The organism is Pelomonas cellulosilytica (genome assembly GCF_021353265.1).
GTDB classification, from domain to species: Bacteria; Pseudomonadota; Gammaproteobacteria; order Burkholderiales; family Burkholderiaceae_C; genus Pelomonas; species Pelomonas cellulosilytica.
This window is the reverse complement of the sequence record NZ_JAJTWU010000008.1, coordinates 305,400-356,017: the sequence shown is the minus strand read 5'-3', so window position 1 is coordinate 356,017 and position 50,618 is coordinate 305,400. Positions and strand designations below refer to the sequence as shown.

63 protein-coding genes and 2 pseudogenes (1 of these 65 only partly in view) are annotated in these 50,618 nt (G+C 65.5%); 22 read left to right on the top strand and 43 right to left on the bottom strand.

The features are described from left to right. The 5 genes from LXT13_RS20910 to LXT13_RS20890 form a co-directional block, all read left to right on the top strand. Positions 1–231: type II toxin-antitoxin system RelE/ParE family toxin (locus tag LXT13_RS20910; RefSeq protein ID WP_255719626.1), on the top strand; the 231-nt coding region annotated here is incomplete at its 5' end. A 631-nt stretch (positions 232–862) separates the two neighbouring features. After that, the gene (locus tag LXT13_RS20905; protein ID WP_233373986.1) at positions 863–1,222 is read left to right on the top strand and encodes a type II toxin-antitoxin system RelE/ParE family toxin; all 360 of its coding nucleotides are present in this window, start codon (positions 863–865) and stop codon (positions 1,220–1,222) included. Further along, positions 1,222–1,545 (top strand): XRE family transcriptional regulator, encoded by a 324-nt coding sequence (locus LXT13_RS20900; protein ID WP_233373985.1) that lies wholly within the window; start codon positions 1,222–1,224, stop codon positions 1,543–1,545. Before LXT13_RS20905 ends, LXT13_RS20900 begins: the two co-directional genes overlap by 1 nt. A gap of 477 nt (positions 1,546–2,022) precedes the next feature. Then, entirely contained in the window at positions 2,023–2,505 is a 483-nt protein-coding gene (locus LXT13_RS20895) for a GreA/GreB family elongation factor (RefSeq protein ID WP_233373984.1), read from the top strand. Between the two features lie 59 nt (positions 2,506–2,564). Beyond that, on the top strand, positions 2,565–4,730 hold the full coding sequence (locus tag LXT13_RS20890; RefSeq protein WP_233373983.1) for a carboxy terminal-processing peptidase: 2,166 nt from the start codon (positions 2,565–2,567) through the stop codon (positions 4,728–4,730). Positions 4,731–4,864: 134 nt separating this feature from the next. On the opposite strand, the gene LXT13_RS20885 is transcribed toward LXT13_RS20890, so the two are convergent. From LXT13_RS20885 to LXT13_RS20870, 4 genes are all read right to left on the bottom strand, one after another. Then, a complete protein-coding gene (locus LXT13_RS20885; protein WP_233373982.1) occupies positions 4,865–6,586 on the bottom strand; it encodes a S8 family serine peptidase in 1,722 nt (573 codons plus the stop codon). Positions 6,587–6,885: 299 nt separating this feature from the next. Next, on the bottom strand, positions 6,886–7,704 hold the full coding sequence (locus LXT13_RS20880; protein WP_233373981.1) for a MipA/OmpV family protein: 819 nt from the start codon (positions 7,702–7,704) through the stop codon (positions 6,886–6,888). Positions 7,705–7,857: 153 nt separating this feature from the next. Next, entirely contained in the window at positions 7,858–8,319 is a 462-nt protein-coding gene (locus LXT13_RS20875; RefSeq protein WP_233373980.1) for a hypothetical protein, read from the bottom strand. A gap of 273 nt (positions 8,320–8,592) precedes the next feature. After that, the gene (locus tag LXT13_RS20870) at positions 8,593–8,781 is read right to left on the bottom strand and encodes a hypothetical protein (RefSeq protein WP_233373979.1); all 189 of its coding nucleotides are present in this window, start codon (positions 8,779–8,781) and stop codon (positions 8,593–8,595) included. Between the two features lie 175 nt (positions 8,782–8,956). On the opposite strand from LXT13_RS20870, the gene LXT13_RS20865 reads away from it, so the two are divergent. From LXT13_RS20865 to LXT13_RS20850, 4 genes are all read left to right on the top strand, one after another. Further along, positions 8,957–9,280, top strand: a complete 324-nt coding sequence (locus LXT13_RS20865; protein WP_233373978.1) for a hypothetical protein — start codon at positions 8,957–8,959, stop codon at positions 9,278–9,280. 9 nt (positions 9,281–9,289) lie between these two features. Next, positions 9,290–9,616 (top strand): HNH endonuclease signature motif containing protein, encoded by a 327-nt coding sequence (locus LXT13_RS20860; RefSeq protein WP_233373977.1) that lies wholly within the window; start codon positions 9,290–9,292, stop codon positions 9,614–9,616. A 6-nt stretch (positions 9,617–9,622) separates the two neighbouring features. Then, on the top strand, positions 9,623–10,363 hold the full coding sequence (locus LXT13_RS20855; RefSeq protein WP_233373976.1) for an SOS response-associated peptidase: 741 nt from the start codon (positions 9,623–9,625) through the stop codon (positions 10,361–10,363). Positions 10,364–10,496: 133 nt separating this feature from the next. Further along, complete coding sequence (locus tag LXT13_RS20850) at positions 10,497–10,712, top strand: hypothetical protein (protein ID WP_233373975.1); 216 nt, start codon at positions 10,497–10,499, stop codon at positions 10,710–10,712. A gap of 511 nt (positions 10,713–11,223) precedes the next feature. Here the strand turns inward: LXT13_RS20850 and LXT13_RS20845 are convergent. Then, positions 11,224–11,400: pseudogene (locus tag LXT13_RS20845) on the bottom strand (Mu transposase domain-containing protein); the annotation flags it as partial. A gap of 25 nt (positions 11,401–11,425) precedes the next feature. On the opposite strand from LXT13_RS20845, the pseudogene LXT13_RS20840 reads away from it, so the two are divergent. The 3 genes and pseudogenes from LXT13_RS20840 to LXT13_RS20830 form a co-directional block, all read left to right on the top strand. Beyond that, positions 11,426–11,572, top strand: a pseudogene (locus LXT13_RS20840) (integrase); the annotation flags it as partial. A 336-nt stretch (positions 11,573–11,908) separates the two neighbouring features. After that, a complete protein-coding gene (locus tag LXT13_RS20835) occupies positions 11,909–12,331 on the top strand; it encodes a CopG family transcriptional regulator (RefSeq protein WP_233373974.1) in 423 nt (140 codons plus the stop codon). Positions 12,332–12,428: 97 nt separating this feature from the next. Further along, the gene (locus LXT13_RS20830) at positions 12,429–13,409 is read left to right on the top strand and encodes an extracellular catalytic domain type 1 short-chain-length polyhydroxyalkanoate depolymerase (protein ID WP_233373973.1); all 981 of its coding nucleotides are present in this window, start codon (positions 12,429–12,431) and stop codon (positions 13,407–13,409) included. A 248-nt stretch (positions 13,410–13,657) separates the two neighbouring features. Here the strand turns inward: LXT13_RS20830 and LXT13_RS20825 are convergent, their stop codons facing one another. Continuing rightward, the gene (locus LXT13_RS20825; protein ID WP_233373972.1) at positions 13,658–14,185 is read right to left on the bottom strand and encodes a hypothetical protein; all 528 of its coding nucleotides are present in this window, start codon (positions 14,183–14,185) and stop codon (positions 13,658–13,660) included. Positions 14,186–14,210: 25 nt separating this feature from the next. After that, positions 14,211–14,549 carry a hypothetical protein gene (locus LXT13_RS20820; RefSeq protein WP_233373971.1) on the bottom strand — a complete coding sequence of 113 codons (339 nt, stop codon included), beginning with the start codon at positions 14,547–14,549 and terminating at the stop codon, positions 14,211–14,213. Positions 14,550–14,876: 327 nt separating this feature from the next. Here LXT13_RS20820 and LXT13_RS20815 point away from each other — a divergent pair, with 327 nt between their 5' ends. The 3 genes from LXT13_RS20815 to LXT13_RS20805 all read left to right on the top strand — a co-directional run bounded on the left by LXT13_RS20815 (position 14,877) and on the right by LXT13_RS20805 (position 17,092). Next, a complete protein-coding gene (locus LXT13_RS20815) occupies positions 14,877–15,278 on the top strand; it encodes a DUF4398 domain-containing protein (protein WP_233373970.1) in 402 nt (133 codons plus the stop codon). 66 nt (positions 15,279–15,344) lie between these two features. Further along, positions 15,345–16,244 (top strand): OmpA family protein, encoded by a 900-nt coding sequence (locus LXT13_RS20810; protein WP_233373969.1) that lies wholly within the window; start codon positions 15,345–15,347, stop codon positions 16,242–16,244. Between the two features lie 110 nt (positions 16,245–16,354). Then, entirely contained in the window at positions 16,355–17,092 is a 738-nt protein-coding gene (locus LXT13_RS20805; RefSeq protein WP_233373968.1) for a Crp/Fnr family transcriptional regulator, read from the top strand. Between the two features lie 42 nt (positions 17,093–17,134). Here LXT13_RS20805 and LXT13_RS20800 read toward each other — a convergent pair whose 3' ends face one another. Further along, the gene (locus LXT13_RS20800; RefSeq protein WP_233373967.1) at positions 17,135–17,419 is read right to left on the bottom strand and encodes a sll1863 family stress response protein; all 285 of its coding nucleotides are present in this window, start codon (positions 17,417–17,419) and stop codon (positions 17,135–17,137) included. Positions 17,420–17,455: 36 nt separating this feature from the next. Next, complete coding sequence (locus LXT13_RS20795) at positions 17,456–18,199, bottom strand: PRC-barrel domain containing protein (RefSeq protein WP_233373966.1); 744 nt, start codon at positions 18,197–18,199, stop codon at positions 17,456–17,458. A 151-nt stretch (positions 18,200–18,350) separates the two neighbouring features. Here LXT13_RS20795 and LXT13_RS20790 point away from each other — a divergent pair, with 151 nt between their 5' ends. Continuing rightward, on the top strand, positions 18,351–19,721 hold the full coding sequence (locus tag LXT13_RS20790) for a sensor histidine kinase (RefSeq protein WP_233373965.1): 1,371 nt from the start codon (positions 18,351–18,353) through the stop codon (positions 19,719–19,721). A 345-nt stretch (positions 19,722–20,066) separates the two neighbouring features. Here LXT13_RS20790 and LXT13_RS29110 read toward each other — a convergent pair whose 3' ends face one another. The 8 genes from LXT13_RS29110 to LXT13_RS20750 all read right to left on the bottom strand — a co-directional run bounded on the left by LXT13_RS29110 (position 20,067) and on the right by LXT13_RS20750 (position 28,647). Next, complete coding sequence (locus LXT13_RS29110) at positions 20,067–20,456, bottom strand: hypothetical protein (protein ID WP_233373964.1); 390 nt, start codon at positions 20,454–20,456, stop codon at positions 20,067–20,069. Between the two features lie 80 nt (positions 20,457–20,536). Further along, positions 20,537–21,145 carry a c-type cytochrome gene (locus tag LXT13_RS20780; protein WP_233373963.1) on the bottom strand — a complete coding sequence of 203 codons (609 nt, stop codon included), beginning with the start codon at positions 21,143–21,145 and terminating at the stop codon, positions 20,537–20,539. A gap of 15 nt (positions 21,146–21,160) precedes the next feature. Beyond that, entirely contained in the window at positions 21,161–21,766 is a 606-nt protein-coding gene (locus LXT13_RS20775; protein WP_233373962.1) for a cbb3-type cytochrome c oxidase subunit II, read from the bottom strand. A 15-nt stretch (positions 21,767–21,781) separates the two neighbouring features. Continuing rightward, a complete protein-coding gene (locus LXT13_RS20770) occupies positions 21,782–23,356 on the bottom strand; it encodes a cbb3-type cytochrome c oxidase subunit I (protein WP_233373961.1) in 1,575 nt (524 codons plus the stop codon). 243 nt (positions 23,357–23,599) lie between these two features. Further along, a complete protein-coding gene (locus LXT13_RS20765) occupies positions 23,600–23,959 on the bottom strand; it encodes a c-type cytochrome (protein WP_233373960.1) in 360 nt (119 codons plus the stop codon). A 43-nt stretch (positions 23,960–24,002) separates the two neighbouring features. Further along, complete coding sequence (locus LXT13_RS20760; RefSeq protein WP_233373959.1) at positions 24,003–25,763, bottom strand: GMC family oxidoreductase; 1,761 nt, start codon at positions 25,761–25,763, stop codon at positions 24,003–24,005. 9 nt (positions 25,764–25,772) lie between these two features. After that, positions 25,773–26,525 carry a gluconate 2-dehydrogenase subunit 3 family protein gene (locus LXT13_RS20755; protein ID WP_233373958.1) on the bottom strand — a complete coding sequence of 251 codons (753 nt, stop codon included), beginning with the start codon at positions 26,523–26,525 and terminating at the stop codon, positions 25,773–25,775. A gap of 835 nt (positions 26,526–27,360) precedes the next feature. Then, on the bottom strand, positions 27,361–28,647 hold the full coding sequence (locus LXT13_RS20750) for a PucR family transcriptional regulator (protein WP_233373957.1): 1,287 nt from the start codon (positions 28,645–28,647) through the stop codon (positions 27,361–27,363). A gap of 489 nt (positions 28,648–29,136) precedes the next feature. Between LXT13_RS20750 and LXT13_RS28525 the strand changes: the two genes are divergently transcribed. Both LXT13_RS28525 and LXT13_RS20745 read left to right on the top strand, forming a co-directional pair. Further along, positions 29,137–29,271 (top strand): hypothetical protein, encoded by a 135-nt coding sequence (locus tag LXT13_RS28525; protein ID WP_255719624.1) that lies wholly within the window; start codon positions 29,137–29,139, stop codon positions 29,269–29,271. Then, positions 29,264–30,208, top strand: a complete 945-nt coding sequence (locus LXT13_RS20745; protein WP_233373956.1) for an alpha/beta hydrolase fold domain-containing protein — start codon at positions 29,264–29,266, stop codon at positions 30,206–30,208. Before LXT13_RS28525 ends, LXT13_RS20745 begins: the two co-directional genes overlap by 8 nt. Before the next feature lie 422 nt (positions 30,209–30,630). On the opposite strand, the gene LXT13_RS20740 is transcribed toward LXT13_RS20745, so the two are convergent. The 5 genes from LXT13_RS20740 to LXT13_RS20720 all read right to left on the bottom strand — a co-directional run bounded on the left by LXT13_RS20740 (position 30,631) and on the right by LXT13_RS20720 (position 32,708). Then, entirely contained in the window at positions 30,631–31,077 is a 447-nt protein-coding gene (locus tag LXT13_RS20740) for a hypothetical protein (protein ID WP_233373955.1), read from the bottom strand. A gap of 1 nt (position 31,078) precedes the next feature. Then, a complete protein-coding gene (locus LXT13_RS20735) occupies positions 31,079–31,324 on the bottom strand; it encodes a hypothetical protein (protein WP_233373954.1) in 246 nt (81 codons plus the stop codon). A gap of 5 nt (positions 31,325–31,329) precedes the next feature. After that, entirely contained in the window at positions 31,330–31,776 is a 447-nt protein-coding gene (locus LXT13_RS20730; protein ID WP_233373953.1) for an Ohr family peroxiredoxin, read from the bottom strand. A gap of 12 nt (positions 31,777–31,788) precedes the next feature. Further along, positions 31,789–32,040, bottom strand: a complete 252-nt coding sequence (locus LXT13_RS20725; RefSeq protein WP_233373952.1) for an FmdB family zinc ribbon protein — start codon at positions 32,038–32,040, stop codon at positions 31,789–31,791. Between the two features lie 185 nt (positions 32,041–32,225). After that, a complete protein-coding gene (locus tag LXT13_RS20720) occupies positions 32,226–32,708 on the bottom strand; it encodes a ferritin-like domain-containing protein (RefSeq protein ID WP_233373951.1) in 483 nt (160 codons plus the stop codon). Positions 32,709–32,988: 280 nt separating this feature from the next. Here LXT13_RS20720 and LXT13_RS20715 point away from each other — a divergent pair, with 280 nt between their 5' ends. Continuing rightward, positions 32,989–33,891: a 2Fe-2S iron-sulfur cluster-binding protein gene (locus LXT13_RS20715; RefSeq protein ID WP_233373950.1), complete on the top strand. Its 903-nt coding sequence runs from the start codon at positions 32,989–32,991 to the stop codon at positions 33,889–33,891. Between the two features lie 40 nt (positions 33,892–33,931). Here the strand turns inward: LXT13_RS20715 and LXT13_RS20710 are convergent, their stop codons facing one another. Together LXT13_RS20710 and LXT13_RS20705 are read right to left on the bottom strand one after the other, a co-directional pair. Continuing rightward, positions 33,932–34,345 carry an ArsC/Spx/MgsR family protein gene (locus LXT13_RS20710; RefSeq protein WP_233373949.1) on the bottom strand — a complete coding sequence of 138 codons (414 nt, stop codon included), beginning with the start codon at positions 34,343–34,345 and terminating at the stop codon, positions 33,932–33,934. 135 nt (positions 34,346–34,480) lie between these two features. Further along, positions 34,481–34,834, bottom strand: coding sequence for a ribonuclease HepT family protein (locus tag LXT13_RS20705; RefSeq protein ID WP_233373948.1), 354 nt, complete (start codon positions 34,832–34,834; stop codon positions 34,481–34,483). A gap of 284 nt (positions 34,835–35,118) precedes the next feature. On the opposite strand from LXT13_RS20705, the gene LXT13_RS20700 reads away from it, so the two are divergent. Beyond that, positions 35,119–35,694, top strand: a complete 576-nt coding sequence (locus LXT13_RS20700; RefSeq protein WP_233373947.1) for a GNAT family N-acetyltransferase — start codon at positions 35,119–35,121, stop codon at positions 35,692–35,694. 81 nt (positions 35,695–35,775) lie between these two features. Then, positions 35,776–35,976: a hypothetical protein gene (locus LXT13_RS20695; RefSeq protein ID WP_233373946.1), complete on the top strand. Its 201-nt coding sequence runs from the start codon at positions 35,776–35,778 to the stop codon at positions 35,974–35,976. Positions 35,977–36,108: 132 nt separating this feature from the next. Here the strand turns inward: LXT13_RS20695 and LXT13_RS20690 are convergent, their stop codons facing one another. The 13 genes from LXT13_RS20690 to nifE all read right to left on the bottom strand — a co-directional run bounded on the left by LXT13_RS20690 (position 36,109) and on the right by nifE (position 46,274). Continuing rightward, positions 36,109–36,408, bottom strand: a complete 300-nt coding sequence (locus tag LXT13_RS20690) for a hypothetical protein (protein WP_233373945.1) — start codon at positions 36,406–36,408, stop codon at positions 36,109–36,111. Between the two features lie 109 nt (positions 36,409–36,517). Further along, entirely contained in the window at positions 36,518–36,871 is a 354-nt protein-coding gene (locus tag LXT13_RS20685; protein ID WP_233373944.1) for a (2Fe-2S) ferredoxin domain-containing protein, read from the bottom strand. Between the two features lie 7 nt (positions 36,872–36,878). Next, positions 36,879–37,316: a nitrogen fixation protein NifQ gene (locus LXT13_RS20680; protein WP_349254852.1), complete on the bottom strand. Its 438-nt coding sequence runs from the start codon at positions 37,314–37,316 to the stop codon at positions 36,879–36,881. 18 nt (positions 37,317–37,334) lie between these two features. Beyond that, entirely contained in the window at positions 37,335–37,640 is a 306-nt protein-coding gene (fdxB, locus tag LXT13_RS20675; RefSeq protein WP_233373943.1) for a ferredoxin III, nif-specific, read from the bottom strand. A gap of 18 nt (positions 37,641–37,658) precedes the next feature. Then, positions 37,659–37,865: a CCE_0567 family metalloprotein gene (locus LXT13_RS20670; RefSeq protein WP_233373942.1), complete on the bottom strand. Its 207-nt coding sequence runs from the start codon at positions 37,863–37,865 to the stop codon at positions 37,659–37,661. Then, positions 37,858–38,337, bottom strand: coding sequence for a NifX-associated nitrogen fixation protein (locus tag LXT13_RS20665; RefSeq protein WP_233373941.1), 480 nt, complete (start codon positions 38,335–38,337; stop codon positions 37,858–37,860). Before LXT13_RS20665 ends, LXT13_RS20670 begins: the two co-directional genes overlap by 8 nt. Beyond that, the gene (gene nifX, locus LXT13_RS20660; protein WP_233373940.1) at positions 38,334–38,750 is read right to left on the bottom strand and encodes a nitrogen fixation protein NifX; all 417 of its coding nucleotides are present in this window, start codon (positions 38,748–38,750) and stop codon (positions 38,334–38,336) included. Before nifX ends, LXT13_RS20665 begins: the two co-directional genes overlap by 4 nt. A gap of 18 nt (positions 38,751–38,768) precedes the next feature. Further along, on the bottom strand, positions 38,769–40,208 hold the full coding sequence (gene nifN / locus LXT13_RS20655; RefSeq protein WP_233373939.1) for a nitrogenase iron-molybdenum cofactor biosynthesis protein NifN: 1,440 nt from the start codon (positions 40,206–40,208) through the stop codon (positions 38,769–38,771). A gap of 298 nt (positions 40,209–40,506) precedes the next feature. Continuing rightward, entirely contained in the window at positions 40,507–40,695 is a 189-nt protein-coding gene (locus LXT13_RS20650) for an energy transducer TonB (RefSeq protein WP_233373938.1), read from the bottom strand. A 377-nt stretch (positions 40,696–41,072) separates the two neighbouring features. Next, entirely contained in the window at positions 41,073–42,470 is a 1,398-nt protein-coding gene (locus LXT13_RS20645) for a M20/M25/M40 family metallo-hydrolase (RefSeq protein ID WP_233373937.1), read from the bottom strand. Between the two features lie 324 nt (positions 42,471–42,794). After that, a complete protein-coding gene (locus LXT13_RS20640) occupies positions 42,795–43,778 on the bottom strand; it encodes a hypothetical protein (protein ID WP_233373936.1) in 984 nt (327 codons plus the stop codon). Between the two features lie 253 nt (positions 43,779–44,031). Further along, positions 44,032–44,829, bottom strand: a complete 798-nt coding sequence (locus tag LXT13_RS20635) for a YkgJ family cysteine cluster protein (RefSeq protein ID WP_233373935.1) — start codon at positions 44,827–44,829, stop codon at positions 44,032–44,034. After that, the gene (gene nifE / locus LXT13_RS20630) at positions 44,829–46,274 is read right to left on the bottom strand and encodes a nitrogenase iron-molybdenum cofactor biosynthesis protein NifE (protein ID WP_233373934.1); all 1,446 of its coding nucleotides are present in this window, start codon (positions 46,272–46,274) and stop codon (positions 44,829–44,831) included. Before nifE ends, LXT13_RS20635 begins: the two co-directional genes overlap by 1 nt. 244 nt (positions 46,275–46,518) lie before the next feature. On the opposite strand from nifE, the gene LXT13_RS20625 reads away from it, so the two are divergent. Next, positions 46,519–46,860, top strand: coding sequence for a Rieske 2Fe-2S domain-containing protein (locus LXT13_RS20625; RefSeq protein ID WP_233373933.1), 342 nt, complete (start codon positions 46,519–46,521; stop codon positions 46,858–46,860). A 32-nt stretch (positions 46,861–46,892) separates the two neighbouring features. Here LXT13_RS20625 and LXT13_RS20620 read toward each other — a convergent pair whose 3' ends face one another. From LXT13_RS20620 to nifK, 6 genes are all read right to left on the bottom strand, one after another. After that, on the bottom strand, positions 46,893–47,537 hold the full coding sequence (locus LXT13_RS20620; RefSeq protein ID WP_233373932.1) for a glutathione S-transferase family protein: 645 nt from the start codon (positions 47,535–47,537) through the stop codon (positions 46,893–46,895). A gap of 92 nt (positions 47,538–47,629) precedes the next feature. Further along, positions 47,630–47,917 (bottom strand): hypothetical protein, encoded by a 288-nt coding sequence (locus LXT13_RS20615; protein ID WP_233373931.1) that lies wholly within the window; start codon positions 47,915–47,917, stop codon positions 47,630–47,632. Positions 47,918–48,088: 171 nt separating this feature from the next. Beyond that, a complete protein-coding gene (hscB, locus tag LXT13_RS20610) occupies positions 48,089–48,628 on the bottom strand; it encodes a Fe-S protein assembly co-chaperone HscB (RefSeq protein ID WP_233373930.1) in 540 nt (179 codons plus the stop codon). Then, positions 48,618–49,103 (bottom strand): hypothetical protein, encoded by a 486-nt coding sequence (locus LXT13_RS20605; protein WP_233373929.1) that lies wholly within the window; start codon positions 49,101–49,103, stop codon positions 48,618–48,620. The genes hscB and LXT13_RS20605 overlap by 11 nt, the downstream gene beginning before the upstream one ends. 10 nt (positions 49,104–49,113) lie before the next feature. Next, on the bottom strand, positions 49,114–49,434 hold the full coding sequence (locus tag LXT13_RS20600; protein ID WP_233373928.1) for a hypothetical protein: 321 nt from the start codon (positions 49,432–49,434) through the stop codon (positions 49,114–49,116). Between the two features lie 126 nt (positions 49,435–49,560). Then, positions 49,561–50,618, bottom strand: partial view of a nitrogenase molybdenum-iron protein subunit beta gene (gene nifK, locus LXT13_RS20595; RefSeq protein ID WP_233373927.1) — the 3' portion only. It continues 502 nt past the right edge of the window; the window shows 1,058 of its 1,560 coding nt (coding positions 503–1,560); its start codon lies off the right edge, out of view; its stop codon occupies positions 49,561–49,563.

Below are 50,618 nucleotides of genomic sequence, written 5' to 3'. Positions count from 1 at the left end.
ACGCCGGATTGGACGACGCCTCAACGCGCGCTCGACGCGATCAGCGAGGGGATGCGTCTACTGTCCTGGTCGCCTTTCACCTGCCGGAAGGCGGAACTGGGGAATGGCCGCTCGCGAGAGTTGGTCGTGCCGTTTGGCGGCGCGGGCTATGTTGTGCTGTTCGAAATTGTCGGCAACGACGTGGTCGTGGGTGCTGTTCGACACCAGCGCGAAGAGGACTACCGCCACTGAAATCGGGCCCTCGTGAGATGCGACGGGGCATGTGGGCAACTCTTATCGCCTGTTCGGCGTCACCTGGCAGCTTCGTGCCCATGGCGGAAGGTCGAGATTGACTACGACGGCGGCACCATAGCGACGGCCGTCACACGTAACCATAGGCTTGGCTAACAGTGCTTGGAGCTAAGCGGTCATCGACTCGTCCGCCGGATCACCGGCTTCGATGACCGGTCATGTGCGCACTGCGGTCATTGAGCCTCGCTGGCTGTGACTCGTGCCCGTCAGCCGGCGGGCGAGGGACTGCTTCCCATCGAGTTAAGGGCCAGTTAGCACGCGCTTGAACCGCGTCCGTGGCGCCTTCTGACTGATTTCCGGGCCGGCAACGGCTGCTTAGTAGCGCAGCATCGGGCACACACTTTCGGCCATCTGCGGCCGTTCGCCAACGACCTGTCTCGTCGTTTTCCAATGGCGGGCAGGGCTTCGAGCGGGCTTCGGACCCGCACTTTCTTCGGGCCGTGCCCAACGCAGGGTGAATTGCGTCCGCGACTGGACGGCTCTACTCTCTTTGCGTACAGCACAACGATGTTGACGGCCGTCATCGAAACATTCCGTTGACGGAATATTCCTTCCGTGGCATGATGCCGCCATGGCTTGGGAAGTCGAGTACACGGACGAGTTCGGGGCTTGGTGGGCCGGGCTCTCCGAGGACGAGCAGGTTTCCGTGGCCGCTTCGGTGAAGCTGCTGGAAGAGCGTGGTCCGAACCTGCGGTTCCCGCACAGCAGTGGCATCAATGGCTCCAAGCACGGCCACATGCGCGAGCTGCGGACTCAGCACGACGGCAAGCCACTGCGGACGCTGTACGCCTTCGATCCGCGGCGCACAGCGATCCTGTTGATCGGCGGGGACAAGACTGGCGACGACCGCTGGTACGAGACCTTCGTCCCCTTCGCCGACCGGCTGTACGACGAGCACCTGGACGGGTTGCGAAAGGAAGGGGCTGTGTGATGGCTAAGAAGTTTGAAACTCTCCGGGCGTCGATGAAGCCCGAGGCACGGGCGCGTGCCGATGCCAAGGCCCGGGCGATGCTGGTCGAGATGCCGCTGGCCGAGCTACGGCAGGCCCGCGGGCTGTCTCAGAAGGTTCTGGCCGAGGTGCTGCACGTGCAGCAGCCGTCGATCGCCAAGATGGAGAAGCGCACCGACATGTACATCTCGACGCTGCGCAGCCACATCGAAGCGATGGGCGGTGAGCTTGAGGTCGTGGCGCGTTTCCCGGACGGTGCCGTGAAGATCAACAACTTCACCGACATCGGGGCTGCGCCCACCTGAGCGAATGAGCAGGCCCGGCGGCGAGGCCCGCTTCGGCGTTCAGCAAAGACGGGCTCGACCGACAGCTTTCGGCGAAGATCGTTAACTAGAAGTCCCGGCCAGGAGCGGACGCTGACCAGCGGCAGCTTTCCAGGCGATGATCGTAGTGCGCTCATGACCGGTCACCGAAGCCATTTGTCGGGCGGACGAGTCGATGACTGCTTTGCGCGACGCATCGTGAGCCCAGGTCTCGGCTTCAAGCCACGGCAGGCGCTGTGGCGCCGCCCTTCGTCGTCAACCTAACCTTCCGCTTTGGGCACGTTGCGGCCGCTCGGTTGACCAGCCGCGAGCGGCAGCAGTCAGCCTGGAGCGCCCATTGGCAAGCGATAGCTCTCGGGTAGGCTATGCGCAGGCGCTGCCGGACTTGGAAGCGCCGGTGCCCGCTCGGCCGAAACATCGGCAGGTCGTCGAGCTAGCGAGAGCCCGTGCCTAGACATCATGGATAAATTCTTTTTGCAGCAGCAGGTGCTGGAACGGCTTGCCGAAGACCTGCTGCAAGCCGAAGAGGCCGCGCGGGTGGCGCATGAGACGGCGACGCACGAAGAAAACATCGCCGAGAACAAATACGACACCTTGGGTCTCGAAGCCGCCTACCTGGCCACTGGCCAGGCGCGTCGCGTCGAAGCCATCTGCCAGACGATCGCAAGATGGCGCCAGTTCCGCCCTGCCGCCTACGACGACAGCAAAGGCATACAGCTCGGCGCGCTGGTCTGCCTGGTTGATGCCGATGGCAAAGAGCAACAGCTCTTTCTAGGCCCGGCAGGGGGCAGCATGAAGCTGGTCTGCGGCAGCGAGATCGTCCAGGTCATCAGCGGCGACGCCCCGCTGGGCCAGGCACTGCTTGGCAGGTGCGAGGGCGAAGAGGTGCCGCTGCGCGGCGTCCCCGTCCGACAGCACTATGAGGTGTTGTGGGTTCATTGAAGCGGCGTCGTGCGACCATCATGGCTTCGGAATGCGACTTGCCGCGTGGTGGAGCGAGATTGAGACAGCAGTTGATTGGGTTCCTTCTCACCCTGGCGTTCGCGATTCAGGGCGCCGCAGCGGATTCGGAGCTTGCCTATCCGCCACCCCTGGTGCCGGCGGTGCAAGAGGCCAAAGCGGCCTACCTGGCGGCGGGATTGCTTTCGCGCTACCACTACAAGGCCGTACCGCTGGATGACGCCTTGTCGAGCAAGGTGTTCGATCAGTACCTGAAGGCGCTGGACCCCGAGAAGGTCTATTTTCTGCAGTCCGACATCGACCGCCTTGCCGTCGAGCGGTCCAGGCTTGACGACGCGATCCTGACCGAGGATTTGCGCGCGCCATTCGAGATATTTAACTTGTACGAACGTCGGGCCATCGAGCGCATGGCCTATGCGCGCAGCCTGCTGGACAAGGGGTTCAGTTTCGACAGCGACGAGACGCTGATGATGGACCGCAAGGACCAGTCCTGGCCGTCGACCAAGGCCGATGCGCTGGATCTGTGGCGCAAGCGCGTGAAGAACGACTGGCTGCGGCTCAAGCTCGCGGGTCAGGAGGACGCGGCAATCGCGAAAATCCTCGACAAGCGCTACGACAGCAACTCCAGGCGACTGAGCAAGATCACCAACGCCGACGCCTTCGAGGCCTTCATGAACGCCTACACGATGGCGATCGAGCCCCATACCAACTATCTGGGCCCTCGCGCCGCAGCAAACTTCGACATTGCGATGCGGCTGTCGCTTGCAGGCATTGGCGCCGTTTTGGTCGACATCGATGGCTACACCACCATACGCGAGCTGGTCGCGGGTGGGCCGGCAAGCCTCTCCGGGCAACTGCAGGTGGGCGACCGCATCGTGGGCGTTGCACAAGGCCCGACCAGCACGATGGAAGACGTCGTCGGCCAGCGCCTGGACGACACGGTGGCCCTGATTCGTGGCGCAGTGGGGTCGACGGTGCGCCTGGACGTCCTGCCCGCCGACAAGGGGCCCGACGCGCCAAGCAAGACCGTAATCCTGGTGCGCGACACGATCAAGGTTCAGGACACTGCAGCCAAGGCCAAGGTCTATTCGGTCGCGACAGGCGAAGGCAAGCGCTTGATCGGCGTGATCACATTGCCGTCGTTCTACGAGGATTTCGATGCCCTTCGAAATGGCGACAAGGATTACCGCAGCGCAGGCGGCGACGTGGGCAAGTTGCTGGCGCAACTGAAGGCTCAGAAGGTGGATGCCGTCTTGATGGATCTGCGCAACAACGGCGGAGGTTCGCTGCGGGAGGCCATCAATCTGACGGGTCTGTTCGTCGGGAAGGTGCCTGTGGTCCAGACGCGCGATGTCAAGGGCGACGTCATCGTGGGCAGAAACGTCCACACCGAGGTAGCTTGGAGCGGGCCGATGGGCGTGCTGATCAACCGGGCCTCGGCTTCAGCGTCGGAGATCTTTGCGGCTGCGATCCAAGACTATGGCCGCGGCTTGATCATCGGCGAGCCCAGCTTCGGCAAGGGCACGGTCCAGACCGTGGCAAATCTCGACCAGGTTGCCCGCAATGCCAATGCGGCGTACGGCGAATTGAAGATGACCATCGCGCAGTTCTTCCGCGTAGATGGCGGCACCACGCAGTTGCGCGGCGTGACACCCGACATCGGCTATTTGCAAAGCGGCAACGAAAGCTTGTTCGGCGAATCGAGCTACGACAACGCCTTGCCGGCGACCCATGTCAAGGCTGCCGACTACGCACCCGTTGGCGACATCAAGGCGCAATTGCCCCGCCTGCTTGCGTGGCACGAGGGGCGCGTTCAGCACGACCGTGATTACCAGAACCTGTTGGACGACATCACGAAGGCACGGGAGCGGCGCAAGGGCAACGTGATTTCGCTCAACGAAGCGGTGCGGCGTAAGGAACGCGCCGTTATGCAGGCGCGCATAGCGAACATGCTGAGCGCCGAAGAAGTGGCCGAGGGCGGCGGGCTGTCGGACGATGGCTTGCAGTTCAACGAACGCAAGCTGAGCAAGAACCTCGCTATCGAGAAAACCCAGAAATCCGTCAACGACGTCGTCTTGAACGAGGCGGTCAGCATTCTGTCCGATAGCGCGGCGTTGAATGAAGGCAAGTCGCAAACGGCAGCAAGCGCGTTGTCGACCCGCCCGGTCGTGGTGACGGCTCTTTCGACGGCGCCATCGAAGCCCTAAGGCCGAGCGGCTGCAGCTTCGATGACGGCGCACGCAGCGTACGATTCCAAGCTCCCGATGGACGGTGCGGTTCCGAGTGGCATCCGACCGTCCGCCTTTCCGAGAGGCTGAACCGACAGGTTATGAGCGCGAGCTCAAAGCGCGATGCCCAACAACTCTGCGCTCTTGCGTGGGTTCGCGAGCCGCACCCGGCCACGTGCATCCGCACCATCCAGGATCGCATTCTTCACCTGCAGCATGGTCAACCCCGGCTGAAGCGCGAATAGCTTGGCAGCCAGGTTGGTGATCTGGGGGCTGGCCATGCTGGTGCCGTTCAACTTCATCTTGTCGCCCCCGGGCAAATAACTCTCCACTTCGAAGCCGTTGGCATACACCACCACCGTCTTGCCAAAGGTGGAGAAACTGGTCTCGTCACCAGCGGTGTCGGCGGCTCCCACAGTGATGAGGTTGGGCAGCTGCAGGCCGGCAGGAACGTACTCTTCAAAGTCCGCGCTGTTGTCCTCGTTGCCGGCGCCGGCCACGAAGAGGATGTCGGGCGCGCCGGCCATGGCGTCGCGCAGCGCATCGCGTTCAATGGCGAACAGCTGGCGCGCCAGGCGCTTTCGGTCTTCAGCATCAGTTCCCATGTTGTGCCAGGTCAGTGCGTACTCGTATTTCGCGGCGCTATCGCGCCAGCTCATGTTCACCACGCGTAGCTTCTGCTGCTTGAAGCTTTCCACCATGGCCCGGTAGCCGGCGGCGACACGCCGGGCATGCTCCTCGCTCGGCTTGAACGGCTCCGTTTTGTAGTCCCACAGCACCGTGGCGGCGTACACGCGGGCGAAGGGATTGCCCGCCACGGCGATACCGGCGACGTGGGTGCCGTGGACGTAAAGGGTCGTGAGGCTCATGTCCTCCTGGAAGGACTTGGCCTGCTCAGCCTTGAGGCCGGCCACAACCTCACGCAGCCGGCGTGCGTCGGGTGTGTCGAGCGCGGCGCGCTGGTCCATGTAGCCCTTGATGAGCTGCTGCAGCTCGGGCCAGCGCGGCGCCGCCTCGCCCAGCGGGCGCAGCAGATCGCCGGTGGTCAGACGGCCGTCGGCATCCATCGTCAGACCCGGCACCGCCGTGGTCTTGAACAGCTTCAGGTCCACACCAGAGTCCCAGATGCCCACGCCCACCTCGCTGGCTTTCACAGTTGGCGCGATAGCGAACTGTCGTGGCGTCCAGACGTCAGGCTTGGCGGTCGCCTGCGCGGCGTGGCGGTCCACCACGGCTTGCAGGCCGGCCACGAGGGCGGTCTTCAGCGGCAGGACAAGCTCCTGCTGCAGCCGCGCGCCCACGATGGTGGCGGCTATGTCCTCGGGCACCACGAGGTTGGCGTTGCGCGCCGCCACATCCAGCTGCTGCTCGAACACGCCCTTTACAAATTGCGGGTTCATGAGCTCAAGCTGGCTCTTGGTGCTCTTGATGCCCTCGCCCGCATCGGTCCAGTCCAGCGCACCGAAGCGCTTCTCCACCTCCGCGCGCACCCAGGCAGCGTCCCGGTCGCCTAGTTGCTGATCGGCCAGGATGCCGGCCATCACGCCCGTCGTGGCGCGCGGGCCTGGCTTGTCTTGCTGAGCCTTGAGCTGTGCGACCAAGCCCGGCACCGCAGACCAGTCGCCCTTGAATTGCGCCAGGTTCAGCAGCGTGCCGAGATACTCCCGCAGCGTCGCGGCATCGCGGATGTCCAGCGTATCCAGATCGGATTGCAGGTTCTTCTGCACCACTTCCGCCAGGGCCTGCACCTCGGCACGCGGGGCGCTGAGATAGTAGCTGGGCAGCTTGTCCAGCTTTACGCTGCGGCGTGGCAACTGGTCAGAGCTGGTGATCACTTGCCTGGCCGGCGCGGCGGGGGGCTGCGCGGAGGCCGGGAGAGTAGTGATGGCCAAGCTGGCCAGCAGACTGCAAAGGAGAAGTGGGCGGTGAAAGCGCATCGTGCGTGTTCCGATGTTGTGAAAACCAGCGCGACTCTATGCAGAGCATTGCGCTCAACCGGCGCGCATGCGACGACCTGCGGGAACCGGTGCCTGCGATGCGGGAGCTTGCTGTTGAAATACGGCAGGTGTCTCGGTCAACTCCCGGCAACGAGAGCTGGGCGAGGCCGACAGGGACGGTTCGACCGGGCCGCGAGTCAGTACGAATACGACACCATCACGCCGCCCTGTGGCGCGTTCTTGCGCAGGGAAATGGGGCTCTTGCCGGCATCTCCCGTGAGACGTTCAAGACCCGCCACGGTGACGACGCGCCAGTGCTGATCGATACGGTGAGTCCAGCCCACGCTCAGCTCGACCTTGTAGAGGCCCGACTTTGGTGCATAGATCGCGTATCCGGAGGCTGCCGATTGAGTAGCGCTTACGCCGAAGTAGGTGCGCATGTATTTGCCGTCTGCGACATCCATCGATCCATTGAGTTCGACGGAATTCGCTACCGAATGCCAGACGGTGTATTCGCCGCCGAGCTGAACTGTCGATCCATTGTCTCGGTGAGTCAGCGGCGCCTCAAAGTTCACGTGAATTCTGGCACTGTCGCCAAGGCGATAGGTGATGTTGCCCTGAGCAACAGCGGATGACTTGACCGTGCCCATGCCAAGCAACTCACTGCTGCCACTCTTGAAACTCAGAGACTTATGGTCCTGGTCCGTGCGCTCGGCACGGCCATTGACGGCCAGGCTGTACTCGAAAGCCTTGCTTTCTCCGCCCCAGCCAATGCCGCGCTGCGTGCTGGCAAACAGACCGCTGCGATGCTGATAGTCCAGAAGAAGCATGGGCACGGTCTTGTTCTTCTTCGACCCCAGATAGTCGGGGCCGATCCCGACACCCGTGCCGAACGTCAGCGACGACTCCGAAGCACTGAGTTCAGCCGCTGTTGCGTCCGGAGAGAACGCGACAATGGCGGCAAAGGAGACGACGGCGATAGAGCCGATGAACGAGAATTTGATGATGTATTTCATGGCATTCACTGAGGGACAGGCTGCGAAGGCATCCCGTGAAGTCGAATGCTGCCGATCGCATCTAAAGGCTTCTTCGGCTTTGCCTTAACGAAGACTTAAGCCGCGCGCCACCGATGCACGTCATCGATACGTCCATTCCCAAACTGGCCGCCACTACTTTCGACGTCGAAGCGTATGAAATTGCTGGGGGTCGAAGACGACCCGGATGCTGGTGACGGCATCCGCATCGCCCTCTCCGGTCAGGTGTCGAGGTGGTTTGGATGCGGCGACTCGCGCAAGCGGTTTCGGCCCTGGACGACGCGTCGCTGGAGTCAGCACGAAAGCGCCCGTGTACTGGGCAATGCTTTGCCAGCTCCCGGCCGACGCTTTCTTCTCTGTTGGCTTTCGGCCGTCCACCGCAAGCCCTTGAATGATGCCGATCAATCGGTGTACTCGATCTGTCGGCTCGGCAACAACCAGTGCAATCTCTGGCGGCTGTACTGCAGGCGTGCCAACAGCTTCGCCGGACTCTTGGTTGTCATGTGCCGCCATGAGCGCGGCGCCACCCGCCGACGGCGCGCTTGACGACGACCTCACTTTGCCCATGCGCACCGTGCGACGCAACGACAGGTGCAAGTTGTCTCGTGCTCGTCCGCAATCGTGAGGATTGGGGGACAAAAGACCAACCGTGCCTTGCGCTTCGCATGGCCGACGACGCCACACCATGGGATGGTGCGCTGGTGGCGCAGCTCGCGCGGGTCAACCGTCGTCCGCAGGGGAACGCCCGTTCGAAGCGCCTCGCTCCAGCCTCACGCCTGTGGCGCGCTGCTGCCTCGCCCGTCTCGCGTGCCCGATGAAGGTGCCGGCATACGGGCAGGAGGGCCGCGTCGCCCAACTGCCCGACGACCTTCAAAGCACGGTCCTGCGCACGTCGATCTCGGTACCTTCCCAAGCCAATTCGTCTGTCAACGGCTCGACGACGACATGCTGCCCCTCCTTGGCCAGGAACGCGCGCAGGCGCTCGGGTGTGATGCGGACCACATTGCCGCGTTGCTGGCGTGCTGGGATCTCTGGCTGGAAGGTCGGGCGGCTTTGCATGGCAGGCTCCTGGATCGATGCAGCCAGTCTCGGCGCTTGGCTGCCGCCTGCATATCGCTCCAAGGGGGGAACGGTGGGGGCTGTCGGCTGGTCCAATCCCCCAAGCCTCCCCCTTTTGGGGGAGGGCGCCGCCCCTGGCTCATCTCACGAGCCACCGCGGCGGGACCATCGCTGCATGAACTCCCATCCAGACCACATCGCGCCGCTCCCGTCCACGCATGTGGACAACGGCATCCTCGGCCGGGTGCCCAGCCAGTACGTCGCTCAGGCATTGAATTCGCTGCCCGCCCCTGCATGCACGGTGGATGATGAGATCCGCGTCGAGGTCGATGCGGACTGGGCAGGCCGGGTATGTTTGACGTTCAAAAAGCAGCACTACCGCCGCTCCCGCGCGAAAACCTCGTACTGCTCCTGGCTCTGCACGTACGCAGAGGCGGCAAATGGCGCAAGCGACGGCCCATCGCCAGCCGCGGTTGTTCGGAGAAGCCAGCACAGGTAGCGTAGGGGCATGCAGCGTCATCGCACCCTCGACGCCTTTGTCGTCTTCGCGCTGATCGTCGCGCCGGCCGGCGCCAAGCCGCACCGATCATCGTCGGCAGTGGCGCAGTTCAAGCGGCAGCCCCCCTGCCCTGTCAACGGCGCGACCAAGGGCAAGTGCACGGGCGCCGTGGTTGACCACGTCACCCCGCTTTGCGCCGGAGGCGCGGACGCCCCGTCCAACATGCAATGGAAGCCCCTCGCCGATGCGAAGCGCAAGGACCGCGTCGAGCACGCTCAGTGTCGGGCGATGCGGCGCGCTGACCACGGGTGGCGGATGAAGACCGATCGCCCGTGACGCAACATGTGCTCCAACTACAAGCCGGTCACGCTGCGAGATCGCCTGCTGGCCCACTTTGGGGTGGTGCGGCCGGATGACGAGACGCCGACCGAGACCTGGCCGGGCTACAACGCCCCGTTTATCGTGCGATCGGACGATAAAGCCGAGGCGGGTGAAACCCGGCAGGCGCTCGTCGGTCAGTACGGATTGGTTCCGGCATGGTCCAAGGATCTGCTACTTGGCAGGAAGACCTACAACTGCAGATCCGAGACCGCGGCGGAGAAGCCCAGCTTTCGGGATGCATGGCGCAAACGACGCTGGTGCATCGTGCCGGCCGAGGAACTGTACGAGCCCTGCTGGGAGACCGGCAGGGCCGTGCGCTGGGCCGTCCGCCGAATTGGCGGGCCTGTCGGCGTCGCTGGCCTGTGGGGCATGTGGATCGACCCCAAGACTGCCCAACGCGTACCAACGTTCACCATGCTGACGGTGAACGCTGATGACCACGCGTTGTACCGGCGATTTCACAAACCAGGCGAAGAGAAGCGCATGCCGGTCATCTTGGCGCCTGAAGACTTCGACGCCTGGTTGAACTGCACCACTGAAGACGCCATGGGCTTCATGAAGGCCTACCCCTCCGAACTGCTAGAGGCCGACCCGACGCCGTTGCCATCGAGAGCCGCCGCCGACAAGCGCCTGTCGCGAGCCAACCCAAAAAGCCCGCCACCAGCCGCGCCAGCGCCCGAGTCGGGCGACCTCTTCGATTGAGCCCCCCGAAAGGGGGGGCCTCGGGGGATGCCAGGTGCTCATCCCCCAAACGGCCCTTCCATCCTCCCCCAAGGGGCGATGTCCAACGAGTCGCAGGCCCTTGAGACTGGGTCATCCGCTTAGGAGATGGCCCATGACGACAAAAATTCCAACCTTGAATCGCCTAGTCTCGCTGACCAAGCAGCCAGCCAAACAAGCGACGCAGTCTGCGCGGCAAGCTCAGTCTCGTCGGCATCCTGAGGCCGAGAACAGCCAGGTGGACATCCTCTCAGGCCTTGAAGTGGTCGAGTCCGACTGGGCAGCGTGGGAGGACACCGTGGCGACCTGGGCGCCGCGCTCGAGTCTCTAGCTGCTTCACCCGAAGGCGGACGACGCCGCGATCTGGACGCGACCGGACAGCTCTTGCGCACTGCTCATCAGTTCGCCAGCCGCCGCGTAGCGGCCGTCGAAGAGCGCCCTGACCTTGCCGAATTCACCAAAGTGAGCCTGGACATGAGTGACGAAACGTCCTTCCGGTGCGGATTCGATCGAATCGGTCCGCTAGCTCACCTGTCGTCACCGCCGCACCCGACCTCGGCACATGGGGTGGGTTCATCGACCGAGCCATGCAGGGGGTGCGCAGCTACTTAGAAGACAAGCTCCTGGGTAGTTGGGCTTGCGCGCTACACCTCACCGCATCTGTAGCCGGATGGCGGCCCCACGCCGGGAAGCAGCCGGGCCCTCAGGACGCTCACGACAGGCCAAACGTCTTACGCAGGCTCGAATCGACCGGGGCTGCGGCGCAGCTTGCTCAGTAGCGAAGCTTCGCCCTTTGGCGTCTTGCGCGTCTTCCAGGGGCTGAGTGCCGCGTCGGCAATGCCGCTGAGCCGAGCATGCTCGGCCACCACGCGCCCATCGGCCACGATGACCACGCGATGCGGGTACAGCCGCGTGCTGACCGTCTGGCGCGCCAGCTCGCACGGCACGGAGTAGCGGTTGCGGGCCACGGTGACCATGCAGGTGCTGCTCACGCGCGAGACGCCCTGCACGTAACCATCGAGGGTCAAATTTCAGTCGGCGCCAACAAAGGCGACGCTGATTTACCGGCGGACCAAGAACCTGCGCGCAGTGCAACTGCTCCTCGGCCACTCCAATCTGGAGTCGACGGTGCGGTACCTTGGCATAGAGGTCGATGACGCCCTCGAAATCTCTGAGCAGACGGAAATCTGACAGGCTGACGGTGGCCGTCTCTTCCCAAGGACGAGGACGGCCGCTCAGCAACGGCGGCTTCGTGGAAGACCGGCCCCAGCGGATCTGCCGGCCAGGCCCTGTCCTTGGTCTCCTGCGGGGCGGTGACAGCAAGGTGAGGTGCTGCAGACATTGTCGGCGCCGGCATTGGGACGGCACTGGCGCGAGCCGGTCAATGCCCGCTGTTCACTGCGCTCAACTCACGCAGCCGACACCTGAGCAGCCGGCCGACCGTCGTGGGTCGCTTGCCGACTGTGGGCTGTAGGGCCGTCCGGATATAAAGCTAGTGGAATCCAAGTGGATGCTTTACCATGCACCATGCCCGCGCCCCCCCTGCTCACTCGGAAGACCCCAAAGCCGGTGGACGAGAAACTGACCCTCAACATCAGTTGCGTCGACCTTGGTCAGATCGACCTGTTGGTGCAAGAGGGCTTCTATGCGAACCGGAGCGACCTCATCCGCACGGCCATCCGCAACCAGATCGCCACCCATGCCGACGTGGTTCGCCAGGTCGTCACGCGCAAGAGCATCGTTCTGGGCATCCAGCACTACAGCGTGGCAGATCTGGAGCGGGCGCGCGAGGCCGGCGAGAGGCTGCAGATCCGCGTGCTGGGCCTCGCCGTAATCGCGCCCGAGGTCACGCCCGAACTGGCACTGGCCGCCATCGAATCGGTGACCGTGCTCGGCGCCCTCCATGCAAGTCCCGCCGTGAAGACGGCCCTCGTCGGACGATTGCTGTAACAGCGCCCGGCTCCTGAAAGCAAACATGCATCCCCAATTCGGCCAGTTGATGGCAGAAGCGACCGCGCTCACACGCGCTGGCGACCTCCAGGCCGCCATGACGGCCATCACCGCGGCGCTCAATGGTGGCCCTGTTGCCACAGGCGAGGCGCCAGACACCCTGGACCCGCAGGTCATCGACGTCGTCGCCCGGGTCGTCGATGAAGCCCGGCCTGCCGCGGCGGCCGGGCCGTCAGCCTCGACGACGGCTGAGCAGTTCGTCTCCGGCCACTACGCCCATCGCGCCGGCAAGCGCGACTACCGGCTTTTCATTCCCGGCGTCCAGACCGACCAGCCCCGCGCCCTGATTCTCATGCTGCACGGCTGCACGCAGAACCCGGACGACTTCGCCCGCGGCACGCGCATGAACGCGCTGGCCGCGCAGCACAACGCACTGGTGCTGTACCCGGCGCAGGCCCGCCAGGCCAACGCGCAGGGCTGCTGGAACTGGTTCAAGCACAACCACCAGGGCCGCGGCCGCGGCGAACCGGCCCTGCTCGCCGATTTGACCCGGCATATCGCCGAGGCCCATGGTGTGGACCCCGCGCACGTGTACGTGGCCGGCCTGTCGGCAGGGGGTGCGATGGCGGCGATCCTGGCGACAACGCATCCCGACGTCTTCGCCGCAGCCGGTGTCCATTCCGGGCTGCCCGCGGGTGCGGCCCACGATCTTTCCGGCGCGTTAGCAGCCATGCAGGGGCAGGCAAGCAGTGGCGTTGCCAGCGCGGCGAGCTCCCGCGTTCGCATGATCGTCTTCCATGGCGACGCCGATGCCACCGTTCATCCCAGCAACGGCGAAAAAGTCGCAGCGGCCCATGGCGCCACAGCGGTCCGCGTCGACGAGGAAACCGGCCAGCATGGCAACCGCCGCTGCACGCGGCGCGTGCACCGTGACGCGCAAGGGCGTACGGTGACCGAGCAATGGCGTATCCATGGCGCCGGCCATGCCTGGTCCGGCGGTGACCCGGCAGGTTCCTACGCAGATGCGCGCGGGCCCGACGCGAGTGCGGAGATGATCCGGTTCTTCCTGCAGCCCTGAGCGCACGCCCACCTGCAGGGCCGTTGCATCGGCGGCGCCGTCCGACACGGCGCTCGCCCGCTATGGTTCAGTGTAGGGCTCTGGAGCGAGTCCCGTGAGGCCGCAACGCAGCGTCGAAGATCTGGTCGATGGTGGGCCTCTTCCCAGCACGGAAGGCGGCACAGCTCGCGGCGCTGCCGACAGGCATGAGACGACCCGCGGTCCCAGCCCCGCACGGCAGGCGGGACCTCCTGCTTGCGGGGAAATGATCAGCGGGAGACGTGTTGGCCGTTGGCCTCCGACCAATGGCGATGGAAGTGCACCGCGTCCTCATCCGTCTTGGCGCGAAGGCCCATCAGGATGCCGCCCTGCTTGATGCCTTCTTCGTACTGCTTGACGCGTTCCTCCGGCATGTTCCAGCCGACCAAGGCGCCGATCAGGCCGCCGCTGGCCGCACCCGCACCGGCACCAGCCACGGCCGCCGCGAGCGGCCCCGCCACCACAAGGCCCAGGCCCGGAATGGCAATGGTGGTCCCGATTGCGGCGATGGCCGCCGCCACCGCGCCCAGCGTGCCGCCGATGGCTCCGCCGATACCGGCGCCTTCGGCCGCCTTGTTGCCCAGTTCGGTTTCGGCGCCCGGCTGCATGAAGTGGCGCTGACGCGTTTCGTCCGACATGACGACGTTCACGTCGTCGGCGCCATAGCCGCGTTGGGTGGCGGAGGTGTAGGCGGCTTCGGCGCTGGCGCGGTCGGGAAAGAGGCCGGTCACGAGGCGGTTGTCATTGGGGGTGTTCATGGGGTGTCCTGTCAAAGAAGAGAAGTCAATTGCGATCGGTGCGCGGGGCACGCATCGCCCGGCCGTTCGTGCCCGTGGCCGCCACGGTCGTGCCGTCAGCGTTGAGCGCGTCATTGGCGCTCGCCTTCACGTCTGCTTTCATCTGGCCGGCCTTGTCGGCGACAGTCGGGCCGGTGCGCACGACCGTGGCGGTGTCGGAGCGCGGGACGGCCTGCGCATTGGCGGCCTTGGCAGTCTCGGGCGTCACGGCCACCGTGGACGGCTGCGACGCGGCGATGGGCACGGCTTGTTGGGTCTGCGCGAAAGCGGACGCACAGGTGGTAGCTACCGCCAGGCCGGCGATGAGTCTTGTGGGCGTGTTCATGGAATCCTTGGAATGGAGAGAGATTCGCGGAAGCGCGATCAGCGGCGGGAGCCGGTCACGAGCGCCTCAGCGCAGCGACTTAAGGATGCTGGGGGGTCAAGCGGCCAGAGCACGTGGGGTTCCGCGATGTTTGCCCGTAGGCGCACACGCTGCTAACTGACTTGTAAAGCGCATGCAACCGTGTGTGCGGTGGCGGACAGACGCGGCATTCGCATGCGAGCAGAGTCGGTGGCACAGCGCGTTGCGGGACCACCCACCTTGCAGCGCCCTGGGTCGCCGGTCCGTCCGGCGTGTGCCGCCACTGCGGCTTGACCCGAGAACCCTTCCATGAACTCGACGCTCTTCTGTGCCTCGCCTAAACCGGCCCGCCTGCGCACGGCCTCCACGCTGGTGTTGACCGCCTCCCTGCTCGGCGCCTGCGCCTCGACGCCGGAGGCGCCGCCGCAACTTGCGGTCGCCGAGGCCGCCGTGCAGCGGGCTAACACACCCACGACCATGGCCGACGCTCCGGCGCAGCTGCGCGTGGCCACCGACAAGCTCGCCGCGGCCCGCGCGGCGGTGACGGCCGGTGACACGCCGCGCGCCCGCATGCTCTCCGAGCAGGCCGAGATCGATGCCCGCGTCGCCGAGCTGCACGCCGACAGCATGCGTTCCGGCAAGGCCGCCAAGGAATCCCAGGACGCCGCACGCGCGCTGTCCGAAGAGATCCAGCGCAAGCCGGCCCGTTGAGCCCCATACCAGCGATTCCCCCCTCTTCGAAAGACTTCAATGAATATCCGACCCCACATCACCCCCTTGAGGACCGCCCTAGCGGCGGCCGGCTTCACGCTGCTGGCGGCCTGCACCTCCATGCCCATCCAGAACGGCATGCTGGACCAGGCCCGCAGCCGGCTCCAGGCCGCGCAGGCCAAACCGCAGACGGCGGCCATGGCCGCCGACGAGCTCGCGCGCGCCCGTGAAACCCTGCGCCGCGGCGACCAGGCCCTGGCGAACGGAGAAGACACCGCGCAGGTGACCCACATCGGCTACATGGCGCTGCAGCAGGTCGTGATCGCAGAGGAGACCGCCGCCAGCCGCAACGCGCAGTCCGTCGTGGCCGGCGCAGGGGCCGAGCGCGACCGCATGCGACTGGAGCTGCGAACCCGCGAAGCCGACATGGCGCAGGCCCAGAAGGCCACGGCCGAACAGGCCGCCGCGATGACGAGTGCGCAGCTGGCGCAGTCCCAGGCCAACACGCAGACCGAGCGCGACCGTGTGGCGCGCCGGGATGCCAAGGTGAGCGATCTCGAATCGCAGCTGCGGGACATGAATGCCCGCCAGACTGACCGTGGCACCGTCGTCACGCTCGGCGACGTGCTGTTCGATACCGGCGCCGCCAACCTGCGCCCGGCAGGCCAGCGCAGCATGGCGCAGCTGGCGGACTTCATGAGGCGCAACCCCGATCGGCATGCCTCGATCGAGGGGTACACCGACAGCACGGGCAGCACCGCGGCCAACCAGGCGCTGTCCGACCGCCGCGCACAGGCGGTCATGTCTGCGCTGGTGCGACAGGGCGTGCCGGGCAACCAGCTCACCACGCAGGGTTTCGGCGAAGAGCGCCCGGTGGCCGGCAACGACACCGCAGGCGGACGCCAGATGAACCGCCGTGTCGAAGTGGTATTCGCCAGCCTGTCCACAGACTCGGCCAGGAAGTAGTGTCCGCGGACCACCCCCGCGCTCGCATCTTGGAACGTTTGATGTTGGACGGCGCCCGCACGATCCCTCACGCTAGAGTGGCCCCCCCGCCGCACCTGCTCGAGGGATCGATGTCCGCACCGCCACTGGACGCGCTTTCGCCGCGCAGCAACCGCCTGCTCGCGGCGCTGCCGCCCGACGAGTGGACCCGCTGGTTCGGGCAGTTGGAAAGCGTGCCACTGCAGCTGGGTCAGGTGCTCTACGAGTCGGGTCGGCCGCAAAGTCATGTTTACTTCCCGACGACAGCCATCGTGTCGCTGCTCTATGTGCTGGAGGACGGCGGTTCGGCGGAGATCGCCGTGGTGGGTTTCGAGGGCGTCGTCGGCGTGTCCCTCTTCATGGGGGGCGAGACGACGCCCAGCCGCGCCGTCGTGCAGAGCGCGGGCGGGTGCTTCCGCCTCAGCGCCGCTGCCATCAAGGGCGAATTCAACCGCTATGGCGTGGGCATGCACCTGCTGCTGCGCTACACGCAGGCGCTGCTGACGCAGATGTCCCAGACAGCCGTCTGCAACCGCCACCATCTGCTGGAGCAGCAGTTGTGCCGCTGGCTGCTGCTGAGCCTGGACCGCATCGACGGCGACGAGCTGGTGATCACGCAGGAACTGATCGCCAACATGCTCGGCGTGCGCCGCGAAGGCGTGACCGAGGCGGCGCTGAAGCTGCAGAAGCTCGGCCTGATCGAGTATTCGCGCGGCCGCATCACCGTCGTTGACCGGCCGGGGCTGGAGCAGCGCAGCTGCGAGTGCTATGGCGTCGTCAAGGAGGAGTACGAACGGCTGCTGAACCGTCCCGTGCCGCTGGCACGCTGAGCCGCCGACGCGGACGCCCCGACCACTGGCGACGCCGAGGCGTCACAGCAGCGTCTTGAAACGATCGAAGGCGTGAATGAAGCTTTCGCGGGCTCGGTTCATGTCGGTCACCCCCTGTTGCCACGAGGCATCGCTCGCACGGGCCAGCCGGCCCCATGCCTGCAGCGCCACCGCCGAATGGTGTCGCAGCTTGTCCAGCTCTATGGCATAACGCGCGCGGGCGTCCAGCCTCGCAGGAATCACCTTGGTCTGGAAGCTGTCCAGCTCGTCGTTCAGTTCGTCAAGCTCGCGCTTGACGTTGTCGACAAAGGTTTCGTGTGCTGTCATGGGGAGTGCGCGACGACGACGGTCATGGTCGCGTCCTCAGGCCCGGTGGCCAGGGCAGCGGTAGTTGGCGTGCAGCAGCGCTTCGTCGTCGCTCTCCATGGACGCGACGCCCCAATACGACAGGCTGGCCTTAAGCTGCGGGCGGCCCAGCGCCACATGAATCTGCTGCCCGGCCCAGTCGATGCCATCCACCCAGGCGAGGCTGATCAAGGCAGGGCGCCCACCCGGCCACCAGGCGTGTGTGTCGACGACGAGGTAGCGGAGCTGCCAGCTCAGCTCGTCGAAGACGAGATCCTCCACCTGGCCCAAGCCCTGCGCTGCACCGCGCACCTCGAAACCTTCCAACCCCTTGGCGCTGCGCAAGTGCATGCCGACCGGATAGCTGCTGATGCCCCGCTCGGCGTCGGGAAGCGGGGCGACCGAGGGGTAAGGCGTGGCGCCCAGCGCCCACAGGCCGCCGCCATCCCAGTAGGCGGGATAGCGGTAGTGGCGCATGAACTCTCGCTCCTGCGCGCTGGAGACCGGTAGGTCGAAGGCCGGGCTGGCGCGGACCAGGCGCCGTGTCAGCGCCACTTCAATGACACCGGCGAGCAAACCTGGTTGCTTGATCGAGTAGGGAGAGATCAGCACCTCGCGCTCCCTTAGCCAGCAGCCGGCGTCCACCAACAGGTAGCGAACCACCCAGCTGCAGTCGTCCAACAGCAGGTCCATGACCGGCCCGATGTCGCCATCGGCAGCCCGGACACGGGCGGTGGTGACGTGGCTGGCTCTATTGAACATGCAGGCCTCTCGAGGAAGCAGGATGGTGAGCCGCTCCCAGGCCTCCGTCGGTGCGTTAGCGCACATGTCCCGGATTCGCGCGCCTGGCGAGCATAGGCGGCCTTTTGAGCACAGAATCGGCTGCCTCACCCGTTGGACGAAGGACGTGCCGATGCAAGCCGATGAGCTCCTGGCACTGGGCCATCACCTGAAGCGGCGGCGTGGCGCCATCCTGCAGGCCTGGCGCTCGACCGTGGCGTCCGACCCAACGCTGACCACCGGGGCCGCCCTGCCACGCGCCCAGCTCCACGACCACATTCCGGCCCTGCTCGTCGACTTCGAGCGCAAGCTCAGCGGCGGCGTTGCGACGGACGACGACGCCCTCGATCGCCACCTGGGCGATGCGGCTGCGCACGGCCTGCACCGCTGGCAGCAGGGCTTCGACCTGGCGGAGGTGACGCGCGAACTCGGACGGCTGAACGAATGCGTCGTCGTGGAGCTGGAGGACTACGCCATCGCCCATCCCGATCTGGACCCCATTTCCATGGCTGGCGCGAGGCGCATCTGGGCGCAGCAATGCGGCGACGCCGTCCGTGCCAGCGTGTCGCAGTACTTCACGCTGCAGCAGATCGAGGCCAGCAGCCACGTCCGGAACCTGGACCGTGCGCTGCAGGCCGTGCGTGAACTAGAGCAGGAGCGCGCCCGGCTGTGGCAACAGGCGGCGCACGACCTGCGCGGCAACCTCGGCGTGGTCGCGACCGCCACGGCAGGCCTTGCCTCGCCCAGGGCCACCGAGCTGATGCGCAGCGGCTTCCTGCGACTGCTGGACCGCAACGTCAGCTCCCTGAGCCATCTGCTCAACGACGTCACCAGCCTCGCGCGTCTGCAGGGCGGGCTGGAGCGTCGCAACCTGCAGGCGCTGGACGCGGCCGCGCTACTGGCCACGCTTTGTGACGACCTGCAGCCCCACGCCCAGGAACGCAACCTCTACCTTCGCTTCGAGGGGCCCGCGGCGCTCGACGTGGAAGGCGATCCGGTCAAGGTTCGCCGCATCGCACAGAACCTCGTCATCAACGCGATCAAGTACACCCGCAGCGGCGGCGTCACCGTGAGCTGCAGCGCCGGCACCTCCAGCGACGCCGATCGCTGGCACTTCGAAGTGCGCGACACCGGGCCCGGCTTTCACGCCGGCCCGGGCTCGCAACTGGCAGGCGCACTCGAGGAAGCGACCGACCAGGCCCGCCAGGTGGCGAGCGACCACCGCACCGGTGAGATCACGCACGCGCAGATCGACGTGACCGGCGCCCATCCTTCGTCCGACGACCCGCGGCCCGTGCACCAGCAAGTCGGCGAAGGCGTCGGGCTGTCCATCGTCAAGCGCCTGTGCGACCTGCTCGATGCCAGCACCGAACTCGAGTCGCGCATGGGCGAAGGCACCACCTTCCGCATCTTCCTGCCACGCCGCTACGCTCCGGAAGCCGCTTCCGCGCTGGACGCTGGAGGCGGGGGCATTTACGGCCCGGAGGGCTCGCCCGCGTCGTAGGGGGCGATGCCATCGATGGCATGGACCCTATGCAGAGCTTTGGGGGGCACGAGCGGGAAGCGGTCGACTTTCTCGTCAAGTCTGTTCACCCGTTGTTAGTGCTGGAGAGCAAGGTCGGCGCCTTCGTCTCGCTCTATCGTCAGCGCAAGTCCCTTCGGGACCAGAAAGTCTACTTCGAGCGCTTGCTGCATGCCAGCCAACGCATGGCCTCGGAGCTCGAACAGGCTCACGAGCGTGCCATTCAGGCCGCCTTCACCGACGAGTTGACTGGGGTGCCCAACCGTCGCCATACGCTGAAGCTGGCGGCAAGTGCCTTGATGGACCCACGCAAGCACTCTCAGCCGGTCAGCTTTGCCGTGCTGGACCTGGAAGATCAACGACACCCATGGCCATGCGGGCGGCGATGCCGTGTTGCGGCATTTCTGCCTGCACACCTAGAGCCACCTGCGCTCGGGACAGGCGATGGGACGCCTGGGCGAGGAAGAGTTCCTCCTGCTGCTCCCGGGTACTGCTCTGACCGATGCTCAGACGGCCATCGAGCGGGTTCAACACACGCTCGAGCCGCACAAAGGGATTCGCTACACGTTCTCCGCGGGTCTGGCTTTGGCGCGGCCAGACGACACCGTTGACACGGTCCTCGAGCGTGCGGACCGTGCGCTGTACCACACGAAACAGCGCGGGCGAGATTGCAGGTCCAGCGAACTGATGGGGTAGCGCCGGGGTGCTGTTAGACACCGATCAGGCCGCGCGTGCCTGGTGGTGGCTGTGCCGTGGAAGGATGTCCACACGATCACGGCAGCGAAAGTCCTGTTCCGTCAATCGTGGGGCGGCAGCTCTTTGTCCCCGGCAAAGGCGCCGGTGCGTGCCTTGTTCGCCTCTCGTGCAACCGCAACAGTCTCGGTGGTGATGGGCGATGCCGCATTGCCCCACTGCGATCGGATGTAGCTGAGAACGGCGGCGATTTGCTCGTCACTGAGTTGCTCACCAAAAGACGGCATGGCACCGTTGTAGACATTCCCTTTGACGGTCAGTTGGCCGTTAATGCCATGCAACAGGATGGCGGCGACCGTGGTGTCCTTGCCCCTCACCCATTCACTGCCCGCCAGCGGCGGGAAGACGCCTGGCAGGCCTTGCCCGCTGGCCTGGTGACAGGCCACGCACATTGAGGCAAACAGTGCACCTCCGTCCACCTTCGCATGAGCTGCGCCACCGGCGGTCGCATTCTTGGCGCCCACCAGTTCGCCGGACCCTCGCCCGTCGCCCCAGGCGGATGGGCTGTCGATATCAGCCCAGCTGATGTAGGCGATGCCGAAGGCGATCAACAGCGCGGCGATGCCGAGCAACGGCAGGGGTACCGGGTTGGTGGCTTCTTCCGGGTCCGCGTTCTCGCGTGCTTCCTGCGCGGAGATTTGTGGGTCGCTCACGTTGCCCTCCTGGCTTTAACGGTCTGCCGTGGGTGCTGGCGCAGCAGCTTCCACGGCTGAGTAGGTGTGATTCATGGACTTGAGGTAGACGACGAGGTCCAGCGCCTCTTGTCTGGCCACGACAAGCTGGCCTGCCGGCGCGTAGCCGGGCGGCAACTTGACCTCAACATCACCCGCTTCCAGCTTGGCCTTGGTCTCGAAGAGGAAGGGGTACGACGGCATGATGCTGCCGGTCACATACGCGCGGGGCTGGTAGAGATGCCCCATGTGCCACTGCTCACTGGGCTGGCGGGCACCGATGTTGAACAAGTCCGGTCCAGTTCGCATGGTTCCAAGCAGATGCGGGTTGTCGTAGGCATAGTCGGCGGCGACGCTCGCGCGGCCCCAGCCCCGCTGCGAATCCGAGCCGAAGCTTTTGGCGCGCGGCTGCTGCGAATGGCAATAGACGCAGCCGTTGGCGATGTACTGCTGCCGGCCGCGCAACTCCTGGCTCGAGTAGGGCTTGAGCAAGGCCGGCGCCTTGACCTGGGCCACGGTCAGGTAGGGGATGACCACCAGCGCACCCGTTGCGATGCCCAGCATCGTCATGCCGCCACCCAGCAGTTTGGTTTCGTTAAGCATGTAGCGGTATCTCCTTCAGATGGTCTTGAGCAGCGTGGGCTCGCTGCGCCCCGCCGAGCGGCCAAGAAGCAATTTGGCGAAGTTCAGGATGAAGAACACATGGCCAAGCGCCATCAATGAGCCACCAAGCGTTCGTGCTTTCAGATAGGGGCCTGTCAGGGTGACCGAGTCAATGAAAGGCCGGCTCTCGTCGAGCATGGCCTTTCCCTGAAGCCAGCCCCCCACGCTGAGAGAAACGAAATAGATGGTGATGCCCGCGGCCGCGAGCCAGAAATGCGCGGCGATCAATCCCTTCGATGGCCACTCACGACCCGAAACACGCGGTACGACGAAATAGATGGCGCCGAAGAAGACCATCGACACGAAGCCGTAAAGCCCCAGGTGCGCGTGACCGACGGTGAAGTGGGTGAAGTGCGTGACCTGGTTGACCGAGCGCAGCGCTTCGAGCGAACCCTCGATGGAGCTGACCACGTACATCAGGCCACCGAAGCCGATGAAGCGAAGCGTCGGTGAGGACCACAACATGGCGGTGCGGCCTTTGAGCGTCTGATACTGGTTCACGGCGAACGCGAGAACCGGGATGATCATCATCATGCTCTGCACGATCGAGAGCGTGATCAACCAGCCGGGCACTGGTCCGCCAACCAGGTGGTGTCCACCCACCTGGCCATAGAAGAATGCCAGCCCCCAGAAGCCCAGCAGCGAGAGGTTGTAGCTCTGCACCGGCCGCCCGATCACCTTGGGCAGGAAGTAGTACACCGAGCCCAGAGCCAGTGGCGTGTAGAACAGGCCCAGCGCGTTGTGTCCGTACCACCAGTTGGTGGCCGCCTGCTCCACCCCCTTGTGCAAGTCCGGCGCATTGCCCACCAGAAAGAGCACCGGGAACCAGAACAACGCGCAACCCATGTACCAGACAGACACATAAAGGTGATCGACCTTGCGGTTGAGCAGCGTGAGCACCAAAGGCACGCCAACGAGTGCGCCCGCGATCACGAACAGCCCATCGACCTGCCAAGGAATCTCCAGCCACTCCATGCCATCGCTCAAACCAACGGCGATGGCGCCGAGGCCGGCGATCAGCGCAGCGTTCCAGAGCGCCGCCCCAAGGAATGCATAGGGCGCGCCGACCAGTTCGGTTTTGAGGAGGCGGGGAATCGCAAAAAGCGCGATGCCAAGTCCGGCCATTGGCGCCCACCCATACGCCACCGCGTTGAGGTGGATCGTGCGGATGCGCCCAAAAGTGAGCCAGGCCTGGCTCGTCAACCAGTCAGGCTCGTGCAGTTTGATGGAGGCCACGAGGCCGGCGCCCGACGCCACCAACAGCCAGGCGAAGGCGCAGCAGAGAAAGAAGAACACGAGCGGTGCGCTGGAGGCGTCGGCGCGCGCTCGCAGCACCAGCTCCGCGTGATGGAGCGTCTGCTCTGCGTGGGCGGCGGGATCTTCGGGTGTGCCAATCTCCCCCGGCGCAAAGATCACCTCCGCCGCCTTGGCACTCTTCTCGAACATGCCGACGCGCTGCGTCCAGATAAAGACCGCTAACGCAATGATCGACAGGACGAAAGCAGACAAAAGTACGACGACAGTGCTCATCGAGCTCTCCAAATGATCCGCCTGGGCCACGAATGAATTGGCTCGCGCCCCTGGGCAACAAAGTCAAACAGCTCGCCCGCCAGCGGGCCGACCTTCACTCTGCAATGCAGCCCTTGGTCGGCGTGTGCCGCTGCAGGCGCCGCAGCCAACAATAGGCGCGGCTCACAGCCCCGATGTTTCGCCTGCGTTTGATGGGGCGTGCGATATCGTCCGCAAGCGAATTTCCGATGCTGGCTGTCGGAGTTACTTCAACGACGAAAGATATGCGACCAGATCAGCGCGCTGCTTTGCGTCGGCGACGCCGGAAAACGGCATCACGTTCCCGGGAACCAGTTTTTGTGGGTCCGTAAGGTAGGTATCCAGCGTTTGGGTGTTCCAGTTGACGGATGCCGATTTCATTGCTCGGCTGTACCGAAACCCGGGAAAGCTGCCGGCCTTGCGACCATCGATCCCCTTCAGGCTGGGACCTGCACCGTTGTTACCGTCGACCGAATGGCATGCGACGCACTGGTTGAATGCGACTTTTCCGGCGGCAATATCCTGAGCCATCGCCGAGCTGGAGAGCGCAATGGCGCTGGCAACGCCGAGAAGTGACTTTTTCATTGGGAAGGCTCCTATAAGTTGCAGGATTCAGGTGGACGGTCGCTCAAAGCAGCCTAGGCCGCTGAACATAGTTCGTGATGTCGTGGCCCACACGCAGCGCAAGCGCTGCCAAGGGGCCGGTCGGGTTGAACCCGGAGTTGTGCGGGTAGACCGAAGCACCCACCACAAACAAATTGTTTGCATCCCAGTGCTGCAGGTGCGGCGACACCACACTGGAGTGAGGATCGGCTCCCATGATCGTTCCGCCGGTGACATGGGTCGACTGGTATTGCCGAACGTCGAAAGGCGGTTTTCTCGGCACCGCAGGACTGAGAATGTCCGCGCCGAATGCCTTCGCGATCTCCTGCATCTTGGCGGTGACGTAGGCGGACATCTTGACTTCGTTGGGGCGCCAATCGAAATTCATCCGCACCAGCGGCTGCCCATAGGCATCCGTATAGGTGGGATCGAGATCGAGATAGTTCTCGCGATGTGGGTAGCAACTGCCCTGAATGGTCAAGGTCATCGCATGCGCATACCAGTCAGCGTTGGCGCGCTTCCAGGCCGTTCCCCACATGGGCGTCCCGGGAGGAAGAAGACGAGCCGTGATCGGCCGCCCATGGAAGGTGCTGACACCCAGGCTGCCGCCCCCCAGGAACCCCAGGCCGCTGTGGTCGAAGTTGTCGTTGTTGAATTCGTCGATCACGACCTGCGTTGAGCCTGTCGCGAGGAACGGATTGAACCAGCGGTCCTTCATGAAGAGTGCCATGCCGTTATTTGGCTGATAGCAGAAGTTTTTACCCACGACGCCGGTGTTGGTCAGCGGGTCATAGGGCTTGCCGATTCGGCTGGTGAGCAACAGCTTGGTATTGCTCATGGTGAAGGCGCCCAGCAGCACCACGTCGGCGGGCTGCAGGTACTCTTCGCCCGTCAACAGATTCACATAACGCACGCCCAGGACCTTCTTGCCTTTGGCGTCGTATTGCAGGCCCAGCACATGGCAATGCAGCCGCACCTCGAAGTTCTTGCGCTCTTTGAGCATCGGGTACAGGAGGACCTGCGGCGAGGCTTTGGCTTTGGCCTCGCAGATGAAGCGTTCGCAATGTCCGCAGTATTGGCACTGCCCGAGTTTTTGCCCGTCCGGGTTGGTGTAGGCAGAGGATGAGTTTGCCGCCGGGGTCGGAAAGGGCTTGTAACCAAGCTTGGTGGCGACGTCTTGGAATAGCAGCCCGGACTCGGTGAGTTCGAGCGGCTTTTGTGGATACTCGTTTTGTCTCGGCCCTTCGAACGGATTTCCGCCGGCCTGGATCTCGCCCTTCAGGTTGCCGGCCTTGCCCGAGATGCCAAACAGCTTCTCGAAAAGGTCGTGATACGGCTCCATCTCCGCGTAGGTCGTGCCCCAGTCCTGGACCGGCATGTCGGCGGGAATGGCGGCTTTGCCGTAGCGCGAGAGGAAGCGCGAACGCAGCTCGGGGTCGTACTCTGCCCAGCGCCACGTGTGGCCGTTCCAATGGTTTGCCGCGCCGCCCAAGCCGGAGCCCGGCAGGAAGGCTTCCATCCAACGCACAGGCAGCGCCGTTTCACTGCGACTGTGCCGCAGCGTGTAGGTCTCTGTCGCCCAGTTCTGAATCAGGCCCTGGTTGGTGTCCCAGCGCAGATCGTCGCGCTGACTGGGAAGCTTTGCCGCAGCGCCGTTGGTGTGGTCACCGCCGCGCTCCAGGACCAATGTGTCGATACCTGCCGCGGTGGTTTGGCGCGCCGCGAGGGCAGCCGTCAGGCCTCCGCCAATCACGACGAGCGTGCGCTTCTTGAGTGTTGTAGCCACGTCTTTTCCTCAGCTGAAATCTGCGATGGACTTCGGATCCTTAGCGCCTGGAAATGGTTTGCCGCGGTACTGCACCATATTGATGGTGTTTGTTGCAGGCAGGCCGGGATAGCCGATGAGGCGCCAAAATATCTTGTCGTTATTGCCACCGTATATCGGGTCCGCAAAGCACGCCTGATTGAACAAGGGCAAGACGATTTCGTTGAACCAGGAAGCCATATTCAGGCTCGGATCCGTGATTTCCCCGACCGCCAGGCGCTTCAAAAAGGTGTCCGCCTGCGCGGGCTCGAGCTGGTCGAAGGGCTTGCCGTGCGCTACCTCGCAGGCTGCATCGGCTGCAGCCAACCCCAATTTAAAGAACTGCTCCGGCGGCAGTGGTGACTGGTAACCATGCTCCGGCTTGCCCGCGTGCCAGGGCCCGCGCATGTACCGCCGGGCACCGCGGCCGAAATCGCCGGCGAGTTGCCGATCGATGTAGACGGCCAGGCCGCAGTCCACGCCATTCGGCGTGTATTCGTCAGCGGGACACATCACGTTGACGATTGCCTCCACGAAGGCCGCCTCGTCCTGGCTGAGACAAACGTAACCCGCCGCGGGTGCCGGAAGCGCCACGGGCTGGCTGGCAGCCGAATCGGCGGCTTCAGACCTTCCCGGCACCAGGGGCAGAGCGACCCCGGCAGCGGCAACTGATTTGAGAAAACCGCGGCGCGGCGCAACAACGTCCGATTTATCCTTCAAGGTACCTCCTGGTGTTGGTTTCATCGTGTGTCCTTCAGATGGCTGCGAAATGCGGTGCCGCCCAGGCACCTTAAAACGCCATCGGCAAATCAGGATGGGGCCCCCGACCACCTCGCCCTGCCGACCTTGAGTCGCCAAATCCGTGGCTGAGTGCCTTCTTCGGACCCCTGCACAGGATTCCTGCCTCCTGAGCGCTTTCCTTGAGAACGGCGGCCCGAAATCTTTTCAATCGTCCAGAACCGCAGTCAGTCTTCCAATCCACATTCCAGATCTGCCGACATGCGCAACAGCCCAGGTTTCCGGAGGCCATTCACTAGAAATGTTTCAATTGGCTGACTGGTGCAATGCTATTTGCCAACTGCCTTAAAGGGAGTTGTTCACATTCACAAAGCCTTTTGTGCGTTGCAACATACACGGAACCTGAACCCGTGCCGTATATTGGTTCCATGAAAGGTGATTGGTGTTTCCGTCGCAACGAAAACACCGTAGGCACCCTGATGAACGAAGTTCCCAATCGCCGGCGACCTGGCCCGTGCCAATGGAGAAAGGGTTCGCCGTCACCGAAGCTCGCGGGCCTGATGGAGGACGGCGTGGGGGATGAAGAACACCCATAAAGCAAATCCGCTGGATTTGCGCGAGAAGCAGGCGCGATGGACGGCGCACGGCTCGCAGCACCGCATGTGCCGTATGCACGAGGGGTGGCAGGCGTACTGAGGCTCGCACCGCACCTGCCGGTACCGATGCGCTGCTGATCGCGTGATAGTGGCGCAGCCCAGCAAGGCAGCCGCCGTGCCTTCAAATCAGGTCAGCAGGTGGTCCGATCTCGGGTTGCCCACCTTGGTGCATGACCTGCCCGGATTTATGAAACCTTCGGCGATTCTTTCCCGACATTTACAGCAGAGATCGCAAGACCAGCTCGGCGCAAAGTGAGGGCAATATTGAGTTTGGATGCCTGGTCCAGATCATCCAGTTTAATCCCGAGCAAATCCTCGACCCGACCGAGACGATAGTTCAGCGTGTTGGTGTGAATGTCCAGCGCGGCAGCTGTTTGCTTGTGCCGTTGCATATTCGAGAAGTACGCCTCTAGCGTCGGAATTAGTTCGTCTTCGTGAACCAGGCGTTCGACCAATCCCTCAAGATATCTCTGCGCCGCCCCAGCACTGCGCACCGATTCAAATATGACAATATCGGTATACAAATGAACTTTGGACTTTGCGCTGTTGAATGCACCCGTATTCAATGCACGGATGGCCTCCTCTGCCGAAGTCGCCCACCCGCTGGGTCCGTTGTTCATCAGGCCGACGCCAACCCGCCGAATCATGGGCATCAGCCTGACAGCCAGTGCCAGGCCTTGGCTCAGACGCTGATCCGTGAAAGTCAATGCATCACCAAGCGCACAGGGGAACCAGATCACCAATCGACCATGACGCATGACCCGCACCACGTCAGACGGCTGGACCTTGAGGTAGCGCGTGACGTCCAGCGTCAATCGATCCAATTCGCTTTCGATGCCACTCAGATAGGGGCTCGTCAGCTCGACATCGAACGCCGCAGCGACATAGGGGCCCATCGGGTCCAGGCCGAGCGCCAGTGCGGCTCTTCGGAAGCTCGCTTCGTCAGCCGAGGCGCCGAAAACGATCGAGCAAAGCTCGTACCGCATGGCATCGCGCCACCTGGCCCCCTCGAATTGCTCATTCAGATAACCCAGAGCCATTGCCTGAGACATCGTGTCTATGTGCTCAAGGATCAACGGGGCTGCGGTGAACAGCACCTCGTCCCTTAGATGCTCGTGTTCGCGCGCAATGTTCAAGGCGCTTTTGAGCAGTTCCTGCGTGCCGATGGAAAAACTGCGCAGCATGCTCTTCAAGGGGATGGCCTGATGCAGACGCCGCTTTCCAATTGCTGCTGCTTCGTCGAGCTCGGCGCTCGTGGGCAGTCGCTCCTCGATCACGCAGCCGAGCCAGATGCTGACAAACAGGCGCACGGAGCCCATGACGTCCAAGCGCATCGCCGGCGGGATTTGCGTGAAGCAGGCCTCGACCTCAGTGATCGTCGCAAAAATGCTTCCGACGAGCCTCTCGGGATCTCGTCGAATTTCCTCGAGCCGGTCTCTCAATTCAGGACTGATGCCCGGTGCAGCCTTCATTGTCAGAACTCCTTTTGTGGGCGTTTGGTAGCCGCCTTGGGATCGCGCGGCCAACGTCCGGACGCCTGTGAAAAGGATAGCCGGCACAACGTGGCGTCCCGTCGCCGCGGCAGCTTTCCATCCACGCAACGAGACGGCAGAGCTGCCAGATCTGGATCTGTCGGTTAGATGGATCTACATCGAGCCGACAGCACGCATGTTGAAAGCCGCCATCAGCGCCGATGGTGATCGGCATCCGCTCGGCTTGAAGCGCCCCAACCTCGAGGCTGTCTGGATCGATGCCTAGAGTGTCCTGCGCGGTCCTGGGCGACGGGGCCACCTCGCGCCAGACTCCCATCAACGGGCATGCTGGCGGCGGCGTGCGCGAGCGATTCACAGCGCTGCCGCGGCCTGACTGCGCCGGGACTACTACCGAGGTCCAGCAGGCAGCGACTGGCTCCGGTCCGGAACACCTGGCCTTCCCCTCCGGCCTATCAGCCCTCAAGACGCATGAGCAAGCTTTTCCAAACCCCAGACATCCAGGTGGCGGCACAGGCCGCCTCCAAGCCCCCGCCGCAGGCGTGGCGCACCTCATCGCGCCGGGACGGCGTGCCGCGCAACGACAACGGAGTACCCCATGACTGAAGCCACCGTGACCCGCCCATCGATGACGTCAAGCAGCAACCACCCCATCAGCTGGCGCGCGCGCGGCTTTAGGCTGCTGCTGCGATTGATGAAGCGGCGACGCATCTATGAATCCGCTGCCGGCCTGATGGCCAGCATCGAGGATGTCCGGCGCGTCGGGCCCGCCCTGCCCCCGCAGCGCCTGTTCACGGTGCTGGACGTCGAATCCGAGAAGGTGGGTTCGTGCCCGGTCTACACCTTGCGCCCTCTCGACGCCCCCCAGGGCGGCAAGAACATCCTCTACCTGCATGGCGGCGCCTATTGCCGACCCATCACCCGCCAGCACTGGTCCCTGCTGGAATGGCTGGTCAAGGACCTGGGCTGCACCGTGATGGTCCCGCTATACCCGCTCGCGCCCGAAAGCGAATGCCTGGCAACGCTGCGCCTCGTGCGCAAGGTGCGCGACCTACTGCTCCGGCGCCATGGCCCCATCGACGCGTTCATGGGCGACTCAGCAGGCGGCGGCCTGTGCCTGGCACTCTGCCAGGACCTGCGCGACGCGGGGCAGGCCCTGCCTAAGCGCTTGACGCTCATCACGCCCTGGGTCGATGTGACGCTGACTCACCCCGACATCCCCGCCACGTTGCCGCGCGACCCCATGCTGGCGCTGGACGGCCTGCGAGAGGCCGGCCGCCTCTATGCTGGCAAGCTCGGCGTCGAGCATCCACTGGTCAGCCCGCTGCGCGCCGACCTCCGCGGCATGCCGGCCATGCAACTGCTGGCCGGCACCGACGATATTCTTCATCACGACGCCGTGCGATACGCCGAACAAGCTGCCAAGGCCGGCTGCTCCGTCGAGCTGGAACTGGGCCACGGCATGATGCACGTCTGGCCCCTGTTCCCGCTGCCCGAAGCCAACCGCAGCCGCCAGGCGATCAGCGAATTCCTGAGGCGGTGACGCCGCTGGCATACCGGGTTGCGGTGGCCGCAGGCGGGGCCCCGCGGCAGCTCAATAGAGGAGTGACGTGCGACTCCTACGCCGCGGCCGGCGCTTCAAGATGACCGGACTGAGTGTGCGCAAGGTTGCACGGGCGACGGGCCTGGCAGGGATGAGCTCGCGACTCACCGAGAGGGGCGCGGCCGAGCAGTCTCCAGTCCCTCTGTTCAGCGGTGACGGCCAAGCCGGCACCTGACGTCGCGAAGTTGAAGCGGCCCACAGAGAGATGCGGATATCCGTTCGGCTAAATCACCTGGAACCCGCCATACACGCAAGCAAGGATCGGTTCCACGCAAGTTCCGGTGCACCCGATGACGGGCAAGAGGAATCGGGCACCCGGCAGTGCTGCGGCGCGGTGAAGGGGCCGCGACCGGTGCCGGGCGCTAACGCCGCCCGCTGCCGCCGACAAACAGGTTGAACACCTCGCGCACCAGGCCCAGCTCGGCCGGCGCGCTGCCGCGCAGCTCGGGCAGCTGCCTGAAGCTGCCGCCCGCCGGCTCGATGGCGGGCGTAGGCGCCTCGAACGTGCGGAAGCGGTAGAGGTACACGGGCACGGCCGTGCCGCCCTGCACCAGATATTGCTCGTAGCCGGCGATGTGCTCCACCTCCGACTCGTTGAGCCCCAGCTGCCGCACGGCCGCCAGACGCACGGACTCGGCATCGGCACCCGGCTGAGGCGGCGCGACGCCGGGGCGCACCTCGCCATCGGGTACCGGGCCGGGCCACAGCAGGCTGCGGTCGGGCCAGCGGGCGAAGAACAACGCGGTGCTGTAGTCGTCGAAGTGGCACAGGATGGCGCGAGCCGGCGGCACGGCGGTAGCAATCGTCATGTCAAAACCCCTCGCTCTTGCGTCCCCACGGCGTGCTGCCGGGAACGAGCTGACCCTTGATGCCGGCCTTGGCGATGGCGGCGAGGTCCTTATAGAAGGTCGCCTCGTGCACCAGCGCACCGCCGGGGCCGAGGATGGCGACATAGCGCGCCGCGGTGTCGACATCCACGCGGTAGCCGCCGCCACAGTCCGTGGTGCTGCGGACCTGGCCGTCCCAGTCGACGAAGAAGCCTTCGGGTGTGCTCATGAGGTTCAAGCCGCAGAAGCGGCAACAGGCGTGTCCAGCACGGCCTTGAGATTGAGGGTGACGTTGTTCTTTGTGGCACCAGCCATGGGGCAGACCTCGCGCGCGCGCTCGAGCAGGAAGTCGGCATCCGACTGCGTCAGTGGCCCGGCCATGTGCACGGTCAGCGTGAGCACCATGCGGTAAACGTCGTCGAAGCTGATGTAGAGGCCCAGCTCGGCCTCGACGTAGCAGCCGCGCAGCAGCGTGTGGTTCTTCTTCGCGAGATGGCGCACAGCGTGCTCGAAACACGCGGCAAACGCCCCGGCAAACAGCTGCTCGGGGTTGACGCCGTCCTCCTTGCCGCCCATGGACTTGGGCAGCGCCAGCTTGAGCTTCAGGCTGCCGTCGTCGCTCTGCACGCTGCCGTTGCGCCCGCCCTGGCTGAGCATCGTCGTCTTGAAGACAAGGTCCATCGCCCGGGCCCCTCAGACGCTCTTGCCCTTGAGCAGGCGCGCCTGCTCGCTGGGGCTGTAGTGGCTGAACAGGCCTTGCGCGTGGGCCGCGCGGCGGTTGGACATGCGGATGGCTTCGATCTTGCCGGCCGGCGCCAGCGCGTTGACGAGCAGCTTGGTCAGCGCCGCGCTGCCGCACTGCGGGCAGGTCGGCGGCTCGCTGCCGCGCACCAGCCGCTCGAACTCGGCCTGACAGGAGTCGCAGTGGAAGTCAAAGAGGGGCATTGGGCCTCCAACGGATGCAGTGGCCGTCCGTCTGTCGCGTCACGCCAGGCGGGCCGGTCGGAAAGTCGACAAACACGCCAGCCAACCGGCCAGGGCCGGGTTCGGGTGCTGCCTCGAGCGGGTCTACGCAAGAAGCGGGCACAGCACGCCGGCGCACGGCTCAAGCCCGTGCCGTACCCGCCGGCTCACACCGGCACCTGCGGCAACGGCTGCCCGCTGCGGTGGCGCTCGATCCACCGCTCCAGCTCAGCGACATGCTGGGCCTCCTCGTCGGCGAACTCCTGGGCAAAGCGGCGCACCTCGGGGTCGTTCGTCGTGTTGAAGATGCCCTGGTAGTAGGCCAAACCTGCGGATTCGGCTGCCAGCGCCACCTCCAGTGCCTGCTCGCGGCCGATGAACGGGTCGGCCGCCCAGATGGCAGCCGTCTCGGGGCTTTCGATGTCGGGCCACTGGTACTCCAGCTCGGCCAAGTCCGGCACGTCGCGAAAGCCGGCCCGCGCCTGGGCATCAGCCAGGTGCAGCCGCGAGAACCCGGCGAGCCTCTTGAACAGCTGGCCGGCTTCCACGTTGCCGTTGGTTTGCATGGCATGGGCCAGTTGCTCGAAGCGGCGCGCCGCCTCCTGCTCCAGGCGGATGGAATGGGCCAGAAAGAGTTCTACGGAATCCATGGTGCTTCCTCGGTTGGGCGGCGAATGAATAGGCAGCCTGCAAAACGGCGGTGGCGATGCGGCACGGCGCGTGCTGCCCGCGCGGCATCTCCCGCACAGGTGAAGCACGGCCCGGGCCTGCGGCGTGCCCAACTGCGGCACTGTTGATCTGGCGCAACCCGCCGAAAGGTCGGGCCGACGAACGGCGCGTGAAGACGCCTGCGCTGCATTCCGGGGCGAATGGGGGCACATGTCTTGCACCCGCTGCCGCTGCGCCCCACAACCCCCTTCAGGACCCACCATGGCCAACGTCACCTTCTCCTCTCCCTTGATGCCCCGCGACCTCACGGTCTATGCCGTTGCCGGCGAACGCGGCACCCTCCTCGCGCTGGCCAAGGCCAACAACATCCCCATTCCCTTCGACTGCGGCGACGGAGAGTGCGGCTCCTGCCTCGTGGAAGTCAGGCACTACCAGCCCGGCGTGCGCTATGGCATCGCGCTGACCGAGAAGGAGAAGGAAATGCTTCGACAGCTCGGCAAGATCACCCGTGAGGAAATCATGGATGCCGAGGTCAACGACATGCCGCCGCGCCACCGCCTGGCCTGCCAGTGCTTCGTGCGCAATGAAGACATCGAGGTTCGCTTTGAAGGCGACGTGACAAAGCCGGTCAAGGGCCCTGCCCTGTCACTGGCAGCGGCCATCTACAAGGGCGGCGTCGGCATCAAGACGCTCGATCAATTCCTGTCCTATGCCGTCAAGGTGGAGGAGGACGCCGCCCTGCACTTCGAGCGCCTGTCCGAGACGATGAAGGCCGCGGGCAACACCGACGTGGCCGCCCTGTTCGCGCAGCTGGCGGGCTATTCACGGCTGCATCTGCAGGAGGCCCGGGCCAAGTGCGAGAAGTACGACGCCAACGTCGTGCTGCCCGCCAGCACCGCGTGGCCCGAGAACGCGACGCCCGAGCGCACCTCGCTGTGGGAGGGCGACCCCGCCCTGAAGCGGCTCGACGCGCTCAAGGCCGCGCTGCAAGGCGAGCGCCGTGGCTACGAGTTCTATTACGCCATTGCCAACACCACCAAGGACGCCGCGGTGCGCGACGTGGCGAAGGAGTTCGTCAACGAAGAGATCGAGCACGTGAACAAGCTCAAGCAGTGGATCGAGCAGGAGGAGTCCGCGCTGCGCAGCACCGCCAAGCCGGCCTGACGCGCCTTCCCCGCCTGCGGCGCTGCGGCAGGCGCCCGCCTCAGGCCTGCGGCCGCACGCAGGTGTCGAGCGCGGGCGCCTTGGCCACCGTGTCAGGCGCCAGTCCCACCCACAGGTCGATGTCCGCCGTGTCGAAGCCCACCCGGCGGCTGCCGTCGCCCAGGTTCTGCATCAGTGGTCGGCGGATCAGCAACGGCTCAGCCAGCAGCAGCGCCAGCGCGTCGTCGGCTGTCAGCGCCTCGGGCACCACCTCGCCGCTCTTCACGCGCGGAGCAGCGCGGTTGAACCACGCAGCCACCGGCAGCGGCGCCAGCCAGGGCAGCAAGCTGTCGCGCGTCCACGGCTCGGCCAGCAGGCTGCGCACCTGGAGTTCATGCCCGGCCGCCTTCAGCGCGAGCTTCTGCCGCGCATTGCCGCCGCAGCCGGGCTTCTCGAAGAACAGGATCTGGGCCATGGCAAGGTCACAAAGCTGACAAAGCCGACGTCACGAGAAGTAGCGCCGGCGCCTGTGCCCCTTGACGCAAGAACCGGGCACAGCCCGGCATGGCGTCTGCTTGGCTGCGGGGGTGAGGCGCTCCAGACCGGCCCGTCAGGGCTTGAACTCGAACAACGCCGGCTCGCTGCGCCGGTACACGCGCAGCCACGACAGCGTGGCCGGCACGAGGCTGTGCGCCGCGTCCCAGCACAGTTCGTCGCTGTCGACGCTGGCGACACGCAAGCCCTGCTGCACGCTGCGCCACGTGCCCCAGTCGATCTCGGGCATGGCGGCCTGCACCGCGTCGCTCAACGACAGCAGCGTCTCGGCCATCGCGCCGAGCAGCCGGCGCACCTCCAGGCGCGTGAGTCGCGAGCGATGGAACTCGTCGGCCTCGACGTTGTCGATGAGCACGAGCACGCCCTCACCCGTTTCCTGGATCACCTTCAGCATGGCGGCTTCGATCATGGTGATGCCCCGGGCTGCACGAACCGGGCCAGCGCGTTGAACCTAGAAGCGGCAGTTAACCGCCTGCCACGACTCGAAGGTTTCGTGGCATCAACGACGTGTGCGTTGACGTGCGCGTCACCACTTCAGCGATCAGCGCTGCGCGCCCGCTGGTCTGGCGCTTCGGGCCGCTGGCGGCGTTGCTTCTCCTGGCGGGCGCAAGCCCGCTGCGTCGGCGCGACTTGCCAGCCGCCTGCCTCGCCAGCCCCTCGGGCGCGCCCAACTGCCGTTTGTAGGTTGAAGCGATGAACCGCGAACTGCACACCGACCGGCTCTGGCTGCGCGCGCCCCGCCCCGGCGACGAACACGCCGCCTTCGAGCGCTGGGCCAGCAGTACCGAGCAGTTGCGCTGGATGGGCTGGGCCGCGCACACGACGACTGAGCAGACGCGTCAATGGCTGGCCTGGGAGCAGGCCCGCTGGCAGAAGAAGAGCGGCTTCACCTGGATGCTGCTGTCGCGGCATCGCGCCGACACCGGCCCGGTGGGCCTCGTGCAGTTGCTGCCGCAGCGGCTGGACGGCCCGGCGCATCACCTGCGACTGGGCTATGTGATGGCGGCCGACTGGCAACGCCAGGGGCTGATGCGCGAGGCGCTGCGCGCCGTGCTGGACCACGCCTTCACTCAAGAGCCGGTGTGGCGCGTGGACGCGCTGGTGGACGTGGACAACGCGCCATCCCGGGCGCTGATGGAGTCAATGGGCTTGGCCTGCGAAGGCCGGCTGCACCGGCACCTGCGTCGCCACGAACCGGGCGAGCCGCCGCGCGACGTGTGGGTCTACGCCCGCTGGCGCGAGGCGCCTGGCGACGACGCCGTTCGGTAGGTGCCGACATTTCGGCGGCAGCCCCGGTGGTTTGGCGCGCTACCTAGCATGGGCGTCCCACTTGCCTTCATGGAGACCGTCATGCCCCTACCTTCCATCACACTGCCCGCCGACACCACCAGCGCCCCCGCCGGCAGCTACGTCAGCGCCGAGCTCGCGGAGCAACTGCGCGAGACGCTCGCCAAGCTCACCTGGCATGTGCTGTATGGCAAGTCCTACGACGCGTCGGGCCTGGCCGTGAGCGCGGAGCAGATGCTCAACACGCTGCCGAAAGCGGCCTGATCGTCGGTCCGTCACTCCGCCGTCGCGGCGGATCGTGAAACCTGGCGCTGGGGCATGGAGGTCTTCTTCGGGCCTCAGCGTCGGATCGGGCGTGATGCCCTTTTGGGGTGACTATGTCAGTGACCTCAGCACTCAGTGCTGAAGGCCGCTGTGAACGCGCGCGAGCACGCGGCCTTCCTGCCAGGCAAAGCTCTCGCTGACCAGCGTGGCCGTCAGCTCCTGCTCGCGACGCATGCGGTCCACCATCTTCGCCAGCACCGTCTCGATGGGTTCGTCGGGGTTGTTGTCGGCATCCTCGAAGCGGTCGAGCGAGATCTCGGCGCCCTCTTCGTCATCTTCCAGAACTTGGACGATGAAGATTTCTTCCTTGCCGGGCCGACCGTGGATCGTGGCCCTGAAGCGGTCACCGCCGTAGCGGAATTCGCGCACCATTGCATGTCTCCTGTGAGTGGAATTGAACCGTTCGCCGCAGCTCCGCGCCACGGCGGGCGCGATCGTACGGACGGGGCACTCAGCAGGTACTGACGCAGATCAAAAGCGATCACAGCTTCGGGATGACAACGAGCCGCTCGACGAGCTGCCCGCCCTTGACGTGGCTGTCGATGATCTCGTCGATGTCGGCCTCGGTCCGCGGCGCGTACCACAGGCCCTGCGGGTAGACCACCATCAGCGGCCCGGCCTGGCAGAAGCCCATGCAGCCCGTGACGGTGACTGCTACGCCGGCCAGGCGCTCGGCGTCGACACGGCGTTGCAGCCGCTCCACCAGCGGCTTGGCGCCACGCTCGGCGCAGGAGCCGCGCGGGTGACCCGGCGGACGGGCCTGCATGCACGCAAAGGCGTGGATCTGGAAAACCAGGGGGATGTCGAGGGCTTCGGGAGCGGTGGCGTCAAGCATGGATTCCTCAGGTATTTTCGGGCCCGAAGCACTGCGCGTAGTCGCTGCAGACGGCACAGCTCGGGGACTTGCAGACGAAGATCTCCTCGCGCTCGCAGAGCTGCTTGTAGAGGAACTTCTTCCATTTCATGTTCTGGGTGTTGCGCGCGGCCAGCCGCGGGAAGTGCGTTTCGAACAGCGCACTCAGCTCGGCCCGCGACGGAAGTTGCAGGTCCTGCCACAGGTGGTTGTCGCCGAGGCTCGCCTGGGCGATGGCCTCAGCCACGGCTCGGCGCAGGCCTGTGGGGCATTGCGGCGGGTCGGGCTCTGCGTGGTCCATCAGCAGGCTCATGAGGTCGTCGACCTCGTCACCCCGCTGCGGCAGGCGCTGCAAGGCCAGCGGCGTGGGGACGGGAACGACCAGCCAAGTTGCCAGCAACGCCGGATCAGGTGGACGAGAGCCCATGGCCGCCTCGCTCGCGGTTCAGGCGGCCAGCGGCGCGTGCGTGTAGCACTTCTTCGGGCAGATCTTGGAGCACGCCGTACAGCCGATGCACTGCTCGCCATGGGCGATCGTCATGACCTTCTTCTCGTACTCCTCGTCGTCGTCATCGTCGAGCGACACGTGCACGCGCTCACCGTCCTCGTTCAGGCCCACCATCTCCAGCACACCGCGGGGGCAGACCTTGAAGCAGCGGCCACAGCCGATGCAGGTCTCCTCGTTGATGTTCTGCACGAACTTCGGCTCCCAAACGGCGCCGCTGGGGAGGGTCACGGTAAAACTGCTCATCGCGATCTCCTTGTTCGTTCAGGCGGCCGCGGCCTGGGCGTCGGCCAGTTGCTTGCGCGCGGCCATCAGGGCCACGTGGGCGTCATATGCCACATTGGCGACCTCGAGGATGCGCTCCCAGTTCGTTGGCAGCTCCTCGGACAGGTCGTGCAGGTCCATCTTGGCCTGCGTGGCCTTGGCGTTGGCCTTCTTGGCCTCAGCCTTGAGGGTGTCGAGGTCAGCCATAGGTCGCCACCTCTTTGTAGTTATTGACCATCGTCACGCCCTCGGTGACGAGCTTGTTGCCGGCATCCGCCAGCTTGGCCAGGTTCGCGTAGCCGAAGCGGTGCACGTCGCGCAGGTAGCGGTTGACGACGATGAGGCGACCGGTCGTCAGCACCGTACGGCCGAAGCCCTCGTGGCTCATCTTCGTCATGGGGCTGACCATGCAGCCGGTGGCCCGCTCGATGCACAGACCCACCGCGTTGTGGAACAGGTCCAGCCGCCACAGCGTCTCGGGATCGGGGTCACCCATCAGCGGCAAGGCCTTGCGTTGCTCGGCAGTCAGGATGAAGGGTTCGAGCAGCTTGGCGTCGCTCTTGCCTTCCCAGGTGCCGTGCGTGTCCTGGGCGCGGATCTGCTTGATCAGTTCGCGGATGAAGCCGTCCTGCAGCAACGTCTCGTCGCTCGGGGCTTCCACGGTGGCCGTTTCGGTCATGCCTTCACCTCTTCGTCGTCTTCCTCGAAATCGGCAGCGCGCTCCTGGCCCTTCATCAGGGCCTTGCGCAGCCACGGGGGTGGGGTGCCCTTGAGCACCTCCTGCATCTTGTTCAGCAGCTCCTCGATGGGCTCGGGCTGCGTCACCTTGATCGGGTGGATCTTGGCGGCCACCACGCGAGCCGCCGCACTGCCGCCGATGGCCGCAACGTAGACGATGGCGCAGTCGCCGATGGCGGCCAGCTTGGGCGCCAGCTTGTCCTCATTGCCGTCCTCGGCGAGGTCCTCACCGAACGGGAACGTCTGCAGGTGGCGGTGCCCCGCGGCATCCACCTCGTAGACGGCGAGGAACTTGGCCCAGCCGAAGTGCGCGTCGACGCGCTGCTGGTCCTGGGTGGCGAAGGCGATCTTCATAGGAACCTCTCGTTCAGTTCAAGGGGTGTCGATGAGCGCGGGCTGCGCGTCGGCGCGCTTGAACCGCGGGATCTCGGGGCTGACGTGGGCCACCTCGGGCAGCCCCTGCGCCGCGGCCACGGCGGCGGGCGGCAGCGGCCAGTCGTCGGGCCCGTGGTGCGGGATCAGCTCGATGAAGGCGTTACCCACCTCGTAGATCAGCCGCCGCGTGCCGCGGTAGCCCACGTGGCACATGTGCGAGTTGCCGATGCGGTCGAAGATCGGAAAGCCCACGCGGAACAGCGGCACGCCCAGGCGCTCCGCCGCCTGGCGGCCGTGCGAATGCGTCATCAGCAGGTCGCAGCCCGCCGCCTTCGCGCCCAGCTCGAAGTCTTCCAGGTCGCCGATCAACACCTTGTCCACCGGCAGGCCGGCCAGCACCGGCGACGGCGTGGTGGTGACGCACACCGGCAGCTCCGCGCCCATCTCCAGCAACAAGTTGCCCACAGCAAACAGCAGGTCAGGCTCGGCGCCCAGCGCCACCTTCTTGCCGCCGAAGTGGAAGTGCCCGTCCAGCATCGCGTCCACCAGCTGGCTGCGCTGGCGGCGCAGCCGCTGCGGCACCGGGCGGCCCGACAGCTCGCTCAACGTCTGCACGAAGCGGTCCACCGCCAGCAGGCCCGTTACGCGGTCCACCACCGTGAACGGCACGCCGCAGCGCGCCTGCAGCGCCTCGGCCGCCGAGCGCATCTGCTCGCCGATGGCCAGCGTGTGACCGGCGCCACCCAGAGTGCGCAGCTGCGCCAGCGTCGTGCCGCCGAGCGTGGTGCCCAGCCAGTCGTCGGGGATGTGCCCGTCCAGCGAGCCGGAGATGTCCGGCACGAAAGTCGGCACCAAGCCGAAGGCCTCGATCAGGTCGCGCAGTTCCTCGATGTCTCCCGGCGTCAGGTGGCAACCGGCCAGCACGTTGACGCGCTGTGCATCCTTGGGCGCGTCCGTCACCTCGGGCAGCTGGCTCACCAGCCCCTGCACGGCCTTGGCCCAGCCATCCTGCATCGCGCCGACGTAATCCGGCGTGGAGACATAGACGACAGCCGTGTCAGCCAGTTCCGGGTGCTTGCGCTCGGCCAGCCGCACATAGGCCTCGACGTCGTCGCCCTTCGTCTCGGTCAGGCCGGTGGAGCAAATGGCGATGATCTGCGGCTTGGCGCGGCTGCGGATGTTGAGCAGCGCCTTCTCCACGTTCTCGGCCCCGCCCATGATGGTGGTGGCCTCGTTCATCGCCGTGGTTTGCAGCGGAATGGCTTCCTTGAAATGCCGCACCAGCAGCACCAGGCCGAACGACGTGCAGCCCTGGCTGCCGTGCATCACCGGCATGCAGGACGCCAGCCCCATGAACGCGAAGCTCGCGCCCAGCGGCTGGCTCATCTTCAGCGGGTTGACCGCGCAGGCTTTCTTGCTTTCAACGACGAGGGCCATGGTGCTGGACTCCAGGGGTTGCTGGGGTCATTGCACGATTGGTGCCAGCGGTAAGTGGTTGATTCCAATCGGAGTAGGTGCGCGTCGCTGGAGGGCTTGGGCTGAATGCGACAAATGCGACGTTGCCCGAACATTGGATCTACTGGGGCGCTCGAACCGCCCAGCGAGGCGCTGCGAACGCTGCGGGCCGCAATGGCGACCACAGCCGCCCGCGAATAGGAGCTTCGCGAGCCTGGACTTTCCGCCCCAGGGAGCGGCTCAACGTCTGCGCGTGGGGGGTGGCCCAGTGCGGGCGACCTCAGCGGAACACAAGGTACACCGGAAACTCCATCCGGCAGCGCTTCCCTCCGCACACGGTCGGGACGAACTTCAGCGCTTTCACGGCCTCGATGCCCATCTCCGTCGCCTCGCGGCATGTGCTCTCCAGCACCTCGGTGTCGACGACATCGCCTTGACCATTGACGGTGACATGGAACTTGGAGATCAACACCTCGCCCGGCCGGGCAAATCTCTTGACAGCATCAGAGACCGACGCGATACCTTGCCTAGGCTCCTAGAGCTTCGACACGACGCGGATATTGGAACCACGCGCCCTTCTTGGTATTGGTCTCTTCAAGCGTTGCCATGCTGAGCCCACTATCCCGGCCCGAGGCAAGCGCGATCGGAGCTGTCCAAATAGTTCCATTCGAGACTGATCGGCAATAGACCTGGCGCCGCCCGCGCCGCTGGCCCGCATAGCGAGGCCAGTACAACGACTGAAACCCATTGCCCCATACGGCGAGCCATTGATGCACGAGACTCCATCCTCCATGCACTCCCCTTGGCCCGTACGTTGGCGTGAGCCTGCCCCCCAAACACACGACGCTACTGCATCCTCCGGATCAGCCGGCCCATGAAGGCCTGGCCTTCATACAGCGCAGCCGCGCGCATGCGCTCGTTGAGCCCATGGGTGCCAGACGCGTTGCGAAATGACCCGCTCATGCCGTAGGTCCAGATACCAGCCTGGTTCAGGAAGCGGGCGTCCTGCGTCGCCACCGACATAGTGACGAGCACCGGCACACCCGGGAAGAGCTCGGCATTGACTTCCGTGAAGGCCGCCAGCAGGTCGGAGCGAATAGGGGAAGCGGGCGCCTCCACCGCTTCGTGCGCCGCGCTCACCCTGACCTTGTCGCCCATAATCTTCTGCAGTGTGGCCTGCACGTCAGCCACCCTGTTGCCAGGCAGGATGCGGCAGTTCACCGTCACGACGACGCGCTGCGGCAACGCGTTCTGCGCGTGTCCGGCGTTCACCATAGTCACGCCGCAGGTGTTGCTGAGCATGGCACGCTGGTAGTCGCTCTGCAGCAGCCGCTCCAGCGCTGCCGGGTCCATCGGCTCCTTCAGGATGCCCTTGTAGTTTTCGGCTTCCTCGCCCTTGGCCAGCTTGGCCATGCCGACGTAGTAGGCGCGCGTGGCCGGCGTCAACGTCACAGGCCATCGGTAGGCCGCCAGGCGCGTGAGTCCCTCGGCCACGTCGAAGACCGGGTTGTCGCGCCGCGGCACCGAGCTGTGGCCGCCGCGGTCCGTCGCCACCATCTCGAAGGTCTGGTAGATCTTCTCGGCCACCTTGAGCCCTTGGAATGTCGGCCGGCCCTCGCCATCCGTGTTGCCGCTACCGCCCTCGTCGAAGGCCAGTTCAGCGTCGATCAGATCACGATGCTCCCTGAGCAGGAACTGCACGCCATTGGTGGGAGAAGGGATGATTTCCTCGTCGCAGGTCAGCGCCAGGATCAGGTCCCGGTTGGGCACCCAGCGCTCACGCTTGAAGGCCATCATCTGGGTCACGAAGATGGCGGCGTTGGCCTTGTTGTCGGACGCCCCGCGGGCGTAGAAGTAGCCGTCTTCCTCGATCAGCTTGAACGGGTCGCGGGCCCAGTCCTCGCGGCGGGCTTCCACCACGTCGACATGCGCCATCAGCAGCAACGGCTTCTTCGTGCCGTTGCCCTTCAGCCTGAGCACCAGGTTGCCCTTTTGCGGCTTGCCGGGCGGCGCGAGGATCTGAATGTCGGCATCGGCATAACCCGCCGACTTCAGGTGCACTGCCATCGCTTGGACCGCCCTCGTGCAACTGCCGACGGAATCGGTGGTGTTGATTTCGACGAGCTCCTTGTAGATCGAACGCAGCTCGGCTTGGTCGGGCGTCAGCGCCGTCTGCCCCCCGACCGCTGTCGACTGCAGGCTTGCGGCGAGCAGCGCGCCCGCCAGCCGAAGTGTTCGGTTCATCGGAGCTTGTATGGATGCCTCCCGGCGATACGCATTAACCCGCATCGTGCTGTGAAGAAGTCGGCTGCTGCCTTGTATCCGGCCTTGTGCGTGGGTTGCCGAGTTGCCCCGGTTGGTCCACCCAGTCTCAGTCCCCGTGGGGAGGAAGGCATCCATCACATCTCCTATGGGGGAGAGTCAGGGACGAAGGCGCGCCGCGGAGCATACGAAGCTCGCGTCCGTCCAGCAATGCGGTTTGACCTCCACGGCATGTTGAAACCAACGCTTGGCCGCTGCCGTCGATCGGGGCACACCGCGGTCGCACCGACCCACAACGCCCGAGACTCAAACGTTGGTCCGCTTTCTCGCAGCACGCGCGGGCGCTTGCAGTGTCCGGATGACCGGCTGGTGCTCCAGCAGCTCTGCGCCGCGTCGCTTCGGCGGCCGCTCCGCCGCCGACTTGGCCGTCAACTTCCCCGCATCCATCGCCGGCGGCAGCTTGGGATTGGTGCTGTGCCACGTGGGAACCCACTCCGTCGGTGAATGGCCCCACGCATTGAGCTGCCCCAGCGCGTCGAACAGGCCTAGGTACTGGAAGTAGTCCACGCCGGCATCACTCTCCGCGATCGGGCAGCCCAGCGTAACGACGCGCAGGCCGCTCGTGCGCTCGGTTGGCAACGACAGGATGGCGTTGCCGATCTGAAGCGCGCCCTTGCTGTGCCCGACCAGCAGCTGAAACGGCGTACGGCGGTGGAGCATGAGGGCATGCAGCACGTCGGACGAGCCCGAGCCGTGCCGGAACACGGGGGCACCATGGACGGCCTTTGCATCCGGCACCGACGCTGCCAGCTCACGGCCGATGGCCGCCGTGCGCGGTGCGACATTGGCCAGGCCCTGCTGGATCCAGCTCTTGGACTGCAGGAAGTCATGCATGCCGAAGCCGAACCAGCCGCCCAGGCCCTGCAGCACCACGTCGGCGACGCCATACCCGGGCACGATGGCAAGCACAGGCTGCCCGAGCGCCGCGGAGATATCCCAGGCAAACGCTGCGCTACCGAGGGCGGAGCTGCCCACGCCTGTAACGGTAGCGATCTGCACCCGCCGCGTTTCTTCATACGGCGAGTGCAGGAAGGCCTCCACGCTTTGGTAGCGGTGGACGTAGGGCTCGGTCGTAGCGTCGATCAGCAGCAGCGAACCCGCCGGATCGCTCAACGCGCTGAAGTCGACGATCCGCGACGGCCGCTTGCCGCCGTGCGCCGTCGTCGGTTCTTCGCGGGCGGCGAGCGCCGCCCGCAGGCCCGGTGTGTCGTAGAACACCGCGTCGAGCACGGTGTTGAACAGGCGGCAGGCCCTCACGGAGGGCTCCACCCAGGCCTTGGGCAGTTCAAACGTGGCGAGCGACGGCTCTCCCGTCTGTTGCACGGCTTCATTTGCGATCAACACGGCAGCCTCCCGGCAAGTCGGTGCTCATGGCACGGTTTTACGCCGTACTCTGCTGCGGTGCAACATCAAAGCGGCGCAGACTCGGACGCAAGCTCGTCAACTTGAAGGAGAAGGTGCCAGCGGCGCGCCGGCAACTCGGTCACGCTTGCGCATGTCGCGGTCGGGACGCGGGCCCCTCAGCCGGCCTTGGCCTCAACTGGTCGAACACTGCCGCCATCTCCGCCCGCGGCACCTCGTCCACGGCGGCGGCGGCCAGCGGGTCCTGGCCTGCCGCCCAGGCGAGCTCTGCGTCGTCGCCATCCCAAGCCAGCATCAGTGCGTGGTGCAGTTCGTAGACCTGCCACGACAGCCCGGCGTCGCGCAGCGCGGACTGCAGCGCGTTCTGCACGAGACTGCGGGCCAAGCGGCGGGCTTCGTCGTGCGGCACGACCACCATCGCGCCGCTGGCCGCGTCGATGCAGGCCTGCTGGCTGAGCGACACATGCGCGCGGCAGGCGAGCGTGCGCACGGGGTAGACCAGGCAGCGGCCCTGCACGACAAACGCACAGGGTTGGCGGCGCTGGGCGCGGCCGAACTCGCTGAGGCCCAGGGTGGCAGCTTGCACCTCGCGAAGCGGCGTGATCAGGTCGATGCCTCGCTCGGCCAGCGGCGGCACGATGCGGCGCAGGAAACGCGCCATCAGGAACACCTCGGGCGCGCTGGCCAGCACGCGCAGCTGACAGCAGCTGGCGCAGCCCGGCGCGCAGGCGGGGGCCGAGGGCGGCAGCGGCGCGCCTGGGCCGGGCTCGCTGGTCAACTCCAGTTGCTCGAAGGCCAGGCCCAGCAGCGCGGGCACAAGGGCCGGGCCGCCGGCGAGGCGGGCCAACGCATCATCGAAGCGGCGGTGCAGCGCCTGGTACAGCTCGGGCGCCGTCAGCAACTGGCCGCTGGCATCCATCAGGCCGGAGCGGCCTCGGCCGCGAGCTGCTCGGCGGTGGGCGCCTGCAGCAGCGTGTCCACCGTGTCCCACGGCGCGGGGGTGCGCACCTGCGCCCACATCGGGTTGAACAAGGCCTTGGAGATCTCTTCCACCATCGTCACCATGCCCTCGTACCCGGCAAAGGCGTGGTGGCGCTCCTGGTTGATGTCCATCCACGGCATGCGGGCCTTCAGCGCAACGAACTGGCTGCGGCCGCCGCTGAGCATGATGTCGGCCTTGGCGTCGCGCAGCATGGCGTACATCTGGCGCGGCGTCATGTCGTCGATCATGTGGGCGTCGTCACCCATGATCTCCTTGATCTTGTCCTTGTCTTCCTTGGTGCTCTTCTTCACCGAGGTGCCGACGACCTCCAGCCCAGCCTCCTGTAGCGCCGAGACGACCGACCAGCTCTTCACGCCGCCGGTGATCAGCAGCACTTTCTTGCCGGCCAGCCGGCCACGGTAAGCGCGGATGCGGTCCCAGGCGCGGGCCTCTTCCACCTCGATGAGCGCCTCGGTGCGGTCCTTCAGCTCGGGGTGGGCGCCCTGCTCCACCAGCAGCCGCGCGATCTCGCGCAGCGTGGTGCTCATGTCGCTGATGCCGTAGAAGCTGCCCTCGAAGTACGGGATGCCCCAGCGCTTCTCCATCTTGGTCGCGATGTTGATCATCGACTTGCTGCACACCATCATGTTGGCGCGCGCGCGGTGAGCGCTGGCCACCTCCGCGTAGCGGCCATCGCCCGAGATGCACGACAGGATGCGCACGCCCAGGGCGTCGAGCAGCGGCTTGATCTGCCACAGCTCGCCGGAGAGGTTGTACTCGCCAATGATGTTGATGTCGTAGGGTGTGACGCGCTCGGGCTCCATGGTGCCCACGACGTAGTCCAGCAGCGCCTCGGCGCCCAGCTTGTTGCCCAGGTTCTTGGGGCCGGCAAAGCCTGGTGCGTTGACGGGGATGACCGGCTTGCCAAACTTTTCGCTGGCTCGCTTGCAGACGGCCTCGATGTCGTCGCCGATAAGGCCCGTGACGCAGGTCTGGTACACGAAGATGGCCGGCGGATCGTGCCGCTCCAGGATCTCACGGATGCTCTTGAACAGCCGCTTCTCGGCACCGTAGATGACATCCAGCTCGTTGATGTCGGTTGTGAAGCCGGTGCGGTAAGTGGTGGCGCCGGACGACGCGCTGTGCCGGTTGTCCCAGCTGTTGCCCTCGCAAGCGATGGGCCCGTGCACGAGGTGGGCCACGTCGACGATGGGCTGCAGCGCGATCTTGGCGCCGTCGAACGCACAGCCACCCGCTGCAGCGCCGGGCGTCAGCTGCTTGGTGCAGCCCTTCTTGCGTTCCTTCTCGCTCTTGGCCTGGTTCTTGTCGCACCCGGGCTCTTCAAAGACTTCGGCGATCTTGGCGTTGAGGCTGGCTGACATCGTGACCCTCGTGAGCTGCGCTTAGCCTGTGCAATGCAGCTTCAATGCCAGCCCGCTGCGGACGTTGGATCAAGGACTTGCGCGGGGCGGGGGCTTTTGGAGAGCGAGGTTTGACGGGTTTACGACAAAGCGCCAGCGCTTTTGCAGTCGAAGCCCGAGCCGGCAACGAGGGCCTGCCCTGGCCACGCTCAAGGCGTGGTTCGTGCTTCTGGCTGCTCAGTCAACGCACTGAAAGACACGCACCATGGCCTACACCTACATCTGCGACACCGGCGCCGTGAACGAAGGCGGCATGGGCTTGTTCCAGGCAGGCCGTAAGAGCGTACTGCTCGTCTGGCCGCAGGGCGGCGAGCTGAAGGCCTACCGGGGCCGCTGCCCGCATGCCGACATGCCGCTCACGGACGCGAGCTTCGACGGCAAGCGCGTGACCTGCCATCTGCACCAGTGGGGCTTCGATGCGAACAGCGGCAAGTGCGTGACGCATCTGGTGCGCAACGAACTGCACCGCTATGAGGTGCGCGTCGAGGGCAATCAGATCCACGTCGACGTCGGCCCGCTCAAGCCCGCACGCGCGGCAGCTATCTGATCCCATGCTGGCGGCGGCAGCCCCCCCCGCGCCTACGAGCGATAGCCCTCCTCCGCCAGCACCTGGCGCACCACCGGACGCGCGCGCACGCGTTGGTAGTGTGCCCGTACCTTGGGCGGCAGGACGATGCCCACCTTGTCGGCCCAGAACTCGTTGTAGAACAGGGCCGCATCGGCGATGGAGAACTGCGGACCGACGGCATAGCCGTCTGCGGGCAGCCGCCGCTCCAACGCCTCGAAGCCCTGGCGCACGATCTCGCGGCCATGGGAGGCCACGTCGTCACGCAAGGCCGAACTCGGCTGCTGCTCGCGATGCGACAGGTAGCGCTCGGTGGTAAAGATGCGCGTGAAGCCTTCGCCGTGCAATTGGCCGAGGGCGAAGTCGAGCAACTCGATAGCCAGTGCCGCCAGCGCCGGGTCGGCCGGCAACAGGCGACCGCGCGGATAGGTCTCGGCCAGCCACAACGCGATCGACTTGAAGTCGGTGAGCGCACGGCCGCCGTCAAGCACCAGCGTCGGGATCGTGCCGCGCGGGTTGATCTTCAGGTACTCCGGCCGCAGGTGCTCGCCCGCCGGCAGGTTGACGATCCAGACCTCGAACGGCAGTTCAAGCGTCTCGAGCAGGATGTGGATGCCGGTCGAACACGAGCCGGGCGTCATGTAGAACTTGAGTGCCATGCTCGCCATGGAGCAAGAAGCATGACAGCCACGCGCTGCAGTTGCACCGCGCCACTGAAGGCACGAAGGTCTGGTCTTCAGTAGTTGAGAAGCTACGGTTTGGCTTGTCTTCCACGCTGGCGCTTGAAGTCTTCCGGATAGTCCGGCGTCCACAGCCAGCCGTTATCGACGGCGCCCCAATTGATCAGCAGTGCGCGTAACCGGATCGCGACAACCGAGTACAGCAGCATCGAGACAAACAGCCCCGCGGCAACCACTGCAAGGCCAAGCAGCACCTTCCAAGGAGGCACGTTGGGAATCACGTCGCCCGCTGCAACCAAAACGACGGCGGCAATTGCGGCGGCGGCGGCCCCCACCTTCGCGATGACCAGCAGCTTCATGAGCGACCTCCCCGGCAGCAGTGTTGCGCGATGGTTGATAGCGCCGGTCTCGCTGCCAAACCTGTGAGCCCGAACCAATCCACTGTGCCGACGAACGATAGCCCCAAGCCGTCCGACGGAGCGCGCTCCGAGTCCGCTCCATCTGCGGCCCGGAGTCGCGGGGAGGCCCACTCACCCGTCCAGCCGCTCGTTCAAGTCCGCCGAGAACTTCGCAATGAACATCAACGCCTGCACGCAGCCGGTGGCCGCGGGCCAGTCCTGGCGGGTGTCGATGCGCTCGGCCAGCTCGCGCAACAGCGCCGCGCGTCGGTCGGCCACTTCGTCGGCGAGCATCTCCAAAGCGGCCGGGCCACCGGCCTCTTCGAGCGCCTCGCGCCAGGCCATCTGCTGCATCAGGAAGCTCGGCGGCAGTGCGCGCGAGGCGTTCACGTCGTGCCCATTGAGCTCGCACAGATAGGCACCGCGGGCGATGGGGTCCTTGAGGCGCTGGTAAGCCTCATTGACGCGCAGCACCCATTGCAGCGCCATCTGCTGCGCGGCGCTGCCCTCGCTGACGAAGCGGTCGGGATGCACCTGGGCCTGCAGCGCCTTCCAGCGGGCGTCGATGTCGGCACGGTCCAGGGCGTGGCGGCGGGGCAGCCCAAAGAGGCTGAAGTCGTCGTCGGCCAGCGACGCCGCGGGCCCACGCAGGGCCGTGGCTTCAGAGGTCATCGGCCAGCGCTTCCACGGCGATGAGCTGTTGGCGCAAGGCCCAGCGGGCGCGCCAGCCGCCCGGGGCATCGTAGAGCGGGTCGGGCCGGTCGACAGCGGCGAGCGCATGCGGCTCGTTCTCGTAGAACTTCCACTGCCCCCCACGGGCGCGCAGCGCTGCGTAGCAGGCATCTTCACAGCGGCGCGGCTCGGGGCCATAGAAGCCGGCGTCCTGAAGGTAGTCGGCGCGGTACAGCGGTGTGTCCCAGCCGTCCTCGGCGCCGAGCGTGCAGATGCCGGGGTAGCGCTCGGCGACGCCGGGCGCGTCGGGCGCTTCGTCGAACAACGCGAGCAGGTCGCGGGGGCTGGCGCAGTCCCACACAGCGTGGGCCGGCAGCGTGTCGTCAGACGCCACCTTGCGCAGCAGGTCTTCGGCGTTGAAGGCGAACCAGGCGTTCGCTTCACCCGCCTCGGGTTGGTGGACGACGTAGATCATGGCGTCACCGTCACTCAGCGCCTTCGGCGAAGACCTTCTGCCAGACCGCCTGTTGCATGCGGGCCTGAACGGCACGCGGCGAACCGTCGAAGGTATCCTGGTGGCGACGCAGCGCGGCCTGCGCGACGGACGCCTCGGGCAAGGTGAGAGCAATGCGCCCGGCCATATGCGTGGCGGTGGGCAAGGCCTTGAGGATAGCCTGGCGGTTGGGGTGCTCTTCCAGCGCGGTGAGCTCGCTCACCTCGCGCACGCCTTCCAAACAGACCCACCCGTCGATCACCTCGACCTTGCGGTCGTCGAGGGTCCACTTCACGAACACGGTGTCGGTCATGCGAATCTCCGGTCAACCCATGGCGCACGCCGCATGAACGGCGTCCGCGATGAACTGAACAGGGCAGAGGTGAACCCCAGCCCCTGGGTGAAGCGACTGCCGCCTTGAGGCGGCAGTCGCAGCCCATCACCGAATAATGTCGTAGCTGTAGTCAGTCTTCGCGGGGACGATGGTGTTGGCATCCAGCGTCTCGAAGAACTCATCGAGGAACATGATCAGCGTGCGCATCGCGCCGTCGTAGCCCCAGATGGGATAACGGTGGTAGTGATGGCGATCGAAGATCGGGAAGACCATGCGGATCAGCGGCGTGCCGGTGTCGCGCTCCAGGTACTTGCCGTAGGTGTTGCCGATCAGGAAGTCCACCGGCTCGGTGTGCAGCAGGCTGCGCATGTGCCAGAGGTCGCGCTTCGGGTAGGCCTTGCAGTCCTTGCCGTAGGGCGAGGCGTCGAACTTGGCTTGCACCTTGGCGGCCCAGTCGTCGTTGCCGTTGGTGGCGAGGACGTGCGTCGGCTCGGCGCCGAGTTCCAACAGGAACTGGGTCAGGCCCAGCATCATGTCCGGGTCGCCGTAGAGCGCGTACTTCTTGCCGTGCAGGTGGGCCTGGCTGTCGGCCATGGCGTCCACGAGCTGGCCGCGCTCCTTCTCCAGCTGGGCCGGCACGGGCTTGCCGGTCAGGCGCGAGATGGCCATGATGAACTCGTCGGTGCCGGCCACGCCGATGGGGCTGTTCAACACCACAACTTCCTGGCCCTTCTCGGCGATGTACTTGGCCGTCTTCTCGCAGCTGTACTCCTGGAAGATGATCGTCGCCTTGGCGTTGAGTGCCTTCTCCACCTCGGCCTTGGTCGTGCCGCCCTCGTACATGCGGAACTCACCGTCGGTGGGCGTATTCCACACTTCCGACGGGTCGCACAGGATGGTCACGTCGGCACCGAACAGGTCGAAGATGCGGCGGATTTCCTTCATGTTGCCCACGACGAAACCGTCAAAGCCACCAATGAAGTTGATGCTCTCGTTCGGCTCGCGCGTGAGCGCCGGCGCGGTGCCAGACTTGCCGTCCCAGAAGTGCTGCAGGATGCCCAGCAGCGCATTGTCGTAGCCCGTCACATGGCTGCCGACGAAGGCCGGCGTGTGGGCGAACGGCACGTCGAACTCGGCCGGCACGCTGCCCTTTTCCTTCGAGG

Coding starts and splice junctions, on each gene's coding strand:
- LXT13_RS20755 (WP_233373958.1), bottom strand. CDS start 26,525: ATGAAACCAACACCAGGAGGTACCTTGAAGGATAAATCGGACGTTGTT.
- LXT13_RS20600 (WP_233373928.1), bottom strand. CDS start 49,434: ATGACCGACACCGTGTTCGTGAAGTGGACCCTCGACGACCGCAAGGTC.
- LXT13_RS20690 (WP_233373945.1), bottom strand. CDS start 36,408: ATGGTGCGCGAATTCCGCTACGGCGGTGACCGCTTCAGGGCCACGATC.
- fdxB (WP_233373943.1), bottom strand. CDS start 37,640: ATGAGCAGTTTTACCGTGACCCTCCCCAGCGGCGCCGTTTGGGAGCCG.
- LXT13_RS20790 (WP_233373965.1), top strand. CDS start 18,351: ATGCAAGCCGATGAGCTCCTGGCACTGGGCCATCACCTGAAGCGGCGG.
- LXT13_RS20670 (WP_233373942.1), bottom strand. CDS start 37,865: ATGGCTGACCTCGACACCCTCAAGGCTGAGGCCAAGAAGGCCAACGCC.
- LXT13_RS20705 (WP_233373948.1), bottom strand. CDS start 34,834: ATGATCGAAGCCGCCATGCTGAAGGTGATCCAGGAAACGGGTGAGGGC.
- LXT13_RS20750 (WP_233373957.1), bottom strand. CDS start 28,647: ATGAAGGCTGCACCGGGCATCAGTCCTGAATTGAGAGACCGGCTCGAG.
- LXT13_RS20860 (WP_233373977.1), top strand. CDS start 9,290: ATGCAGCGTCATCGCACCCTCGACGCCTTTGTCGTCTTCGCGCTGATC.
- LXT13_RS20880 (WP_233373981.1), bottom strand. CDS start 7,704: ATGAAATACATCATCAAATTCTCGTTCATCGGCTCTATCGCCGTCGTC.
- LXT13_RS20865 (WP_233373978.1), top strand. CDS start 8,957: ATGAACTCCCATCCAGACCACATCGCGCCGCTCCCGTCCACGCATGTG.
- LXT13_RS20620 (WP_233373932.1), bottom strand. CDS start 47,537: ATGGCACTCAAGTTCTACATGACGCCCGGCTCGTGTTCGACCGGCATC.
- LXT13_RS20605 (WP_233373929.1), bottom strand. CDS start 49,103: ATGATCTACGTCGTCCACCAACCCGAGGCGGGTGAAGCGAACGCCTGG.
- LXT13_RS20615 (WP_233373931.1), bottom strand. CDS start 47,917: ATGAAGCTGCTGGTCATCGCGAAGGTGGGGGCCGCCGCCGCCGCAATT.
- nifE (WP_233373934.1), bottom strand. CDS start 46,274: ATGTCAGCCAGCCTCAACGCCAAGATCGCCGAAGTCTTTGAAGAGCCC.
- LXT13_RS20685 (WP_233373944.1), bottom strand. CDS start 36,871: ATGCTTGACGCCACCGCTCCCGAAGCCCTCGACATCCCCCTGGTTTTC.
- LXT13_RS20815 (WP_233373970.1), top strand. CDS start 14,877: ATGAACTCGACGCTCTTCTGTGCCTCGCCTAAACCGGCCCGCCTGCGC.
- LXT13_RS20820 (WP_233373971.1), bottom strand. CDS start 14,549: ATGAACACGCCCACAAGACTCATCGCCGGCCTGGCGGTAGCTACCACC.
- LXT13_RS20665 (WP_233373941.1), bottom strand. CDS start 38,337: ATGACCGAAACGGCCACCGTGGAAGCCCCGAGCGACGAGACGTTGCTG.
- LXT13_RS20805 (WP_233373968.1), top strand. CDS start 16,355: ATGTCCGCACCGCCACTGGACGCGCTTTCGCCGCGCAGCAACCGCCTG.
- LXT13_RS20645 (WP_233373937.1), bottom strand. CDS start 42,470: ATGAACCGAACACTTCGGCTGGCGGGCGCGCTGCTCGCCGCAAGCCTG.
- LXT13_RS20730 (WP_233373953.1), bottom strand. CDS start 31,776: ATGGACCTTGTCTTCAAGACGACGATGCTCAGCCAGGGCGGGCGCAAC.
- hscB (WP_233373930.1), bottom strand. CDS start 48,628: ATGACCTCTGAAGCCACGGCCCTGCGTGGGCCCGCGGCGTCGCTGGCC.
- LXT13_RS20765 (WP_233373960.1), bottom strand. CDS start 23,959: ATGAAAAAGTCACTTCTCGGCGTTGCCAGCGCCATTGCGCTCTCCAGC.
- LXT13_RS20775 (WP_233373962.1), bottom strand. CDS start 21,766: ATGCTTAACGAAACCAAACTGCTGGGTGGCGGCATGACGATGCTGGGC.
- LXT13_RS20735 (WP_233373954.1), bottom strand. CDS start 31,324: ATGAGCACACCCGAAGGCTTCTTCGTCGACTGGGACGGCCAGGTCCGC.
- LXT13_RS20900 (WP_233373985.1), top strand. CDS start 1,222: ATGGCTAAGAAGTTTGAAACTCTCCGGGCGTCGATGAAGCCCGAGGCA.
- LXT13_RS20745 (WP_233373956.1), top strand. CDS start 29,264: ATGACTGAAGCCACCGTGACCCGCCCATCGATGACGTCAAGCAGCAAC.
- LXT13_RS20720 (WP_233373951.1), bottom strand. CDS start 32,708: ATGGATTCCGTAGAACTCTTTCTGGCCCATTCCATCCGCCTGGAGCAG.
- LXT13_RS20740 (WP_233373955.1), bottom strand. CDS start 31,077: ATGACGATTGCTACCGCCGTGCCGCCGGCTCGCGCCATCCTGTGCCAC.
- LXT13_RS20700 (WP_233373947.1), top strand. CDS start 35,119: ATGAACCGCGAACTGCACACCGACCGGCTCTGGCTGCGCGCGCCCCGC.
- nifN (WP_233373939.1), bottom strand. CDS start 40,208: ATGGCCCTCGTCGTTGAAAGCAAGAAAGCCTGCGCGGTCAACCCGCTG.
- LXT13_RS20770 (WP_233373961.1), bottom strand. CDS start 23,356: ATGAGCACTGTCGTCGTACTTTTGTCTGCTTTCGTCCTGTCGATCATT.
- LXT13_RS28525 (WP_255719624.1), top strand. CDS start 29,137: ATGAGCAAGCTTTTCCAAACCCCAGACATCCAGGTGGCGGCACAGGCC.
- LXT13_RS20625 (WP_233373933.1), top strand. CDS start 46,519: ATGGCCTACACCTACATCTGCGACACCGGCGCCGTGAACGAAGGCGGC.
- LXT13_RS20830 (WP_233373973.1), top strand. CDS start 12,429: ATGACGGCCATCACCGCGGCGCTCAATGGTGGCCCTGTTGCCACAGGC.
- LXT13_RS20870 (WP_233373979.1), bottom strand. CDS start 8,781: ATGCAAAGCCGCCCGACCTTCCAGCCAGAGATCCCAGCACGCCAGCAA.
- LXT13_RS20695 (WP_233373946.1), top strand. CDS start 35,776: ATGCCCCTACCTTCCATCACACTGCCCGCCGACACCACCAGCGCCCCC.
- LXT13_RS20715 (WP_233373950.1), top strand. CDS start 32,989: ATGGCCAACGTCACCTTCTCCTCTCCCTTGATGCCCCGCGACCTCACG.
- LXT13_RS20710 (WP_233373949.1), bottom strand. CDS start 34,345: ATGGCCCAGATCCTGTTCTTCGAGAAGCCCGGCTGCGGCGGCAATGCG.
- LXT13_RS20795 (WP_233373966.1), bottom strand. CDS start 18,199: ATGTTCAATAGAGCCAGCCACGTCACCACCGCCCGTGTCCGGGCTGCC.
- LXT13_RS20800 (WP_233373967.1), bottom strand. CDS start 17,419: ATGACAGCACACGAAACCTTTGTCGACAACGTCAAGCGCGAGCTTGAC.
- LXT13_RS20635 (WP_233373935.1), bottom strand. CDS start 44,829: ATGGATGCCAGCGGCCAGTTGCTGACGGCGCCCGAGCTGTACCAGGCG.
- LXT13_RS20725 (WP_233373952.1), bottom strand. CDS start 32,040: ATGCCCCTCTTTGACTTCCACTGCGACTCCTGTCAGGCCGAGTTCGAG.
- LXT13_RS20905 (WP_233373986.1), top strand. CDS start 863: ATGGCTTGGGAAGTCGAGTACACGGACGAGTTCGGGGCTTGGTGGGCC.
- nifX (WP_233373940.1), bottom strand. CDS start 38,750: ATGAAGATCGCCTTCGCCACCCAGGACCAGCAGCGCGTCGACGCGCAC.
- LXT13_RS20895 (WP_233373984.1), top strand. CDS start 2,023: ATGGATAAATTCTTTTTGCAGCAGCAGGTGCTGGAACGGCTTGCCGAA.
- LXT13_RS20855 (WP_233373976.1), top strand. CDS start 9,623: ATGTGCTCCAACTACAAGCCGGTCACGCTGCGAGATCGCCTGCTGGCC.
- LXT13_RS20825 (WP_233373972.1), bottom strand. CDS start 14,185: ATGAACACCCCCAATGACAACCGCCTCGTGACCGGCCTCTTTCCCGAC.
- LXT13_RS20850 (WP_233373975.1), top strand. CDS start 10,497: ATGACGACAAAAATTCCAACCTTGAATCGCCTAGTCTCGCTGACCAAG.
- LXT13_RS20680 (WP_349254852.1), bottom strand. CDS start 37,316: ATGGGCTCTCGTCCACCTGATCCGGCGTTGCTGGCAACTTGGCTGGTC.
- LXT13_RS20835 (WP_233373974.1), top strand. CDS start 11,909: ATGCCCGCGCCCCCCCTGCTCACTCGGAAGACCCCAAAGCCGGTGGAC.